The sequence below is a fragment of the Ruania suaedae genome (assembly GCF_021049265.1).
In the GTDB taxonomy this organism is placed as follows: Bacteria; Actinomycetota; Actinomycetes; order Actinomycetales; family Beutenbergiaceae; genus Ruania; species Ruania suaedae.
On sequence record NZ_CP088018.1, the window covers coordinates 1,708,793 to 1,762,493 of the forward strand.

Annotated in this window: 60 protein-coding genes and 1 pseudogene (2 of these 61 cut by a window edge); 31 read left to right on the plus strand and 30 right to left on the minus strand. The window is 70.5% G+C overall.

What is annotated here, in order from left to right; translation table 11 throughout:
* Positions 1 to 467, minus strand: partial view of an IS481 family transposase gene (locus LQF12_RS07875; protein WP_231055405.1) — the 5' portion only. It extends 745 nt beyond the left edge of the window; the window shows 467 of its 1,212 coding nt (coding positions 1-467); it begins with the start codon at positions 465 to 467; its stop codon lies beyond the left edge, outside the window.
* Positions 468 to 983: 516 nt separating this feature from the next.
* Here LQF12_RS07875 and LQF12_RS07880 point away from each other — a divergent pair.
* The 7 genes and pseudogenes from LQF12_RS07880 to LQF12_RS07910 form a co-directional block, all read left to right on the plus strand.
* Positions 984 to 1,653: pseudogene (locus LQF12_RS07880) on the plus strand (LLM class flavin-dependent oxidoreductase); the annotation flags it as partial.
* 30 nt (positions 1,654 to 1,683) lie between these two features.
* A complete protein-coding gene (locus LQF12_RS07885) occupies positions 1,684 to 2,166 on the plus strand; it encodes a DoxX family protein (protein ID WP_290370755.1) in 483 nt (160 codons plus the stop codon).
* A 119-nt stretch (positions 2,167 to 2,285) separates the two neighbouring features.
* Positions 2,286 to 2,747: an SRPBCC family protein gene (locus LQF12_RS07890; protein ID WP_231055559.1), complete on the plus strand. Its 462-nt coding sequence runs from the start codon at positions 2,286 to 2,288 to the stop codon at positions 2,745 to 2,747.
* A 142-nt stretch (positions 2,748 to 2,889) separates the two neighbouring features.
* Positions 2,890 to 3,915, plus strand: a complete 1,026-nt coding sequence (locus LQF12_RS07895) for an NADP-dependent oxidoreductase (RefSeq protein WP_231055406.1) — start codon at positions 2,890 to 2,892, stop codon at positions 3,913 to 3,915.
* 31 nt (positions 3,916 to 3,946) lie between these two features.
* The gene (locus LQF12_RS07900; protein WP_231055407.1) at positions 3,947 to 4,453 is read left to right on the plus strand and encodes a DUF421 domain-containing protein; all 507 of its coding nucleotides are present in this window, start codon (positions 3,947 to 3,949) and stop codon (positions 4,451 to 4,453) included.
* Positions 4,454 to 4,521: 68 nt separating this feature from the next.
* Positions 4,522 to 5,007: a MarR family winged helix-turn-helix transcriptional regulator gene (locus LQF12_RS07905; protein WP_231055408.1), complete on the plus strand. Its 486-nt coding sequence runs from the start codon at positions 4,522 to 4,524 to the stop codon at positions 5,005 to 5,007.
* Between the two features lie 29 nt (positions 5,008 to 5,036).
* Positions 5,037 to 5,459: an organic hydroperoxide resistance protein gene (locus LQF12_RS07910; RefSeq protein WP_231055409.1), complete on the plus strand. Its 423-nt coding sequence runs from the start codon at positions 5,037 to 5,039 to the stop codon at positions 5,457 to 5,459.
* A 73-nt stretch (positions 5,460 to 5,532) separates the two neighbouring features.
* On the opposite strand, the gene LQF12_RS07915 is transcribed toward LQF12_RS07910, so the two are convergent.
* Positions 5,533 to 6,723, minus strand: a complete 1,191-nt coding sequence (locus LQF12_RS07915) for an AI-2E family transporter (protein WP_231055410.1) — start codon at positions 6,721 to 6,723, stop codon at positions 5,533 to 5,535.
* 59 nt (positions 6,724 to 6,782) lie between these two features.
* Positions 6,783 to 8,027, minus strand: coding sequence for a lipase maturation factor family protein (locus LQF12_RS07920; RefSeq protein WP_231055411.1), 1,245 nt, complete (start codon positions 8,025 to 8,027; stop codon positions 6,783 to 6,785).
* A gap of 246 nt (positions 8,028 to 8,273) precedes the next feature.
* Between LQF12_RS07920 and LQF12_RS07925 the strand changes: the two genes are divergently transcribed.
* A complete protein-coding gene (locus LQF12_RS07925) occupies positions 8,274 to 9,266 on the plus strand; it encodes an aldo/keto reductase (protein ID WP_231055412.1) in 993 nt (330 codons plus the stop codon).
* Positions 9,267 to 9,295: 29 nt separating this feature from the next.
* On the opposite strand, the gene LQF12_RS07930 is transcribed toward LQF12_RS07925, so the two are convergent.
* From LQF12_RS07930 to gdhA, 6 genes are all read right to left on the minus strand, one after another.
* Complete coding sequence (locus LQF12_RS07930; protein ID WP_231055413.1) at positions 9,296 to 10,612, minus strand: alkaline phosphatase family protein; 1,317 nt, start codon at positions 10,610 to 10,612, stop codon at positions 9,296 to 9,298.
* Positions 10,613 to 10,622: 10 nt separating this feature from the next.
* A complete protein-coding gene (locus LQF12_RS07935) occupies positions 10,623 to 11,345 on the minus strand; it encodes a glycerophosphodiester phosphodiesterase (RefSeq protein WP_354004705.1) in 723 nt (240 codons plus the stop codon).
* Positions 11,342 to 12,727: an extracellular solute-binding protein gene (locus LQF12_RS07940; protein WP_231055415.1), complete on the minus strand. Its 1,386-nt coding sequence runs from the start codon at positions 12,725 to 12,727 to the stop codon at positions 11,342 to 11,344. Before LQF12_RS07940 ends, LQF12_RS07935 begins: the two co-directional genes overlap by 4 nt.
* 83 nt (positions 12,728 to 12,810) lie before the next feature.
* Entirely contained in the window at positions 12,811 to 13,737 is a 927-nt protein-coding gene (locus LQF12_RS07945) for a carbohydrate ABC transporter permease (protein WP_231055416.1), read from the minus strand.
* Positions 13,734 to 14,696 (minus strand): carbohydrate ABC transporter permease, encoded by a 963-nt coding sequence (locus LQF12_RS07950; protein WP_231055417.1) that lies wholly within the window; start codon positions 14,694 to 14,696, stop codon positions 13,734 to 13,736. Before LQF12_RS07950 ends, LQF12_RS07945 begins: the two co-directional genes overlap by 4 nt.
* 233 nt (positions 14,697 to 14,929) lie before the next feature.
* A complete protein-coding gene (gene gdhA, locus LQF12_RS07955) occupies positions 14,930 to 16,270 on the minus strand; it encodes an NADP-specific glutamate dehydrogenase (protein ID WP_231055418.1) in 1,341 nt (446 codons plus the stop codon).
* 157 nt (positions 16,271 to 16,427) lie between these two features.
* Here gdhA and LQF12_RS07960 point away from each other — a divergent pair, with 157 nt between their 5' ends.
* Positions 16,428 to 17,405, plus strand: a complete 978-nt coding sequence (locus LQF12_RS07960; protein WP_231055419.1) for a DUF2510 domain-containing protein — start codon at positions 16,428 to 16,430, stop codon at positions 17,403 to 17,405.
* 16 nt (positions 17,406 to 17,421) lie between these two features.
* Here the strand turns inward: LQF12_RS07960 and LQF12_RS07965 are convergent, their stop codons facing one another.
* The 4 genes from LQF12_RS07965 to LQF12_RS07980 all read right to left on the minus strand — a co-directional run bounded on the left by LQF12_RS07965 (position 17,422) and on the right by LQF12_RS07980 (position 21,707).
* Positions 17,422 to 18,624 carry an ABC transporter permease gene (locus tag LQF12_RS07965; protein ID WP_231055420.1) on the minus strand — a complete coding sequence of 401 codons (1,203 nt, stop codon included), beginning with the start codon at positions 18,622 to 18,624 and terminating at the stop codon, positions 17,422 to 17,424.
* The gene (locus LQF12_RS07970; RefSeq protein ID WP_231055421.1) at positions 18,621 to 19,508 is read right to left on the minus strand and encodes an ABC transporter ATP-binding protein; all 888 of its coding nucleotides are present in this window, start codon (positions 19,506 to 19,508) and stop codon (positions 18,621 to 18,623) included. Before LQF12_RS07970 ends, LQF12_RS07965 begins: the two co-directional genes overlap by 4 nt.
* A gap of 115 nt (positions 19,509 to 19,623) precedes the next feature.
* On the minus strand, positions 19,624 to 20,322 hold the full coding sequence (locus LQF12_RS07975; RefSeq protein ID WP_231055422.1) for a response regulator: 699 nt from the start codon (positions 20,320 to 20,322) through the stop codon (positions 19,624 to 19,626).
* The gene (locus LQF12_RS07980; protein WP_231055423.1) at positions 20,319 to 21,707 is read right to left on the minus strand and encodes a sensor histidine kinase; all 1,389 of its coding nucleotides are present in this window, start codon (positions 21,705 to 21,707) and stop codon (positions 20,319 to 20,321) included. Before LQF12_RS07980 ends, LQF12_RS07975 begins: the two co-directional genes overlap by 4 nt.
* 123 nt (positions 21,708 to 21,830) lie before the next feature.
* Between LQF12_RS07980 and LQF12_RS07985 the strand changes: the two genes are divergently transcribed.
* The 5 genes from LQF12_RS07985 to LQF12_RS08005 all read left to right on the plus strand — a co-directional run bounded on the left by LQF12_RS07985 (position 21,831) and on the right by LQF12_RS08005 (position 25,723).
* Positions 21,831 to 22,820: a siderophore-interacting protein gene (locus tag LQF12_RS07985; RefSeq protein WP_231055424.1), complete on the plus strand. Its 990-nt coding sequence runs from the start codon at positions 21,831 to 21,833 to the stop codon at positions 22,818 to 22,820.
* Between the two features lie 209 nt (positions 22,821 to 23,029).
* Positions 23,030 to 23,851, plus strand: coding sequence for a hypothetical protein (locus tag LQF12_RS07990; RefSeq protein WP_231055425.1), 822 nt, complete (start codon positions 23,030 to 23,032; stop codon positions 23,849 to 23,851).
* A 28-nt stretch (positions 23,852 to 23,879) separates the two neighbouring features.
* On the plus strand, positions 23,880 to 24,782 hold the full coding sequence (locus tag LQF12_RS07995; protein ID WP_231055426.1) for a hypothetical protein: 903 nt from the start codon (positions 23,880 to 23,882) through the stop codon (positions 24,780 to 24,782).
* A 43-nt stretch (positions 24,783 to 24,825) separates the two neighbouring features.
* Positions 24,826 to 25,242, plus strand: a complete 417-nt coding sequence (locus tag LQF12_RS08000) for a thioredoxin family protein (protein WP_231055427.1) — start codon at positions 24,826 to 24,828, stop codon at positions 25,240 to 25,242.
* Positions 25,243 to 25,279: 37 nt separating this feature from the next.
* The gene (locus LQF12_RS08005; RefSeq protein WP_231055428.1) at positions 25,280 to 25,723 is read left to right on the plus strand and encodes a DUF4395 domain-containing protein; all 444 of its coding nucleotides are present in this window, start codon (positions 25,280 to 25,282) and stop codon (positions 25,721 to 25,723) included.
* Here the strand turns inward: LQF12_RS08005 and LQF12_RS08010 are convergent.
* Genes LQF12_RS08010 through LQF12_RS08020 form a run of 3 tightly spaced genes read right to left on the minus strand, consistent with a single transcriptional unit; the run spans position 25,720 to position 27,506 of the window.
* Positions 25,720 to 25,935, minus strand: coding sequence for a hypothetical protein (locus tag LQF12_RS08010; protein ID WP_231055429.1), 216 nt, complete (start codon positions 25,933 to 25,935; stop codon positions 25,720 to 25,722). The two genes, LQF12_RS08005 and LQF12_RS08010, sit on opposite strands and share 4 nt — an antisense overlap.
* Positions 25,932 to 26,921: an LLM class F420-dependent oxidoreductase gene (locus tag LQF12_RS08015; protein WP_231055430.1), complete on the minus strand. Its 990-nt coding sequence runs from the start codon at positions 26,919 to 26,921 to the stop codon at positions 25,932 to 25,934. The genes LQF12_RS08010 and LQF12_RS08015 overlap by 4 nt, the downstream gene beginning before the upstream one ends.
* 9 nt (positions 26,922 to 26,930) lie before the next feature.
* A complete protein-coding gene (locus LQF12_RS08020; RefSeq protein WP_231055431.1) occupies positions 26,931 to 27,506 on the minus strand; it encodes a DUF4126 domain-containing protein in 576 nt (191 codons plus the stop codon).
* Positions 27,507 to 27,648: 142 nt separating this feature from the next.
* Here LQF12_RS08020 and LQF12_RS08025 point away from each other — a divergent pair, with 142 nt between their 5' ends.
* From LQF12_RS08025 to LQF12_RS08060, 8 genes are all read left to right on the plus strand, one after another.
* Positions 27,649 to 28,284, plus strand: a complete 636-nt coding sequence (locus LQF12_RS08025) for a CDP-alcohol phosphatidyltransferase family protein (protein ID WP_231055432.1) — start codon at positions 27,649 to 27,651, stop codon at positions 28,282 to 28,284.
* Positions 28,285 to 28,352: 68 nt separating this feature from the next.
* Positions 28,353 to 29,144: a DUF881 domain-containing protein gene (locus LQF12_RS08030; protein WP_231055433.1), complete on the plus strand. Its 792-nt coding sequence runs from the start codon at positions 28,353 to 28,355 to the stop codon at positions 29,142 to 29,144.
* Positions 29,145 to 29,208: 64 nt separating this feature from the next.
* A complete protein-coding gene (locus LQF12_RS08035; protein WP_231055434.1) occupies positions 29,209 to 29,541 on the plus strand; it encodes a small basic family protein in 333 nt (110 codons plus the stop codon).
* 65 nt (positions 29,542 to 29,606) lie between these two features.
* Entirely contained in the window at positions 29,607 to 30,239 is a 633-nt protein-coding gene (locus LQF12_RS08040; RefSeq protein ID WP_231055435.1) for a DUF881 domain-containing protein, read from the plus strand.
* Between the two features lie 121 nt (positions 30,240 to 30,360).
* Positions 30,361 to 30,873 (plus strand): FHA domain-containing protein, encoded by a 513-nt coding sequence (locus tag LQF12_RS08045; RefSeq protein ID WP_231055436.1) that lies wholly within the window; start codon positions 30,361 to 30,363, stop codon positions 30,871 to 30,873.
* Positions 30,870 to 31,625, plus strand: coding sequence for a transcriptional regulator FtsR (gene ftsR, locus LQF12_RS08050; protein WP_231055437.1), 756 nt, complete (start codon positions 30,870 to 30,872; stop codon positions 31,623 to 31,625). The genes LQF12_RS08045 and ftsR overlap by 4 nt, the downstream gene beginning before the upstream one ends.
* Before the next feature lie 61 nt (positions 31,626 to 31,686).
* A complete protein-coding gene (locus LQF12_RS08055; protein WP_231055560.1) occupies positions 31,687 to 32,214 on the plus strand; it encodes a bifunctional nuclease family protein in 528 nt (175 codons plus the stop codon).
* A 251-nt stretch (positions 32,215 to 32,465) separates the two neighbouring features.
* The gene (locus LQF12_RS08060; protein WP_231055561.1) at positions 32,466 to 32,987 is read left to right on the plus strand and encodes a MerR family transcriptional regulator; all 522 of its coding nucleotides are present in this window, start codon (positions 32,466 to 32,468) and stop codon (positions 32,985 to 32,987) included.
* Positions 32,988 to 32,990: 3 nt separating this feature from the next.
* Here LQF12_RS08060 and LQF12_RS08065 read toward each other — a convergent pair whose 3' ends face one another.
* On the minus strand, positions 32,991 to 33,752 hold the full coding sequence (locus LQF12_RS08065) for a class I SAM-dependent methyltransferase (RefSeq protein ID WP_231055438.1): 762 nt from the start codon (positions 33,750 to 33,752) through the stop codon (positions 32,991 to 32,993).
* A gap of 68 nt (positions 33,753 to 33,820) precedes the next feature.
* Here LQF12_RS08065 and LQF12_RS08070 point away from each other — a divergent pair, with 68 nt between their 5' ends.
* The gene (locus LQF12_RS08070; RefSeq protein WP_231055439.1) at positions 33,821 to 34,441 is read left to right on the plus strand and encodes an L-threonylcarbamoyladenylate synthase; all 621 of its coding nucleotides are present in this window, start codon (positions 33,821 to 33,823) and stop codon (positions 34,439 to 34,441) included.
* A gap of 3 nt (positions 34,442 to 34,444) precedes the next feature.
* Here the strand turns inward: LQF12_RS08070 and LQF12_RS08075 are convergent, their stop codons facing one another.
* Positions 34,445 to 35,029: a DinB family protein gene (locus LQF12_RS08075; protein ID WP_231055440.1), complete on the minus strand. Its 585-nt coding sequence runs from the start codon at positions 35,027 to 35,029 to the stop codon at positions 34,445 to 34,447.
* 55 nt (positions 35,030 to 35,084) lie between these two features.
* On the opposite strand from LQF12_RS08075, the gene LQF12_RS08080 reads away from it, so the two are divergent.
* Entirely contained in the window at positions 35,085 to 35,792 is a 708-nt protein-coding gene (locus tag LQF12_RS08080; protein WP_231055441.1) for a 4a-hydroxytetrahydrobiopterin dehydratase, read from the plus strand.
* Positions 35,793 to 35,817: 25 nt separating this feature from the next.
* Here LQF12_RS08080 and LQF12_RS08085 read toward each other — a convergent pair whose 3' ends face one another.
* Positions 35,818 to 36,150: a hypothetical protein gene (locus tag LQF12_RS08085; RefSeq protein WP_231055442.1), complete on the minus strand. Its 333-nt coding sequence runs from the start codon at positions 36,148 to 36,150 to the stop codon at positions 35,818 to 35,820.
* Between LQF12_RS08085 and LQF12_RS08090 the strand changes: the two genes are divergently transcribed.
* The 3 genes from LQF12_RS08090 (at position 36,149) to LQF12_RS08100 (ending at position 38,341) form a co-directional block, all read left to right on the plus strand.
* Positions 36,149 to 37,114 (plus strand): phosphotransferase enzyme family protein, encoded by a 966-nt coding sequence (locus LQF12_RS08090; protein ID WP_231055443.1) that lies wholly within the window; start codon positions 36,149 to 36,151, stop codon positions 37,112 to 37,114. The two genes, LQF12_RS08085 and LQF12_RS08090, sit on opposite strands and share 2 nt — an antisense overlap.
* Before the next feature lie 91 nt (positions 37,115 to 37,205).
* Positions 37,206 to 37,709: a hypothetical protein gene (locus LQF12_RS08095; RefSeq protein WP_231055444.1), complete on the plus strand. Its 504-nt coding sequence runs from the start codon at positions 37,206 to 37,208 to the stop codon at positions 37,707 to 37,709.
* 95 nt (positions 37,710 to 37,804) lie between these two features.
* Positions 37,805 to 38,341, plus strand: coding sequence for a hypothetical protein (locus LQF12_RS08100; RefSeq protein ID WP_231055445.1), 537 nt, complete (start codon positions 37,805 to 37,807; stop codon positions 38,339 to 38,341).
* Here the strand turns inward: LQF12_RS08100 and LQF12_RS08105 are convergent.
* Genes LQF12_RS08105 through LQF12_RS08115 form a run of 3 tightly spaced genes read right to left on the minus strand, consistent with a single transcriptional unit; the run spans position 38,338 to position 41,071 of the window.
* Positions 38,338 to 38,730, minus strand: coding sequence for a VOC family protein (locus LQF12_RS08105; RefSeq protein ID WP_231055446.1), 393 nt, complete (start codon positions 38,728 to 38,730; stop codon positions 38,338 to 38,340). The two genes, LQF12_RS08100 and LQF12_RS08105, sit on opposite strands and share 4 nt — an antisense overlap.
* Positions 38,727 to 39,008: an ArsR/SmtB family transcription factor gene (locus LQF12_RS08110; RefSeq protein WP_231055447.1), complete on the minus strand. Its 282-nt coding sequence runs from the start codon at positions 39,006 to 39,008 to the stop codon at positions 38,727 to 38,729. Before LQF12_RS08110 ends, LQF12_RS08105 begins: the two co-directional genes overlap by 4 nt.
* A gap of 32 nt (positions 39,009 to 39,040) precedes the next feature.
* Complete coding sequence (locus LQF12_RS08115; RefSeq protein ID WP_231055448.1) at positions 39,041 to 41,071, minus strand: DUF4037 domain-containing protein; 2,031 nt, start codon at positions 41,069 to 41,071, stop codon at positions 39,041 to 39,043.
* A gap of 61 nt (positions 41,072 to 41,132) precedes the next feature.
* Here LQF12_RS08115 and LQF12_RS08120 point away from each other — a divergent pair, with 61 nt between their 5' ends.
* Positions 41,133 to 41,711, plus strand: a complete 579-nt coding sequence (locus LQF12_RS08120) for a DinB family protein (protein WP_231055449.1) — start codon at positions 41,133 to 41,135, stop codon at positions 41,709 to 41,711.
* Positions 41,708 to 42,172: a VOC family protein gene (locus tag LQF12_RS08125; RefSeq protein WP_231055450.1), complete on the plus strand. Its 465-nt coding sequence runs from the start codon at positions 41,708 to 41,710 to the stop codon at positions 42,170 to 42,172. Before LQF12_RS08120 ends, LQF12_RS08125 begins: the two co-directional genes overlap by 4 nt.
* A 1-nt stretch (position 42,173) precedes the next feature.
* Here the strand turns inward: LQF12_RS08125 and LQF12_RS08130 are convergent, their stop codons facing one another.
* Genes LQF12_RS08130 through LQF12_RS08150 form a run of 5 tightly spaced genes read right to left on the minus strand, consistent with a single transcriptional unit; the run spans position 42,174 to position 47,158 of the window.
* Positions 42,174 to 44,555 (minus strand): ATP-binding cassette domain-containing protein, encoded by a 2,382-nt coding sequence (locus tag LQF12_RS08130; RefSeq protein WP_231055451.1) that lies wholly within the window; start codon positions 44,553 to 44,555, stop codon positions 42,174 to 42,176.
* 48 nt (positions 44,556 to 44,603) lie between these two features.
* Positions 44,604 to 45,011, minus strand: a complete 408-nt coding sequence (locus LQF12_RS08135; RefSeq protein WP_231055452.1) for a VOC family protein — start codon at positions 45,009 to 45,011, stop codon at positions 44,604 to 44,606.
* A gap of 28 nt (positions 45,012 to 45,039) precedes the next feature.
* Positions 45,040 to 45,465 carry a helix-turn-helix transcriptional regulator gene (locus tag LQF12_RS08140; protein ID WP_231055453.1) on the minus strand — a complete coding sequence of 142 codons (426 nt, stop codon included), beginning with the start codon at positions 45,463 to 45,465 and terminating at the stop codon, positions 45,040 to 45,042.
* Positions 45,465 to 46,226, minus strand: a complete 762-nt coding sequence (locus LQF12_RS08145) for a HemK family protein methyltransferase (protein ID WP_231055454.1) — start codon at positions 46,224 to 46,226, stop codon at positions 45,465 to 45,467. The genes LQF12_RS08140 and LQF12_RS08145 overlap by 1 nt, the downstream gene beginning before the upstream one ends.
* Positions 46,223 to 47,158: an aldo/keto reductase gene (locus LQF12_RS08150; protein ID WP_231055562.1), complete on the minus strand. Its 936-nt coding sequence runs from the start codon at positions 47,156 to 47,158 to the stop codon at positions 46,223 to 46,225. The genes LQF12_RS08145 and LQF12_RS08150 overlap by 4 nt, the downstream gene beginning before the upstream one ends.
* Positions 47,159 to 47,302: 144 nt before the next feature.
* Between LQF12_RS08150 and LQF12_RS08155 the strand changes: the two genes are divergently transcribed.
* The gene (locus LQF12_RS08155; RefSeq protein WP_231055455.1) at positions 47,303 to 47,650 is read left to right on the plus strand and encodes an RNA polymerase-binding protein RbpA; all 348 of its coding nucleotides are present in this window, start codon (positions 47,303 to 47,305) and stop codon (positions 47,648 to 47,650) included.
* On the opposite strand, the gene LQF12_RS08160 is transcribed toward LQF12_RS08155, so the two are convergent.
* A complete protein-coding gene (locus tag LQF12_RS08160) occupies positions 47,626 to 48,408 on the minus strand; it encodes a polyprenol monophosphomannose synthase (protein ID WP_231055456.1) in 783 nt (260 codons plus the stop codon). The genes LQF12_RS08155 and LQF12_RS08160 overlap by 25 nt on opposite strands.
* Complete coding sequence (lnt, locus tag LQF12_RS08165; RefSeq protein ID WP_231055457.1) at positions 48,405 to 50,027, minus strand: apolipoprotein N-acyltransferase; 1,623 nt, start codon at positions 50,025 to 50,027, stop codon at positions 48,405 to 48,407. The genes LQF12_RS08160 and lnt overlap by 4 nt, the downstream gene beginning before the upstream one ends.
* A 393-nt stretch (positions 50,028 to 50,420) precedes the next feature.
* On the opposite strand from lnt, the gene LQF12_RS08170 reads away from it, so the two are divergent.
* Entirely contained in the window at positions 50,421 to 51,203 is a 783-nt protein-coding gene (locus tag LQF12_RS08170) for a DeoR/GlpR family DNA-binding transcription regulator (protein ID WP_231055458.1), read from the plus strand.
* A 16-nt stretch (positions 51,204 to 51,219) separates the two neighbouring features.
* Here the strand turns inward: LQF12_RS08170 and LQF12_RS08175 are convergent, their stop codons facing one another.
* Positions 51,220 to 53,701 carry the 3' portion of a DEAD/DEAH box helicase gene (locus LQF12_RS08175; protein WP_231055459.1) on the minus strand. Its footprint extends 308 nt past the window's final position, so 2,482 of the gene's 2,790 nt are visible here — the last part of the coding sequence; the start codon falls outside the window, past its right edge; its stop codon occupies positions 51,220 to 51,222.

Below are 53,701 nucleotides of genomic sequence, written 5' to 3' on the forward strand. Positions count from 1 at the left end.
CCGGCGCGTCCGCTGGGGCGGGTGAGGCGGTAGTGGGTGAAGTCCGATTGCCAGCACTCGTTCGGCTGCGCGGCTTCGAAACGCACGTAGGAGGACTTCGGTCGCTTCTTCGGCTCGGCGGTGATGAGCCCGGCGCGGGTCAGGATCCGGTGGATCGTGGCCCGGTGGACCTCGATGTGGTGGGTGTGGCCCAGGTGCCAGGCGATCGTTTCGGCGCCGCAGTCCAGGCCAGCACGCGACAGGCGGGCGCGGATGGCCACGATCAGCTCCACGACCTCGGCATCGGTGGCCCTCGGCGTGGTGTGGGGGCGCCGCGAGCGTGGGACGAATGCGGCCTCGCCCTCGAGCCGATAGCGGGCCATCAACTTGGAGATCCAACTCTGGGATACGCCGTAGCGGCGAGCGATGGCGGACTGAGACTGGCCCGAGTTCACCGCGGTCACCACCAGGCGTCGCTTGTTGTCCATAGACCACGAGCCTGGCCACAGCGGCTATACCGATCTCGTGCGACACCCCTATTCCCATGACCCGCGACACCCTATTCCGATGTCCTGCACCAGCACACCGCCAGCCCGACTGATTGCGATGTCGCAGGACATCGCCACTAGCCCGGGCCCACGGATTGTGGGTTCGGGCTAGTTCTTTGTGGGAGTGGGGTGCGCCCCAGCGCCTTTTGACGAGGAACCGTGTCACCCACGACCATGGTGACCGCGAGCCTCACCGCGCGTCCGTGCTCGGCTCGGCTTCACCGTGTCGCGACCACCGGGTGCTGGCGGGGGTAGATCGGCGCATCGGTCGCGGTGTCATCGGGATCGCCCTGCGCATGCCATTCAGCATGGTCATCCAACGGTGGCGCACGGTGTGCCGGCCTCATCCCCCACGCTGTCGCCGCCCGCTTGCGATTCGATATAGCACTCGTGACGTGGCGCACCGGAGGGGTCGAGATCGCAGCGGTCATCCACGCCGCCTTCACTGTCCTCTGAGGCACGAGGGTCTCGCACGCGGCCGCGATCCGTGCGGCCGTGACAGAGGCGGTGCTCGCCGACCAGATCGGTATCGACGCGGTCGCGCTGGGGGAGCATCACCGTCCGGAGATCGCGATCTCCAGCCCGGAGGCGGTACTGGCAGGTATCGCGACAGCAACCGAGCGCATCCGGCTGGCGTCCGGGGTGACCGTGCTCTCGTCCGACGACCCGGTGCGCGTCTTCCAGCGCTTCGCGACGGTGGACGCCCTCTTGAACGGTCGCGCCGAGGTGATCCTCGGACGCGGCTCGTTCACCGAGTCGTTCCCGCTCTTCGGGTACGACATGAAGGACTACGAGGTGCTCTTCGATGAGAAGGTCGATCTCCTCCATCGACTGCTCAGCGAAGAGCCGGTGACCTGGGAGGGCACCACTCGCCCCGCCCTGCACGACGCCGACGTCTATCCGAAGACCGACTCGGTCGGCTCAGCACCTGGGTGGGAGTCGGCGGGTCGCCACAGTCGGTCATCCGTACCGCCCGTTACGGGTTCCGGCTGATGCTCGCCATCATCGGCGGCGCACACGACCGGTGTTCGCACCCTTGGTAGACCTGTACCGACGCGCGAGCCAGCAACTCGGCACGACAGCGCAGCCGGTCGGCATGCACTCGCCCGGCTTCGTCGCCGCCACCAGTGGCGTGGGGATCGACATCGGCCTGTTGGTGCTTCGGCTCGCCCTCGGCCTTCTACTCTTCGGCCACGGCATGCGGAGGGTGTCCCGGTGGTTCGGCGGTGCCGGACTGCGCAGTGGGATCGAGGAGCTCCGGCGGGCGGGCCTGCGCGGTGGTGCGCTCACGGCGCTGGTCGTGGGCGGCGGGCAGGTGCTCGCTGGCGTTCTCTTCGTCTCAGGTGCCCTGACCTCGATCGCGGTCATGTCCGCCACCGGCGTGATGCTGGTGGCCGCCACGGTCAAGGCGAAGAACGGTCTGTGGCTCCAGCGCGACGGGCGCGAGTTCGCGTTCGTCCTCATCGTCACGAGCGTCGCACCGGGCTTCACCGGTCCGGGCGCCTACTCGGCCGATGCGCTTCTCGGCATCGCCTCCATCCCCGCGTGGACGGGGCTCATGCCCGCCCTCGCGGGTCTGCTCGCAGGGTTGTCCGTGTGTCTGGCCGTCCACGTCCCCACGATGTCGAGTGCGGCATGACGACCACCACCGAGACCGGAGGACGTCGCAGCACATGCGAACAGGCCGGATTCGTTGTCTCCTGGAGGGAACGCGGATCAACGATCCGCGTGACTTGCCCGAACCGAGAGGAGAACCAGATGAGCACGGTCGAGGAATCGGTCGACGTGAACGTCCCGGTCAGCACGGCGTACAACCAGTGGACCCAGTTCGAGGACTTCCCCGAGTTCATGGAAGGCGTCGTCTCCATCACTCAGACCGACGATGTTCACAACCACTGGGTCACCGAGGTCGGCGGACAGCGCAGGGAGTTCGACACCAAGATCACCGAGCAGCATCCGGACGAACGCATCGCGTGGACGACCACCAGCGGTGACGTTGACCACGGCGGCGTGGTGACCTTCCATCGGCTGAGCGAGTCGACCACGCGGATCATGGTCCAGATCGACTGGGCACCGAAGGGTATCGCTGAGAAGGTCGGCGCGGCAGTGGGAGTCGATGAGCACCGGGTGAAGGCGGATACCAAGCGTTTCAAGACCTTCATCGAGGAGCGCCAGCGTCCGACCGGTGCGTGGCCCGGTGAGGTCGAGAACCCCAGCTGAGGTCACTCCGGCGGACCCTTCCGCCTCACGCTGAGTGGACGCCCCGGGGTCGCTGCCGCCCATGGCACGATCCGGGGCGCCCTTTGCTCACCTCCGCAGCAACACCTGGCGCGGCCTCAGCGCCGGAAAGGACACCGCCACGATGGGCGACATCATCAGCACCGAAATCCATCTGGCAGCCCGGCCCGAGGGCTGGCCTACGGACGCAGACTTCCGCACCGTCACCCACACCTATGGTGACCTCACGCCCGGCAAGATACGCGTGGCCAACGAGTTCGTCTCCGTCGACCCCTACATGCGGGGGCGGATGAACGACGTCCGCAGCTACGTGCCGCCGTTCGAACTCGGCCAGAGGATCACCGGCGCCGCAGTCGGTCGCGTGACCGACTCGGCGTCGGAGGACATCGCCGAGGGTGAGCTCGTCCTCCACCAGCACGGATGGAGTGACGTGATCCAGGAGGACGCCTCCACATTCCGGGTGGTGCCGGACGTCCCCGGCCTCTCTCCTTCCCTCCGCCTGCACATCTTCGGGATGACAGGCCTGACGGCGTACGTGGGCCTCACCGAGATCGCCGGCCTGGCCGAGGGAGAGACTGTCTTCGTCTCCGGCGCCGCGGGTGCTGTCGGGACCGCTGCCGGGCAGATCGCGGCGCTGCTCGGAGCCGGACGCGTGGTCGGCTCTGCCGGGACGGCCGAGAAGGTCGCCCTGCTGACCGAGAAGTACGGCTACGACGCTGCCTTCAACTACAAGGACGGCGATACCCGCGAGCAGCTCCTCGAGGTCGCGCCGGAGGGTATCGACGTGTACTTCGACAACGTCGGTGGCGACCACCTCGAGGCCGCGATCGCCGTGTTCAACGACGGCGGACGCGCTGCGCTGTGCGGCGCCATCTCCGGCTACAACGCCACCGAGCCCGCGCCCGGCCCCGACAACATGATGAACCTGATCACCCGCGGCCTCACGCTGCGGGGCTTCACCCTCGGTGGCCATCTTCACCTGGCCTCGGAGTTCGACGAACGGATGACCGGATGGTTCAGCGAGGGACGGATCGCCTACGACGAGACCGTGGTGGATGGCATCGAGAACGTGGTGGGGGCGTTCCTGGGCATGATGCGGGGGGAGAACGTCGGCAAGATGCTCGTCCGCGTCGGCGGGGCCGGGCAGTGACCGTACCGGCGGAACGGCCTTAGGTTCGCAGATGTGGTTCGACTCGTGGTCCGATGTGATCCGCACCGTGGTCCTGGGCACCGCGGCCTACGCGACTCTGGTGCTGATCCTGCGCGTGAGCGGCAAACGCACCCTCAGCCAGCTCAACGCCTTCGACTTCGTCGTCACGGTGGCGCTGGGTTCGACGCTCGCCACCATCCTGCTCAGCACGGACGTCTCATGGGCGCAGGGCACCGCGGCGCTGCTGCTGCTCGCCGCACTCCAGTTCGTGCTCGCCCTGTGCACCGCCCGGTGGCAGGCGTTGCGCCGCGCGGTGACCTCGTCGCCGGCGGTGCTTCTGCGCGATGGACGCATGGATGCGGCGGCGCTGCGCTCGGCACGTCTGACCGAGAGTGAAGTGCGTCAGGCGGTCCGCTCGGCCGGCTCGGGGGACCTCGCCGACATCGCCGTCGTCGTGCTGGAGACCGACGGTCGGCTGTCGGTGATCCCACGCTCGCAGTGGGGGGACGGGTCCGCGCTCAGCGACGTGAGCCTCTGACGGCCGTGCCGATCAGTACGTCAGTTCAATAGATTGTGCACAATTGAGTTGTGTGCAATCCTTCTCGTATGGGTACGCAGGAGTCACCGCGAGCAGTCGACCGGATGCTGTGCTTCGCCCTCTACACGGCCAGCCGCGTCACCACCCAGGCCTACCGCCGCGTGCTCGCGCCCTGGGGCCTGACGTACCCGCAGTTCTTGGTGCTGGTCGAATTGTGGGACCGCGGGCCGCTGACCGTCAGCGACCTGGGCGAGGACCTGGCACTGGACTCGGGCACGTTGTCCCCGTTGCTCACCCGGCTCGAGCGCTCGGGTTTCGTCAGCCGTTCGCGCACCAGCGAGGACGCGCGCGTGGTGACCGTGCAGCTCACCGCCGCCGGAAGCCGTCTGCGCGAGGACATGGCCGAGGTGCCGGGGCAGATCGCCGACTGCATGAACCTCGAGCCGTACGAGGCGAAAGCGCTGATATCGAGCCTGCAGGAGTACACCGACGTGGTCGAGACCCGGTCCGGCGCGCGCCACCCCTATCCCACCACCACGCCTCACCACCGGTGAGGCGGCCCATCAGGAGGAGAGCAACACACATGCAGAGCATCTACACAGCCGAGGCACTCGCCACCGGGGACGGTCGCAACGGCCACGTCGCCACCACCGACGGGCTGCTCGACGCCGACGTCCGGGTGCCGAAGGAGATGGGCGGTGCCGGGGGAGCGCTCAATCCCGAGCTGCTGTTCGCGGCCGGCTTCGGCGCCTGCTTCCACAGCGCGTTGCTGAGTGTGGCGCGCGCGCAGAAGGTGACACTGCACGATACCAGCGTCGGTGCCAGGGTCGGCGTCGGTCAGAACGGCGACGGCGGATTCGCCCTGGCGGTCGAGTTGGAGGTCGTGATCCCCGACGTGCCGGCCGAGCAGGCACAGCAGCTCGCCGACGCCGCGCACCAGGTGTGCCCCTACTCGAACGCCACCCGCGGCAACATCGAGGTCTCGGTGCGCGTGGTCGAGGACTGACCGCGCAGCACGCGAGCGGGCCCCGGGCCTCCATCGGAGGTCCGGGCCCGCCGGTGCGTGTGCGGTGCGCGCTCTACGCCGGCTGGACGCTCTCGCGCCGGCGGTCCTTCTGCCGGGCGAACCAGGCCGGGGTATCCGGACCGTCCCAGACCTGAACGGCGCCCCAGATCGAGGCGGCGATCGGCACGGCCAGGATCGCTCCGGTCAGACCCACGAGCACGGTTCCGGCGGTCAGTGCGATCAGGATGACGAGCGGGTGCAGGCTGAGCGTGCGCGCCATCACCACCGGCTGCAGGAAGTTGCCCTCGAGCTGGTTGACCAGCACCACGATCCCCACGACCACGAGTGCTTCCACGGGCCCGAGGGCGACCAGGGCGACCAGCGCCGAGAGCACGCCGGCCAGCGTGGCACCCACCAGCGGGATGAAGGCCAGCAGGAACACCAGCACCGCCAGCGGGATGGCCAGCGGCACGCCCACGATCGCCAGCCCGATCCCGATGAAGAGGGCGTCGACCGCGGCAATGATCGCCGTACCCCGCACGTAGCCGCCGAGCGTGCGCACCGTCGAATCGCCGATGCGCCGGCCCCGCTCATAGCGCTCGCCCTGGAACGGGCGCAGCATGAACTCCCAGATCTGCGGTCCGTCCTTGAGGAAGAAGAACAGCACGACGACGAAGATGATCAACCCGGCCACGAAGTCGAACGTCTGCGTCGCCCCGGCGACCGCACCCGAACCGACGGCGCTGGACTGAAGCAGGTCGAGGGCGGAATCCTGCACCGACTGGATCTGCTCCTCGGTGATCTCGAAGGGGAGTCCCTGCACGTAGTCCTGCAACTGGGTGAAGCCTTCCAGGGCCTGATCTCGCAGGGTGGGCCACTGGGCGACGACCGCGGCAGCCACGAGCCAGACGATCCCGGCCAGCAGGGCGACGACGGCGACGAGCGCGATCACGGTGGCCAGGACGGAGGGCACACCGCGGCGGCGCATCAACCCCACCAAGGGGGAGATGGCTGCGGCGACCACCAGCGCGATGAGCACAGGGATCACGACCAGGGTCAGCTGGGTGAGCCCCAGCACGGCGACGGCGACGAGAGCGAGGATGGCCAGCACCTGCAGCGAGCGGGTACCGACCCTGCCCACCCCGTCCGACCAGAGCGCCGAGGCTCCGCCTGGGTGTGGGGCGTCCTGCGGGCGTCGGTCGGCGGCGTGCTCGACCGCCTGCGGGCGGGATCGCCGGCGATCACGACGGGTGAACAGACCCATGGACTTCTTCTCCTCGGAACGCGGGATTCGGGCCGCTGCCGGCCTCAGCGGGTGACAGCCTACGTGAGGTCACCCAGCTGCACCGGACCAACGAGCGATCCGGTCTCCTCACGGACCCACCAGCTGCCGCAGGAACGTGGTGAACCATCGATGCTGAGTGCTCGATCCCAGGCCAGGAACCACATGCCCCAGTCGAGACGCAGATGGTAGGGAGCCACCTGACGCGGACGGCGGTTCACGGGGCCCGGCTTGCCGTGGAAGACGTACTCACGCCAGCCGCCGTCGGGACGTTCGTGGTCGGTGCCCTCGACCACGATCTCGTGCCGGACCCGCGTGATCGTCCCGAAGGCGCCGTAGGACCCGCCCAGATGCCAGCGGTTGTAGGAGGCGTTCATCACCGGGCGGCGGGAGAAGAAGTTCCGGGCCGGCCGGTAGGCGAGCAGCACGCACCCCAGCACCGCAGCGAGCACGAGCACCACCCACCAGATCGGACCGGGTTCCACCGGGTCCGGGTCTGCGCCGAGAGCCGGTTCCAGGAACGGCAGCACCGCGACCAGTTGGGCGTCCCCGACGGCGGAGAAGGCGAGCAATATCGTCAGCCAGATCAACCAGGCGAAGTTGCCCGAGAGCACGAGCCAGAGCTGGGTGCCGACGATCAGAGCCGCAACGATCGAGGCGACCGGTTGCGGGGCGAACGGCAGGAGCGGTACCCCCAGCTGGACGACATGGTTGGCCGCGACCTCCACCCGATGCACCGGCCTGGGCAGGTGGTGGAAGGACCAGCTGAGCGGGCCGGGCATCGGTTGGGTCTGGTGGTGGTAGTCCAGCGCCGTCAGGTTCCGCCAGGTACTGTCCCCGCGGATCTTGATCAGGCCGGCACCGAGCTCGACGCGCAGCAGCAACCAGCGAAAGGCCAGCAGCACCAACCACGGGGGAGCGACGTCGTGCGAACCCAGGAAGGCCGCGAGCAGCCCGACCTCCAGCAGCAGCGACTCCGACCCGAAGCTGTAGAACACCTGACCCACGTTGACCACCGACAGGTACAGCAGATACAGCACCACGAAGGCCAGCAGTGGCGCCCAGGCCGGGCCGGCTTGGGGGAAGCCGAGCACGAGCGCGACGGCGATTCCCACCCCGACCCACGCCAGCGCCACCACGTACCGGTCGGAGTAGTGGTGGCGGAAGAGGGTGGGCCCGGCCCGATCGCCGGCACGGGCCAGGAAGTCGGGGACCGGCAGCAGCCCGCGCGAGCCGAGCAGCGGAACGAACTGACGCAGCACCGCGACGAAGGCGAAGAGATACACGGCGGCGATGCCGCGCTGCAGGACGAACCGGGCGGCGTCATAGTTCTCGGCCGCGAACTAGTCCATGGCACCCTCCCTGTGCGATCGGCTCAGTGTCTCGCCTCACCCGCTCGTCGGCACCCGCGGCCGGCGCCAGGATGGATTCGGGCGGGGGACCACCGCGTGTGTGTGGTGACCGGACGTGACACCATGCCGGAATCGGGAGGCGCTGCCGCGTCTCCTGCGTCGGCACAGCCAGGAGAAACCATGCAGCATCGTCCGCTCGCGCGCACTGGGCGTCAGGTCTCCGCCATCGGCCTGGGCACTTGGCAGATCGGTGGTGGCTGGGGCGACGTCGCCGAAGCCGACGCCCTGGCGGTGCTGAAGGCCTCCGTCGATGCAGGCGTCACGGTGTTCGACACGGCGGACGTCTACGGCGACGGGCGCAGCGAAGCACTCATCGGTCGCTTCCTGAACCAGCACACCCAGCCCCCGGTCACCGTGGCCACGAAGATGGGCCGGCGCGCCGACCAGACGCCCGAGAACTACACGCTCGAGAACTTCCGTACCTGGACCGCCCGCTCGCGCGAGCACCTGGGCGTGGACACCCTCGACCTGGTGCAGCTCCACTGCCCACCCTCGGCCGTGATCGAGGACGACGCCACCTATGACGCGCTCGATGCCCTGGTGGCCGACGGGATGATCGCCGCCTACGGCGTCTCGGTGGAGACGTGCGCGCAGGCGCTTGCCGCGATCGAGCACCCGAACGTGAGCAATGTGCAGATCATCCTCAACCCCTTCCGGCTCAAGCCGCTGGAGGAGGTCCTGCCGGCCGCGCAGGCGGCCGGCGTGGCAGTGTTCGCACGCGTGCCGCTCGCCTCGGGACTGCTCTCGGGCCGGTACACCGCCTCGACCACCTTCGCCGAGGACGACCACCGTACGTTCAACCGCCACGGTGAGGCCTTCGACCGGGGTGAGACCTTCTCCGGAGTCGAGCTCGGAGTCGGCGTGAGCGCCGCCGCTGAGCTCGCCGAATCACTCCCGGAGGGCGTCACGCTGCCGGCGGCGACCCTCGCGTGGATCGCCAGCCGGCCCGGGGTCACGACCGTGATCCCCGGTGCGCGCGACGCCGTCCAGGCACGAGCCAACGCCGCGGCCGCCGATCTGCTGACCGAGGGCCTGGACCTTGACGCCTTCGACGCTGCCGTGCGTGAGGTCTACGACCGCCGCCTGAGGGACTCCGTGCACCCACATTGGTGAGCAGGGGCCATCCGGAGCGGGCCCAGTCCTCAGATCGCCGCGGGAACCGCGGCGAGCATCGAGGTGACGACTGTGCCCTCGCCGTCGGGCAGGTCCAGCCCGAGCAGGTGCGCGAAGGTGGCCGGCTCGTCCAGCATGCTGCGCCGTCCCGCGTCGGCCCCCGGAGCGAAATCCGGGCCGGCACCGATGAAGACCGGCTGGCCCCCGTGCCGTGGTGCGTGCCCGTGGGCGCCTCGCAGCGGCGGGAAGTCCTCGTCGCCGGTGCGCACCACCACGCGACGTTCCCAGAGCATCCCGACGATGACGCCGGGCTCGGACTCGACCACCCACTGGAACGGCCCGTCGAGGCCGTACTCACGCAGGGTCTCCTCGGCGGTCCAGATCTTCTCGACCCGGTACTGCGGGTCGGACTCGATCTCGACCAGCAGCGCCTCGACCTCCCGCCGGCGTGCGGCGGACAGCCCGTCGGCGAGGAACAGCTGGCCGGAAAGCCCGGCGCCGAGACAGAAGACGTCCCAGTCGGCCAGGGTGCCGTCGTCGTGGAGGCGCAGGAAGCCCCGCTCGAGGAAGAGCGCGTTGAGGTTGGTGTGCTGTTCGACGTCGACGTGGCCGTGGTCGGAGACGAGCACGATATTGGTCGAGTCCAGGTCACCGTTGCCCTCGAGCACCTGCAGGTAGGTCCCGAGCGTGGCGTCGACCTCCCGCAGGGCGGCTTCCACGTGTGGGCCGTAGGAGCCACCGGCGTGGCGTGCGGTGTCGACCTCGACCAGATGGACGAACATCACATCCGGTCGCTCGGCGCGCAGCACCTCGGCGGAGACGTGGTTGACGAAGTCGAAGTACTTGCCCTTGCGCCTGTCGGCGTGGATCAGCGGCAGATTCGGCCGGATGTAGGTCTCGTACGAGCGCGCGTCGGTGGTGCGCAGGTACTGATCCTCCAGACCGTCGAAGACCTGCGGGCACGCGATCTCCGGCACGAGATGGTCCACGCCGGAGGCGTTGCCGGTCACCGGCCACTGCACGGCCGCGGTGCTCAGACCGGCCCGATGAGCGACTTCGAAGAGGGTCGGCACCCGGATCATCGAGGCGTCCCAGAACCAGGCGGAGGCATCGCCCCGGCCGGGCTGGAACTGCAGGTTGTTGAAGATCCCGCTGCGCGCGGGAGGGCACCCGGTGATCTGGGCGGTGTGGTTGGGATAGGTCACCGAGGGGTAGATGCCCTCGATCTCGGCGATCGCTGCCCGCTCCAGGATGCGGGAGAAGGCGGGAAGGGTGCGGGCGAAGGGGATGTCGTCGGTGTGCATGGCGTCAACGGAGACGACGAGCAGCTTGTTCGGCACGGTCACGGTTCCTTGTCTAGAGGGTGCGGTCGGTGAGCAGCGCGGTGAGCTCGGCCCGGCACCACGCCGGGTCGTCCGCGGTGACGAGATCGACGCCGGCGGCGAGCGCGGATCGCACGTCCGCCGTGGTGAGCACTGGCCACCCGCACACGAGGGCGCCGTCGGCGTGGGCGTGGGCCACCACCGCCCGGTCGAGGTGGCGTACCTGCACCGCGAGGGAGGCGGCGCGAAGCGTGCGGACGGCGTCCAGGGCCGCCGGCGAGGCGGCACGGGAGATGACCCCGACGGCGAGCGCCGGGGCCATCCGGCGCACCGTGGCCAGGATGTCGAGATCGAAGCTGGTGATGGTCACCCGGGAGGCGAGCCCGGACGAACGCACCAGCTCGGCCACCGCTTCTGCAGCCGCCGGAGCCTTGATCTCGACATGGATCTCGATGTCGATGGCCGCCAGCGCCTCGGCGAGCGAGGGGATGCGTTCGCCACCGGCCAGCTCGGCCTCCTGCAGCTGGACCCAGGTGAGGTCCCGGACGGCGCCGGTCCGGCGCCCACCGACGGCGGTGCGGTCGAGTGTCGCGTCGTGGATCACGGCCAGCTCGCCGTCGGCGCTCAGGTGCACGTCGAGCTCGATGGCATCGGCCCCGTCCGCGACACCGCGGGCGAAGGCGGTGAGCGTGTTCTCCGCACTCACCGCCGCCGCACCGCGGTGTCCGACCACACCAGGGGTGGCAGCAGGGGTCACTGCACGCCCACGGCCTCGAGGTCCTCGCGGTTGTCCTCCAGCAGGGACTCGTACTCGCCGCGCAAGGTGTCGATCGACTCCTGGATGTCGCCGTTGTCGCCGGTCAGACGGGCGAAGGCCTCGCTCAGCGAGGCGGTACCGGAGTTGAACCAGTTCACCGGCGCGACGGTCTGGGCGTTCTCCAGCTGCTGGATCGCCACCGTGAAGTTCGGGTCGCTGGCGTGCAGCTCCTGGACCTCCGGTTCGTCCTGGGCGGCCTTGACGATCGGCACGTACCCGGAGTCGATGTGCCACTTGCCGGACACCTCGGGCCGGGCGAGGAAGCGCAGCAGCTCCGCGGTGGCGTCCTGACGCTCCTGGGACTCCGAGCGCACCATCGAGAAGCCGGACCCACCGGTCGGGACGGTAGGGGGCTGGTTCACCTCACCGGGCATGAACGCGGCACCGAGCTCGAAGTCGACGGCCTCGGTCAGGCCGCGCATGGAGGCGGTGGACCCGTGCACGGCGGCGACGAGGCCGGTCTGGAAGTCGGTGTGTGCGGCCTGTGCCATGTAGGCGTTGCCGTCCACGTGCACCCACTCGTTGGCGAACGTCATCAGCTCGCGCACCTTCTCCTCGTCCGGCATCACGTCGAAGCCGTCCGACCACACGCCGTCGAAGGCCCACAGCCAGGAGTTGGCGAACCACGCGTCGCCGGAGGAGTAGGCGAAGGTCTTGATCGGCTGCCCGGCGCTGGAGACGGACGAGATCTCCGAGCCCAGCTCGCGCAGCTGGGACCAGGTGTACTGGGTGTCCACCGGCAGACCGAGGTCGTTGAAGAGGGTCTTGTTGTAGTAGAAGAGCGGGGTCGAACGCGCGAACGGCACCACGAAGGTCTGGTCCTCGGCCTTGCTCTCCTCGGTGAAGTTCTCCAGGTAGACGTCGAGGTTCCACTCGTCGTCGAAGTGGGGGTCGAGCGGGGCGAGCGCGCCGGCGAAATAGAACTGCAGCCACTGCATCTCGGGGAAGCAGACCATGTCCGGCACCGCCCGGGCCTGCAGGGCGGCGGTGAAGGCGGTGTTCAGGTCGGCGTACCCACCGACGGACTCGATCGCGGCGTAGATGTCACTCTGGGCCTCGTTGAACATGGCGAACTGCTCGCTCATCGCCTCGAACAGCCCACCGGTCCACGGTGCCCAGAAGAGGATGTTCGTCCGGCCGGCGTATTCGGAGGGGATCTCGCCGAGCGCGGCCTGGCTGAAGCCGCTGCGCAGGTTGCCGGCAGCCTCCGATCCGCCATCGGATGCCGAGACCGGTCCGGTGCAGGCCGCGAGCGCGGCGGCCCCGGTGCCCAGCCCGAGGGCGGAGAGCAGGTGACGGCGGGTCAGGGTCAGGTTGTGCACGGGTGCTCCTTGGTGGGGACAGGTGACGTCGAGTGCTCGACGCACGGCTAGGGGTGCTCGCTCGCGCGAGCGGTTCGAGGACCTCAGCCCTTGAGGGCGCCGGCGGTGATGCCGCCGATGATGCGACGCTGGGCGAGGAAGAAGACGATGAGCATCGGAGCAGCCACGATGACGGTGCCGGCCATGACCGGGCCCCACGCGTCATAGCCCTCCTGGCTGCGCAGGAACATCAGCCCGATCGGCAGGGTGCGCATGTCGGAGGTGGAGGTCACGATCAGCGGCCACACGAAGTCGTTCCACTTCGTGATGAGCACGATCAGGGTGGCGGTGAGGATCATCGGGCGGCAGATCGGGATCACCACCGCATGCATGCGGCGCATGTGGCTGGTGCCGTCCATGCGTGCGGCGTCGACGAGTTCCTCGGGGACCTGGCGCATCTGCTGGTAGATCAGGAACATCGCGAAGGCGGAGCCGATCCCCGGCAGGATCAGGCCCTGGTAGGTGTTGAGCCACCCCAGGTTGGAGATGGTGATGTAGTTGACCAGCAGGGTGATGTGGCCGGGCAGCATCAGCGAACCGACCATCACCGCGAAGACGATCATCTTGCCGCGGAAGTAGACGAAGGCGAAGGCATAGGCCGAGAGCAGCGCCACCCCGATCTCGAGCGCGGTGCCCACCACCGTGGTGATGATCGAGTTCCGCAGGAATGCTCCGAACGGTGCTGAGGTCCAGGCGTCGGCGAAGTTGCTCCACTCCAGCGAGCTCGGCACCCACGTCAGCGGGTAGGTGTAGATCTCGTGCTCGGGCTTCAGAGCGGAACTGAACAACCAGTACAAGGGTACGGCGAAGAGGGCGAACGTGGCAGCGATGAGGACGTACAGGGCCATCGTCGCCGGGAGCGGACGGCGAGGGCCTGGCCGGCGGCGAACGGGCCTGGGGCGAGGCGCCGCGGTGGCGGGCGGAGCGCCCGGGGACTCGAGCTCGTCCTTGCGGTCGATCGTGAGGCTCATGAGTAGTGCACCTGCTTGCTCGCGTACTTGGTCTGGACACCGGTCACGATCAGCAGCAGCACGAACATCACCGTGGCGGTGGCGGCGGAGGTGCCGATGTTGAAGTCCACGAAGGCCTGGTCGTAGATCATCCAGGGCAGGGTGGTGCTCGACGTGCCGGGGCCGCCCATGGTCAGGGTGGCGATGATGTCGAAGGTCTGCGCGGCGGCGATGATCCCGGTGACGGTGAGGAAGAACGTCACCGGGCTCAGCAGCGGCAGCGTGATGTATCGGAACAGCGGCAGCCCGCGGGCGCCGTCGAGGGAGGCGGCCTCGTAGATGTCCTTGGGCAGGTCCAGGATCGCGGTGTAGTAGATGATCGCGACGAAGCCCAGCCGTTGCCAGGCATAGGCGATCGTGATCGACCACAGCGAGAAGTCCGAGGTCGTCGTCCAGGAAGGTGACTCCATGCCGAACATCGAGAAGAGCCAGCGGCTCAGCCCGTAGTTCGGGTCGAACATGAACAGCCAGAGCACACCGATCGCGGCACCGGGAAGCATGTGCGGGGCGAATGCGAGTGTGCGCACGAGCCCGGAGAAGCGCAGCCGTTGCGCCAGCAGCGCACCGATCGCCATGCCGCCGAAGAGCGTGCCGATCACGGCCACGAGCACGAAGATCGCGGTGTTGCGCAGGGCATCCATCAGCATCGAGCCGGACTGGAACAGTTCGATGTAGTTGTCCAGGCCCACCACGACCGGGGCGGGTTGGACGAAGTCCCAGTCGGTGAAGCTCAGGACGAAGTTGTAGAGGGTGGGGTAGTAGCCGAACACCACGATCGCGGTGAGATTGGGAAGGATCAGCGCCCAGAAGAGCGCACCCTCGGCGAGGCGTCGGCGCCGCAGCTGTGGCGAGCTACGGCGCGGTGGTGGCGCCGTGCGGGACCGCGGGGGCCGCCGCACGGGCTGCAGCAGGGTGGTCATCGATCTCGTCTCGTCTGGGATGGCGTGGCGCCGGGAGGCCACCGCAGCAGCGGTGGTCGGTCCCGGGTACGCGCCCAGTCAAGCGAGTCGAGGTGAGCGGATCAGGAGCGAGAGGTGACTTCTGCCGGACGAACGCGCAAACGCGTCCAGGCGAGAGATCGGGTGACGAAAGGGCGAGATCACCCGCCCCCGGCTGGGGGCGGGTGATCAGCGGGTGAACGGCGAGGGGAGGCTCAGACGACGCCGAGGTCGAGCATCGCGTCGGCGACGCGGCGGAAGCCCGCCACGTTGGCGCCCAGGACGTAGTCACCGGGGGAGTCGCACTCCTCGGCGGTCTCGAGGCAGCGCCGGTGGATCGAGCGCATGATCTCCTCCAGCCGGGTCTCGGCGTGGGCGAACGACCAGGACTCGCGGGCCGCGTTCTGCTGCATCTCGAGCGCACTGGTGGCGACGCCGCCGGCGTTCGCCGCCTTCCCGGGGCCGAACGCGATGCCCGCCTCGTGCAGCGCGTCGACGGCCTCCGGGGTGCAGGGCATGTTCGCCCCCTCGGCCACGGCGATGACGCCGTTGCGGATCAGCGTCCGCGCGCCTGCCGCGTCGAGCTCGTTCTGGGTGGCGCAGGGAAGCGCGACCTGGCACGGCACGTCCCAGATGGTGCCCCCGTCGATGAAGCGGGCGCTCGGACGGGCATCGGCGTACTCGTGGATCCGGCCCCGTCGCACCTCCTTGATCTCGCGCAGCAGGGCGACGTCGATCCCGTCCTCGTCCACCACGTAGCCGGAGGAGTCCGAGCAGGCCACGACCGTGCCGCCGAGCGAGTGCACCTTCTCGATGGCGTACGCGGCCACGTTGCCGCTGCCCGAGACGACCACGCGTCGACCGTCGAGGTCGGTGCCGGCCGCCTCGAGCATCTCGCGCAGGAAGAACACCAGGCCGTAGCCGGTGGCCTCGGTCCGGACGTGGGAACCGCCCCAGGCAAGCCCCTTGCCGGTGAGGACCCCTGCCTCGAACCTGTTGGTGAGGCGCTTGTACTGGCCGAACATGTAGCCGATCTCGCGGCCACCGACTCCGATGTCACCCGCGGGCACGTCGGTGTCGGCACCGATGTGACGGGACAGCTCGGTCATGAACGACTGGCAGAAACGCATCACCTCGGCATCGGAGCGACCCTTCGGGTCGAAGTCCGAGCCGCCCTTGCCGCCGCCGATCTGCAGTCCCGTCAGCGCGTTCTTGAAGATCTGCTCGAACCCGAGAAACTTCACGATCCCCAGGTCCACGCTCGGGTGGAACCGGAGGCCACCCTTGTAGGGGCCCAGCGCGGAGCTGAACTCGACCCGGAAGCCGCGGTTGACGTGCACTCGGCCCTGATCGTCGGTCCACGGCACACGGAAGATCAGCTGCCGTTCGGGTTCGCACAGCCGTGGCAGGATCCCGGCCTCGAGGTACTCGGGGTGGCGGCGGATCGCCGGACCGATCGACTCGAACACCTCACGCGCAGCCTGGTGGAACTCGGGCTCGTGCGGGCTGCGTGCCGTGACGTCGTCCAGCACGGACTGCAGGGAACGGTCGAGCATCGAGGACCTCTCGTCGTGGGAAGGGTGCGTGGCGGGCCGTGCGACGGTGCTCGCCGATGGGGAGTCCGCCACCGCGAGAGCGCCACGGACGAGAGTACGATCACCGGTGCACGACGTCGAATCATGAGGGGCCGTCCGGCCGGGAGCAGGGGTGGGTATGTCGGTGCCGGCTGGGTGGTATCCGGACCCGCAGGAGCATGGGTGGGTGCGCTACTGGGACGGCGCGGGCTGGACCGAGCGACGCGGCCCGGTCGCGCCACCTGCGCCGGTGCCGGGCACGCCGGGAGCGTACGGGCCGACCACGCCGCCACCGCCGAGGTCGGGCCGCACCGCCCTCCTCGTGGTGTTGGGCGTCGCAGTGGTGGTCGTGGCGATCGTGGTGATCGTGGCGGTGCGGCTGATCTCGGGCCTGGGATCGGACCTGGAACCAGCGGTTGCGCCGACCCCGTCGGTCGCGACGGTGCAACCGTCAGATCCCGGTACCGACCCGCCCCTGCCGCCACCGGGCGGCACGCTCGCGCCGGGCGAGACCGCTGCCGTGCAGGTACCCGACGGCGGCGCCGCGAGCTTCACGCTCGTGGTCGACGAGCCCGGCGTGTACTGGCTGGACACCCTCTCCGAGGACGGTGTAGACCCCCGGCTGGAGGTCACGGCCGCCGACGGGACGCGCTGGAGTGACGACGACGGATCGGTGGAGTCGGAGAACTCCTACGACGCGAGCCTGACGATGGTGCTGCAGGCCGGCGAGCACGAGGTCCTCGTCGAGGATCTGCGCGAGTCCGGTCTCGCGTTCGACCTGCAGGCAGGAGGGGGGCCGGCCGCCGGCGCGGAGATCGGTGCGCAGGAGTTCACCGCCGCGGAGGGCCAGACCTGGTCGCGGCAGCTGCAGCTGGAGCCGGGCCAGACCCTCAGTGTCGACGTGGTGGCCGATGAGGGCGACGCGGTCGCCGGGATCGGGCTGGCGGACGGCACCTACGAGGAGAACGACGACCGCGAGGCGGACGCCCCGGACACCGGCGACTCGCTCGACCCCTACGTCTCGGTCACCGCCACCGAGGGCGGAACCGCGGTCGTGCTCGTCCGGGGCTACGAGGACGCGGCCGTCAGCGGGACGGTCACGATCGCCGTCGAGTAGGCCGCGCCGGGCGCCCTCAGCTCTCCAGCCGTAGCGCCTGACGCCAGCTCAACGCCGTCCCGCCCTGCATGACGGCCCGTTGGTAGATCCGCTCCCCGCCACGCACCATCAGGTAGGCCGCTGCCCCCGTCAGCAGCAGTGAGACGATCGGCTGCCAGAGGGCGACATCGCCGGCGAGGAGGCGGACCGGCATCGCCACCGAGGACATGACGGGGACGAAGCTGGCCGCGGTGAGCAGGGGCCCGGTGGCGAAGAGGCCCACGAACAGCACGGCCATGATGACCACGATGATCGGTCCGGTGTTCGACTGCAGGTCCTCCGCGCGGCTGGCCAGGGAGCCGAGTACTGCCCAGACGGCGGCGAGCGCGAGGAAGCCCACCGCGAAGAAGGCGATGAACCAGCCCGAGGCGCCCACCATCCAGCCGATGTCCTGGGCCAGCCCGGCGGCGTTCACGGCGACGAGTCCGACCACGGCGTACAGCGCGATCTGGGCGAACGCCAGGATCGAGTTGCCCAGCACCTTGCCGTAGAGGAGCTGACGGACCGGGATCGCGGTGGCGAGGATCTCCACCACGCGGTTCTGCTTCTCCTCCAGCACCGAGTTCGCGATCGTCATCCCGAACATGATCGCGGCCATGTAGAACAGGAACGCGAAGACAAATCCGAGGACCTGCGCCGCCACGTTCTGGCCCGAGTCCTCGTTCAGCAGCTGTACCGCCAGCTCGCTGCCGGCCTCCAGCTCCGCCAGTGAGGATCCGGCGGCGGCGGCGTTCTCCGCCAGGACCGCGTCTCGCACGGCCTGAGTCATGGCGCCCTGCAACGCTCCCGGGATCTCGTCGTCCCCGACCAGGACGTAGCCCTCGCCGGTGCGGACCAACCCGGCGTCGGCCTCGCCGCCGCCGACGGCGTCACGCACCTCCTGCGCCGAACCCGCGGCAAGGAGCTCGAGCTCGTCACCTCCGGCCTCGATCGCCTCGGCCGCTGTGTCCGCGACTGTGGCCACCGCCTCCTCGGCCGTGGCCACCGTGTAGGTGCTCGTGCGCGCGGACAGGAAGGCGGAGAGGGCGACGGCCGCAATGAGCATGACCGTGGTCAGCACGGTGGAGAGCACGAAACTACGGTCGGTGATCTTGACGAGGATCTCGCGGGAGGTGACCGTGCGCCACGGTGCGCGCACCAGCACGCGTTCGGTCGTCTCCTCGGTCGCGGCGGGGCTCATGCGGTCACCTCACGGTAGATGTCGGCCAGGGTGGGCACCAGCGGCGTCAGCTCGGTCAGTCCGAACGCGGCTGCCCGGGTGATGAGTGCGCGATCCAGCGGGCCGGGGGATTCGACGATCGCGGTCGCGCCGTCGACGTCGAGCACCTGCAGGTCCGCCACCTCCCGCAGCCAACCGGCGTCGGGCGGGGTGGTGATCCGGAAGCGCCTCGGCCCGCGGCTGCGCAGCGCGTGTGCGGTGCCCGAGGCCATCACCACGCCGTCGGAGAGCACCACCAGCGAGTCGCAGAGCCGGTCCACGAGGTCGAGCTGATGGCTGGAGAAGAGCACCGGGACGCCGTCACGCAGCTTGTCGCTGAGCAGGTCGACCATCGAGTCCACCGCCACCGGGTCGAGCCCGGAGAAGGGCTCGTCGAGGATGAGCGCGGTGGGGCCGTGCAGCAGGGCCGCGGCGACCTGGACCCGCTGCTGGTTGCCCAGGGAGAGGGACTCGAGCTTGTCCTTGGCGCGCCCGCCGAGCGAGAAGCGCTCGAGCAGCCGCTGCGCCTCGGCGGCGGCGTCGCCTCGGGTGAGGCCGCGCAGCTGCCCGAGATAGCACAGCTGATCCAGGATGCCCTGCTTGGGATAGAGGCCGCGTTCCTCGGGCATGTAGCCGAAGGCGGCACGGTCGGCGCGGGTGATCGGCCGGCCGTCCCAGAGCACCTCACCGCCATGGCGGGCCAGGACGCCCATGATCATGCGCATGGTCGAGGTCTTCCCCGCCCCGTTGGCACCGACGAAGCCGGTCATGGTGCCCGGCTCCACGGTGAACGAGACGTTGTCGACGGCGACCTTCTCGCCGAACCGTCGGGTGAGGTCGCGGACCTCCAGGGCAGGTGCGGACATGGCACTCCTTCACGCCGGCTGATTGAGATTTCCAGCCTAGGGAGAGTGACCCTGCGGCCGCCTCGCCCGGGCGGCGGAGATCCGGTGCTCCCCCGTGCGGGGGAGGTGCGGCGACTTAGGGGCGGGTGGTCATCCCCGCACGATGGGCGTAGACGACCGCCTGCACCCGGTCCCGGGCTCCGATCTTGGCGAGCACGTGCGAGACGTGCGTCTTCACGGTCGACTCCCCGACGAACAACCGGGTGGCGATCTCGGCGTTCGACATGCCCTCGGCCATGAGCGCCAGCACGTCGCGCTCGCGCGCGGTGAGCGCTTCGACCGGGTGCGCCGCCGCCGGTGGTGGTGGGGAGCCCTCGCCCGGCCCTGCTCCGCCGGCCGGAGCCTGATCCTGCTTTCCCTGCACCAGCCGCTGGATGACCCGGACCGTCAGTTCGGGAGCGAGCAGCGCATGCCCCTCGGCCACGGCGTGGATGGCAGCGACGAGCTCGTCCGGGTCGGCGTTCTTGAGCAGGAAGCCGCTGGCGCCGGCCTCGAGGGCCGCGAACAGGTAGTCGTCGCGGTCGAAGGTGGTGAGGATGATGACCTTGGCGAGATCCTCCCGGACGATCTGCAGCGTCGACTCGATCCCGTCCATGACCGGCATCTGGACATCCATGAGCACGATGTCGACGTCGTCGCGGCGCGCCAGGTCGAGGCCGGCCCGTCCGTCGGCCGCCTGACCGACCACCTCCATGTCCGGTTCGACCGAGAGCACCATCGCGAAACCCGAGCGCACGAGCGCCTGATCGTCGACCAGCCCGATCCTGATCGTCATCCGGTTGCTCCTTCGGTACTCGGGGCTGCGTGTGCCGGTTCGGCTCCGGCCGCGCTCCGGTAGGGAAAACGTACCCGGACCCGCCAACCCGGTCCGGCCGTGCGCGGCCCGGCCTCGACATGCCCATGATGGAGGGCTGCCCGTTCCCGGATTCCCCGCAGACCGTACCCTCCGCCCGACGTCCGTCCACGCGGCCGGCCGGCGTCGAGAACCTCCACCTCGAGCCACGACGTCGTCTCCTCGCCCCCGGTGCGCACGGTCACCGAGGCGCGCCGCGCGCTGGAGTGCGTGCGCACGTTCGTCAAGGACTCCTGCACGCACCGGTAGGCGGACAATGACAGCGGATCCGAGATCCGCGCGAGGTCTCCGGCACGCGCCTCGACGATCTCCACGTCCACCTCCAGACCGGCCTCGCGGTGCGTGTGGGCGAGGGCATCGAGATCGGCCAGCCCGGGCTCGGGGGCGCGGGAGAGCCCGTCGTGTCCGTCGTTGCGCAGGATGTGCAGCAACGTGCGGAGCTCGCTGACGGCCTCCCTGCTGGTGACCTCGATCGTGCGCAGCGCCTCGGTGCTACGCGCGGGGTCGACCGGGAGGGTGCGCCGGGCGGCGGCGGCCTGGACGCCGATCACCGAGACGTGATGGGCGACGACATCGTGCAGCTCACGGGCGATGCGGACACGTTCGGCGAGCACCGCCTGCGTCGCCAGTTCGGCGGCCTGCCCGGCGATCTGCTCCGCCTGCGTACGCACGCGCTCACGGTCCAGAGCCGTACGCCAGGCGGTGCGGCCGATCAGCACGGCCCCACCGAAGTAGGCGCCGTTGAGCAGCGCGGTGTAGACCACGAAGGCGAGCATCGGCGGCAGGGGCCCTGCCGCATCGACGAACACGTCGTCCATCTGCGTGGCGGCATTGGTGACCGTCAGGGTGATCGTGATCCACAGTGCCATCGCCAGGACCACGGCGGCCATCAGGATCCACAGCAGGCGACGGTCCTTCGCCCAGGCGACCGCGGTGTACAGCGCCGCGAAGTAGGCCACCTGGAAGGGGGCCGAGATCGAGACCTCCGGGCTGAGATAGCTCAGGACGACGAAGAGCATCGAGGCAGCCATCAGGCACGGCAGCGGCCAGCGCCGGCGGATTCCGAGTGGCGTCGCCATGAGGGCGATCGCCAGGTAGGCGCGCCACGTCGGCTCCTCGGGGATCCGCATGCCGTAGGACTTCGACAGCGCCACCACCCCCAGCGCGACCGCGAGATAGACCAGCGCACCGACGACGTCGTGGCGTCGCTGGGACGGCGTCGGGCCGGGCCGTTCCCACCACGGTTCGTCCGGGTCGTTCAGCCAGGCGAAGAGTCGCCGGCCTCGGGTCGTCTCGGTGGTGTCCATCGTCGCCCGAGCGTAGCCGCCACCCGCACCCCGCACCTCCCTCGTACGACGGAGACGGCGCCGGAGAGTTGATTTGCTCACTTGGGGATCACGAAAGTCGCATAGCCATGATTGACTGAGGCAATGCTCACCTCACTCGCCGATGCCCAGGACGTGCGCAAGGACGACCGCCCCGCGTACCGGCCCTACGCCGTGAGTGTGCGGGCGCTGCGCCGGTTGACACCGCACTTCGTCCGGGTGACCTTCACGGGGCCGCAGCTGCAGTGGTTCGGGACCGATGGTGACGATCAGCGGATCAAGCTCCTGTTTCCCTGCGCGGACGGCACGCTCGATGACATCGGGGCCGATGACGAGGCGACCTGCCTGTCGGGCTCGTGGTACGAGCGCTGGCGCGGCCTGCCCGTCGAGTCGCGGGGAGCCATCCGGACCTACACGGTCCGGGCGGTGCGCCCCGACCAGGCCGAGGTCGACGTCGACATGGTCGCCCACGGTGAGACCGGACCGGCCTCGCGCTGGGTCGGGCAGGCCAGGGTCGGCGATCGGCTGGTGATCAGCGGCCCGGACGTGCGCTCCGCGGGCTCGGCCGGCGGGCGGGACTGGGCCCCCGGGGACGCGCGCGAGGTGCTGCTGGCCGGTGATGAGACCGCAGCGCCGGCGATCTGTGCCATCCTCGAGCGGCTGCCGCCGGGGCGCCGGGCCACGGCGTTCATCGAGGTTCCCGCGGCCGGTGACCAGTTGCCGCTCGAGCTGCCTGCCGGGGTTTCGATCCGGTGGCTGGCGCGCGAGGGGCGTCCGCACGGAGCACTGCTGCTCCCGGCCGTGACGAGCTGGGCGCGCCGGCACGGCGATCTGATCGGGCCGGGCAACGGCGGGGCCGAGCTGGAGGAGGTCGACATCGACTCCACCATCCTCTGGGACACGCCGGTGCTGCGCCAGGCCCCGGACACCTGTGGGCGCGGGGAGCGCTGCGGGGGAGCGTTCTACGCCTGGTTCGCCGGTGAAGCCGGGGTGATCAGGGCGCTGCGTCGCACCATGGTGAGCGAGATCGGCCTGTGCCGGCGCCGGGTGGCGTTCATGGGCTACTGGCGCGACGGGCGTGCCGAGGGCCAGTAGCCCCGGCGGCGCAGGAGGTCGCCGCGGTACCATCGCGTCACCGGCAGCCGCCTCGTGCGCAGCCCGGCCCAGCACGTCCCACAATCCCTAGTGAAGCCGCTCCGTACCCGCCATCGGCGCGTCGGCGGACAGCAGGTCCCGGTCGTTCGGGGGAGCGGCCGGGACCTGCCTCGTCCACCGGGGGACCGGTCATCGACGATGGAGGTTCCATGTTCCCGATCGGCTCCGCCCCACTCCCGACGGCGTCCGCTGAGTTCGACGCGCGCCTGTGCGCGGGCCTCGTGGAGACGCTGCGCCCCGATGCAGGTGTTCCGCAGGTCGCTTCGGTCCTGGCCGCCGACGGGCGGATCCTCTCCTTGGACCTCGGCCTGACGGGCCTCGAGCTGCGCGCCCGGGGGTTGCGCACCTCCCGTCCGGCGAGCCTCGAGTCGACGGGGGAACTTCTCAGCCACACCGATGACGTCGTCGTCCGAGCACGGCCGATCGTGGTCGACGGCGTCCCCGTCCACGCCGAGGCGCGGGTGCAGGGCCTGGTGCTGGGATACCGCAGGGATCCCGACGGGCAGTGGTGGCTCGGGGCCGAGCAGCCGGCCGCGGGGGCGTTGTCCGGGCGCGCGCGGCTGCAGACCGACCTCGACACCCTCGAGGTCGGTGCCCTCGCGCTGCTCGGTGAGCGGGTCGCCGCGAGCGGGTTCACGCTGACCGGGGCGCACCTGACGGCGACCTGTCCTGACCCCCGCCGCGTGCAGATCGAGGTGGAGGCCACGATCAGGCGCGGGCCGCTGCGGGCAGTGATCATCGGCAGCGGCTCGGCCGCCGTCGGGACCGACATGGTGCTGCGCCTGAGCGATCTCGCCGTGCGTAGCCCGAGTCCGCTCGTGGCGATGGCGCTCGGCACCGTACGCGCACGCCTGGCGCCGTGGGAGGGGCACGAGATCGACCTCAGCGCACTGACGTTCGGCAGTGTGGGCGACGTCGCGCTCGCCGTGCAGGGGCGCAGCATGGTGCTCGAGGCCGATCTCGGGCGCTGATCCGCGGCCCCGGTGCCAGAATGTGCCGATGACCGATCCGCTCGTGGACGCTGCCGCGAGGGTCTACCGCGCCCGCCCGGAGGAGTTCGTCGACGTCCGGAAGGCTGAGGCGGCGGCCCTGGCACCGAGTGCACCGCAGGCGGCAGCCCTGATCCGGTCGTTGCCGAAGCCGGTGCGTGCGGCGTGGGCGGTGAACGTGCTCGTCGCCCGGATGCCGGAGCGCCTGGCGCAGCTGCTCGACCTCGGTGAAGCCTTGCGCCGGGCCCACGTGCAGCCCGACGCCGAACGCCTCCGGTTGCTCGCCCGGGAGCGCCGCGTCCTCGTGCACGCCATCGAGCGGGAGCTGGGCGCGCTGTGCACCGAGCTGGGGGTGCCGCTGAGCGCGAGCGCGCTGGACCAGGTGAACCAGACTCTTGCTGCCGTCCTGGCCGAGGAGGCCGCGGAGCGGGCGGTGATCACGGGCAGGCTGACCAAGCCGCTCGGGCCCGGTGTCGATCCCGTCGCGGCGACGGCACTGGCCGATGCTCCTGGGCGCCGTCCACGCGGACGTCGCCCGGGCGCCGTCGTCGTGCCCGTCCCGGAGCTCGCTCCCGACGAGGTCCCGGGCCCTCGCCCGGGCCGGGCTGCTCAGCGCGGGCGTCACGAGGCGGAGATCCGCGCAGCCCGGCGTCGGGTGGACCGCTTGCAGGCGGCGCTGGACCGGATCGAGTCGGAGCTGGCCGGCCGGGCCGGATCCCTCGCCTCGATCCGGTCCGAGGCGCTGCAGGCCCGCCGCCGCTGGGAAGAACTCGAGCGGGAGGCGGCCCAGGTGGCGAGGGAGAAGGAGCGAGCCGAGCAATCGCGCCGGCATGCGCAGGAGGCGCTCGACGAGGCTGCCGACCTGCTGGCATCCGCCGAGCAGAGCGGACGTCTCACCGAGCGAGACGCCTGAGCGGCGGGAACGAGCGGGGGTGCCCGCGGCCTAGCCTCACTCCATGGCCGACCTGTGGATCCGACTCGCTGCCGTGGCAGCGCTGCTCGCCGCCGCGACCGTGGCGTGGCTGCTGGTCCAGCGTCGGCGTGCGCCGCGCTCGGTCCGGCACAGCAGCGGGCTCGCGCGGATCGCTGCCGCGGTCTCCGTGCCGAGCGGGCCCGAGGGAGTGGTGGTGCAGTTCTCCGGACCGTACTGCTCGGCCTGCGGCCCCAGCGCCCGGTTGTGGCGGACGGTCGTGGGGCCGGAGGCGTTCGTCGAGCTGGATGTGAGCGAGCATCTGGAGCTGGTGCGCACCTTCGGCGTGCTGAGCACGCCCACCAGCCTCGTCTTCGACGGTGACGGCACCCTACGTGCCCGGGTGAGCGGGGCGCCGTCCCCCCGACGTGCCCGCGAGGCGCTGGCACTGGCGACCGGCTGAGATCGACGACGGCGAGACGATCCGGAGGAGACAACACATGTCACAGGCAGCGCAGGGTATCGATCCCCGTGGCCCCAGGGTCGGGGCCGCGATCACCAGCATCCTGCTGATCGCCGTGATCATCCTCGACCCACAGGCCGGCCTGGTGGTGCTCGCGGTGGTCGTTGCCTCGTTCGCCCTCGGCGCGGCCGCGGGCGTGGGGCGCACCTGGCAGGGCCTGCTCTACCGCCGGCTCATCCGGCCGCGGCTGCGGCCACCCGCCGAGCTGGAGCACCCGGCGCCGCCGAGGTTCGCCCAGGCCGTCGGGCTGGTCATCACCGGTCTCGGGCTCACTCTCGGTCTGCTCGGCGTCGCGTGGGCGCCTCCCGTCTTCGCCGGCGTGGCGCTGGTGGCGGCGTTCCTCAACGCGGCCTTCGGGTTCTGCCTGGGGTGCGAGATGTATCTCCTGGTGCGGCGGGCCCGCACGCCCCGCGCTGCCTAGCGGCGTCGCCGGTTCCACCAGGTGGCCACGAACGGCCACGAGAACGCGATCAGCGCGCAGAGCACGAGCGTGCCCCCGAACCCGAGCCCGAGGCGGTAGGCCACCAGGTTGATCAGCAGGATCACCCCGAGGGTGATCAGCATCTGCTTGGTCCCCATCCGCCACAGCCGGCGGTCGCGGTGGATACCCGGACGCTGCGGGCTGCTGGTCATGACGTCAGCTCCGGCAGCACCTGCTGCTCGAACATCTCGATCCCGGAACGGTCGTAGGCCGCCTCGGGGAAGTACAGGATCGCGTAGGTCATGCCGGCCTCCTGCATCGCGCTCAGACGCTCGACGATCTGCTCGGGGGTGCCTGTGGTGAGCGAGGTGCGGTACTGCTCGGTGATCGCCCGGGCTCGCTCGTCCCCGAGGGAGGAGGTCATCCGTTCCTGCAGCAGCCGCAGCCGGTCGGCCACCTCGGCTTCGGTGGCCCCGATGGCCACGTTGTAGTTGGAGGAGCGGACGATGGCATCGACGTCGGTACCGACCTGCGCGCAGTGCTCGGCGAGTATCGCGCTCTTGTGCGCGAACCCTTCCGGCGACCCGTCGAAGTTGGTGTGGGTGGCATACCGTGCGGCGATCCGCAGGGTGACCTTCTCCCCGCCCCCGGCGATCCACAACGGCAGGCCGCCCTCCTGCAGCGGGCGCGGTTGCACGATGGCGCCGTCGACCTGGTAGTGGGTACCGTCCAGGGTGGCCGAGCCCTCCGTCCAGGCCTGCCGCATGATCTGCACGCCTTCGTCGAGCATGCCCAGGCGGACGCCGGCCCGCGGGAACCCGTATCCATAGGCCCGCCACTCGTGCTCGTACCAGCCTCCGCCGATCCCCATCTGGGCGCGCCCGCCGGAGATGACGTCGACCGTCGCGGCCACCTTGGCGAGATAGGCGGGGTTGCGGTACGCCATGCACGTGCACATCTGGCCGAGCTTGACCCGCGACGTCGAGGCCGCGAACGCTGCCATCAGCGACCACGCCTCATGGGTGGCCTCGTCGCTGGGCTCGGGTGTGGTGTGGAAGTGGTCGTAGACCCAGATCGAGTCCCAGGCGCCGGCGTCGGCGACCTGCGCGAGGCCATTCATCGTGCTCCAGTGGTCGACGGGGTCGATCCCGACGAGGTCGAAGCGCCAGCCCTGGGGGATGAAGAAACCGAATCTCATGGGCACAACCTACGCCGGTCGGCGTCGCCGCCGCTGCACCCGCCACCCGATGAGTGCCGCGGCGAGGACCAGCACGATGACCAGGACCGGCAGCAGCAGCGCGACGATCGTCAGGGCCACCGAGGTGATGTCCTCGACCGTGGACGCCACCGGTGCGCCGACACCGGCGGTGGAGAGATTGATCCCGGCCCGTGCCGTGGACTTGCCGACGTGGGTCAGCAGCGCCAGCACCACACCGCAGGCGAAGGGCACCACAGCGGCGCTGGTGAAGAACTCGGCGGGATCGGTCGTGGCCGGGGTCACGGCCCCGGATCCGGCGGTGAAGACGATGCCGCCCGCCGTCGGCCGCACGATCGTCTGCAGCAGATCATTGACGTGATCGACGGCCGGGACCTTGTCGGCCACGATCTCGACCGCGAGCAGCACGCCCAGGATCACCAGCACCCACTCGTTCGTGATCCAGGCCCACTCCCCGGGCAGTTCGAGGACGGAGGTGAAGCGGCCGAGCAGCCCGATGATGAGCATGGGCACATAGGCATTGAGTCCGGAGGCCAGCGCGAGTCCGCTCCCGGTGAGCAGCTCCACCGCTCAGCCCCCGGCCACGGTGGCGGTCCGGGGCACGTCGGCGCCGCGGGACGCCACGAGGAGGGCCGGCAGCATGGGCACCAGTGTGGCAGAACGGTAGGTGCGCGGCGCCGCGTACGCGCGGATCGCATAGCATCGCCTGGTGAGCACGTCCGAGGGTCCGAGCCGGTCCGTGGGCCCGTCCGAGGGCGGGTCCGGGACCGACGATGCAGCTGCCGACCGGATCGTGACGGTACCGAACGCGATCAGTGCGCTGCGGCTGCTGATGGTGCCGGTGGTCGGTGTGCTCATCTTCGAGGGGCACATGATCGCCGCCTTCTTCGTGCTCGTCGCGGCCGGTGTCAGCGACTGGCTCGACGGCGTGATCGCACGGCGGTTCGACCAGACCACGCGCCTGGGCAAGTTCCTCGACCCCTCGGCCGACCGGCTCTTCATCCTGGTCACCATCACCGGGCTCGCTTTCCAGGGCACCATCGGTTGGTGGCTGGTCGGAGCGATCCTGGCACGTGAGCTCGCGGTGGGCCTGTGCCTGCCCTCCATGGCGCGGCGCGGCTACGACGGGTTCCCGGTGCACATGGCGGGTAAGGCGGGCACGTTCGCCCTGATGTACGCCTTCCCGCTGCTGCTGCTCACCCACCTGGACAACCCGCTGGGTGAGGTGGCCTGGGTGATCGGGTGGGCTGCCGCGCTCTGGGGCGTGTTCCTCTACTGGGTCGCCGGTCTGCTCTATCTCAAGCAGTTCCGCGACGTCCTGACCGGCCGGGCGGTCGCCGCGTGAGGGGCGGACAGGTCCCGCTGAAATCCAGGGCGGGTGATCCTGCCGGCGCACGTCGCCCCGACGCGTCGATGACCCTGCTCAACGAGGTGCTGGAACGCCCACTCGACCTCGGGTATGCCGCGGCGAGCGAGGCGCGCCGACGCGGAACGGCCCGGCCCGCCACGCCCCTGCGCCGGTCGGTGACGTTCGTCCTCGCCGTGGTGCTCGGCCTGACCGCGGTGTGGGCCGCCCGCGAGTTGCGCGCTCCTGCTCTGGAGACCGCCTCCGACGTGCTCGTGGAGGAGGTCCGGGACAGGACGGCCGACGGCGAGACACTGGCCGCGCGCAACGCCGAGTTGCGGGAGGAGATCACCGAGCTGCAGGAGCTGTCCCTGGGCGCGGAGGCCGAGGAGATCCTGGAACTGACCGAGCGGATCGGCACGGCTGCCGGCACGACGGCGGTGCACGGGCCAGGCGTGGTGGTCACCATCGCCGATGCCCCCTCCGTCGACAGCGGTGAGCGCGATGCCGCCGACGGCCGGGTGCGTGACGGGGACCTGCAGATCATCGTCAACGGGCTGTGGTCCGCCGGTGCGGAGGCGGTCACGGTCAACGGACACCGGTTGACGTCGCAGACGGCGATCCGGGCGGCCGGCGATGCGATCCTGGTCGATCTGCAACCGCTCGTCTCGCCGTATGAGATCCAGGCGATCGGGGACCCGGACGGGATGCGCACCGCCTTCGCCAGGACGCAGGCGGCCGGCTACCTGAATTTCCTGTCGGCACAGCACTCGATCTCGTCCTCGCTCGAGCGGGCGCAGGAGCTGCGCATGGAAGCCGGGACCCCGTTGACACCGAGGGTCGTGACCGAGTCGTCATGAGGGGCGCAGACGGGGAGCCGGGCGCGCGTGTCAGACTGAACGGCGACGACGAAGGGAGGGCGCGATGATCGCCGTGGCAGGCCTGATCGTCGGGGTCGTGCTCGGTCTCATCCTGCAGCCGCCGGTCCCCGCCGAGTTGCAGCCCTACCTGCCCATCGCCGTGGTCGCGGCGCTCGACGCGCTCTTCGGAGCGATCCGGGCGCGCCTGGAGGAGGTCTTCGACGAACGCGTCTTCGTCACCTCCTTCCTGTTCAATGTCCTCATCGCCGCCTTCCTCGTCTTCCTCGGGGACCAGCTCGGCGTGGGCTCCCAACTGAGCACCGCCGTCGTCGTCGTGCTCGGGATCCGCATCTTCTCCAACGCCGCCTCGATCCGGCGGCACGTGTTCAAGGCATGAGGCACCACGACCGGGCGCACCGTGGCCGAGGGGTCACGCTCCGCTCGCAGATACTGATCGCCCTGATGTGCCTCCTCCTCGGGCTCGCGATCGTGACCCAGGTGCGCCAGACCCAGGACGACGAGTTCGCGGCGCTGCGTGAGGACGACCTGGTCCGGCTGCTCGACGAGGTCACCCAGCGCAACGAGGAGCTGACGACCCAGGCCGAGCAGCTCGCCCGGCAGCGGGACAGCCTGCTCTCCGGATCCGGCGATCCTGCCGTGCAGGAGGACTACCTGGACCTGCTGCAGATCCTGGCCGGAACCGTGCCGGTGGAGGGTCCTGGCGTGGTGGTCACCGTGGACGACGCGCAGGACGTGGATGCCCAGCAGATGGTGCACATGCTCGAGGAGATGCGTAACGCCGGAGCCGAGGCGATCGCCGTCTCGGGTCAGCGACTGACCGCCTCCTCCGCCTTCCTCGACACCGCCGACGGGGGCCTGAGCGTGAACGGGACGTCGATCGAGCCGCCGTACGAGTGGCGTGTGGTCGGTAACGCCGACACGATCGCCGTGGCCCTGGACATCCCCGGAGGCGCCTTCGCGATCATGCGCAACCGGGGGGCCACGGTCGAGGTTTCCGAGCGGGAGCTCGTCCAGATCACGTCGGTGCGCGAGACTCCGGATCCGGAGTTCGCCGAGCCGGTCGAGGACGACTGAGGGTCGACCGGAGCCCTGGACCGGACGGGCCCGGGACCTACTCTGGTGAGGGTAGAGTCTGCGACCATGGACACACCTGATCAGGCGGGTCCGACATGCCAGGTACCGGGGAGGCGCGACGATGACTGAGCAGCAGGGCGCACAGGGCGCACAGGGCGCACAGGCCGCGTCCGGCCAGGGACCGGCGCCACACACCACTGCCGCGCTCGGGCGCATCGTGCCGGAGACCGGGGAGGCGACGCCGGGGGCGATCGATGCCTCGGACCGCTCGGCCGTGGAGGCACTGCCGCCCTCGTCGGCCCTGCTCATCGTCCAGCACGGGCCCAACGCCGGGGCGCGGTTCCTCCTCGACGACGAGCGCGTCACGGCCGGGCGCGACACCTCCGCCGACATCTTTCTCGACGATGTGACCGTCTCGCGCAAGCACGCCGAGTTCCTCTCCGATGCGGGCGAGTTCACGGTCCGCGACGTGGGCAGCCTGAACGGGACCTACGTCAACCGCAGCCGCATCGACGACGCGGTGCTGCAGGCCGGGGACGAGGTGCAGATCGGCAAGTACCGTCTGACGTTCCATCCCAGCCCGCGACGTCACGCGGCGGGGCAGGACGACCAGACGGGCGAACCCGGCCAGTGAGTTCGTCCGCCGCACGGGAGCAGGCGGACGCGCCGGCATGGCCCTTCGGCGTCTCCCGGACCCCGACGATGAACATCAGTGGTGCGCTCTCGGTCCTCAAGCGTGAGTTCCCGGCGATCTCGGTCTCCAAGGTGCGATTCCTGGAGGACCAGGGCCTGGTCTGTCCGCATCGGACGCCGTCCGGGTACCGGCGGTACTCCCTCGCCGACGTCGAGCGGCTCCGCTTCGCGCTCGCGGCGCAGCGGGACTCGTTCCTGCCCTGGAAGGTGATCCGCGAACGCCTCGCCGAGCTCGATGCCGGGGGAGCGGACCCGCCCGCTCCTGGGGCGCGGGTCATCAGTGAGGACGGTGAGATCCTCGCCGATCCCTCGCCGCCGGGGCGGCTGACGGCGGATCAGGTCGCCCGCGCCGCCGGCTGCGATCCGGAGCGGGTGGCCTCCCTGACCTCGACCGGGCTGCTGGTCGCCGACGCGGCAGGGAAGTTCCCCGCGCGATCGGTCGAGATCGTCCGGTTCGCCGACGAACTGGCCGCGCACGGCATCGACGACCGGCACCTGCGAGCACTGCGCAGCGCCGCCGATCGTCAGCTCGACCTCGTCGAGCAGATCGTCGCCCCGGTCCGCTCCCAGCGCACGGGCCCGTCGGCGAGCGGTTCGCGTGCGAAGGCTCATGCGATGGCCACCGAGCTGACGGCCACGATGACTTCCCTGCACACCGCACTCCTGGGTGCCGGTGTGGACCGGATGGAGTGACCCGCCGCACCGGGCTCTCGCACCCCGCCGCCACGCGGCGTAGCGTGGAGGTGTGCGACAGATGGAGGTACTCGGTGTGCGGGTGCGACTGAACGCGCCCGAACAGGAAGTGCTGGTGCTGCTCAACGAGCATGACGGGCCGCGATCCCTGCCGATCGTCGTCGGTCCGCATGAGGCGGTCGCGATCGCCACCGTGCAGGCGGGGATGCCGATGCCGCGACCGGGCACGCACGACCTGTTGCTGGCCTGCCTGGAGGCCACCGACGTGCGGGTGCACCAGGTGGCGATCACCGAACTTCGCGAGGGCACGTTCATCGCCGAGATCGTGCTCACCAACGGCCGGCGGGTCGACTCACGCGCGTCCGATGCCATCGCCGTCGGACTCCGCGCCGGGGTGGCGGTGTGGTGCGAGGACACCGTTCTCGACGAGGCCGCCGTGGTGCTCGATGTCGACGAGGACGACCGTGAGCACGTCCACCTGACCGGCACCCTCGGGGCGGACGAGGCGGAGGAGCGCGTGGCGGAGTTCAGGTCGTTTCTCGACTCCGTCGAGCCGGGCGACTTCTCCGACGAGGACGAGCAGTCCTGAGAAGAATGACCCTGAAGTCGAGGGTGAGACTCGCCGCGGGCGACACGCCGACACGCTTTCGCACCCATGTCGTTGACCCGGGGCACCGGCACCAATAGCGTCAGGTACGCAAGGTCGATCAGATCCCGGACCACCGTCGCCGGAAACCACGGAGTACAGTGGTGTAAGTCCGGCATGAGAATGGAGCAGGCGTGAGCGGCAGCGACGCACAGGCGGACGCCACCCCAGGCGTCCCGCAACGGGCCCAGGGGATGCTGTTCGGCGACACCCTGCCGGACCTGGACACCACGACGGGCTACCGGGGACCGACCGCCTGTCGTGCCGCCGGCATCACCTACCGTCAGCTCGACTACTGGGCCAGGACGGGCCTGGTCGAGCCGAGCATCCGACCGGCCACGGGTTCGGGCACGCACCGTCTCTACAGCTTCCGCGACATCCTGGTCATCAAGGTGATCAAGCGGCTGCTGGACACCGGCGTCTCGCTGCAGCAGATCCGTTCGGCGGTCGAGCACCTGCGTGAACGCGGGGTCGATGACCTCGCCCAGATCACGTTGATGAGCGATGGCGCCTCGGTCTACGAGTGCACCTCGGCGGACGAGGTCTTCGACCTGGTCCAGGGCGGACAGGGCGTCTTCGGGATCGCGGTCGGGCGCGTCTGGCGCGAGGTCGAGGGCAGTCTCGCCGAGCTTCCGACGGAGAAGGCCGAGGACGAGGGCCAGAGCGCGGTCGACGATGAGCTGTCGCGCCGCCGCGCCGCCCGCAAGATCGGCTGAGTCCTACGTCCGGCCCGGGAGCACCGCTTCGATGAGGAAGCGGCTCGCGTGCGACAGGAACACGCCCTCGCGGCGAATCGTCTCGTGGACGGCTCGTAGCTGGGGCAGGTACCTCTCGGAGGAGAAGTCCGGGACGGTCCAGATCACCTTGCGCAGGAAGTGCACCACGGCCGCGATGTCGTAGAACTCGACCCGGCAGCTGGCCTCCCGCAGGTCGACCACCTCCAGTCCGGCGGCCTCAGCCTTCGCTGCCTCGCCGTGCGGTTGCCGCCCGCTCGGCTGGATGTGCTGACCGAGCATGGCGCGCGTGAGCTCGATGTTGGTCGCGTGCCCGACCTGCTGGGAGAGGAAGGTGCCCCCGGGCGCCAGGACGCGTGCGATCTCCGGCCAGGGGGTGAGGACGGGCAGCCTGGCGGTGACCAGATCGAAGGACGCTGCCGGAAACGGCAGGGGGCCGTCGTCGGGGGCACGGACCACCTCGGCTCCCAGCGGCGCCAGCCGCGCGCGGGCCACCTCGAGGTTCGGCTCCCAGGACTCGGTGGCGGCCAGCCGCGGTGGGGGAGAGGCGATCTCGGCGAGCACCTCCCCACCGCCGGTCTGCAGATCCAGGGCGGCATGCGCCCGCGCCATCCGCTCGCTGAGCAGGGACGAATAGCGCCAGGGTGGTCGCTGTTCGCTGGCCCGCCCCTCGAACCAGGAGAAGTCCCACCCGGCGAGGTCCACCGCGTCGCCCTCGGCGACCAGGGTGTCGAAGTCGTCCGTCATGGGACCACTGTGCGGGTCACGGCCGTGTGCGGTCGAGCAGATCACGGCCTCCGTGCCTATGGTGGACCATGGCGCGCTACTTCGACGTTCACCCGGTCAACCCGCAACCCCGTGCGATCCGCCAGGTGGCGGACATCATCCGCGACGGCGGCCTGGTCGCCTATCCGACGGACTCCTGCTACGCCGTCGGCGCTCAGCTCGGCAACCCCCAGGCCAAGCAGCGCATCCTCGACCTGCGCCGCCTGGACGAGCGCCACCACTTCACGCTGGTGTGCGCCGACTTCGCCCAGCTGGGCCGGTTCGTGCACGTGGACAACGCCGTCTTCCGGGCGGTGAAGGCGGCCACGCCGGGCAGCTACACGTTCATCCTGCCCGCGACCAAGGAGGTGCCCAGGCGGCTGCTGCACCCGAAGAAGAAGACGGTCGGTGTCCGCATCCCGGATCACCCGGTGGTGCACGCGCTGCTGGCCGAGATCGGTGAGCCGCTGCTCTCGAGCACGTTGCTGCTTCCGGATCAGGAAGACCCACTGACCGATGGGTGGCAGATCAAGGAGGAGCTCGACCACAGCCTCGATGCGATCATCGACGCGGGGGAGTGCGGTGACGAACCCACGACCGTCATCGACCTCTCGGAGGGGGTGGCCGACGTCGTACGGCGCGGTGCGGGAGACCCCTCACCGTTCGAGTAGCCGTCAGCGGCTGGGGTGCCCCGCCTCCTCGGCCACCGTGCGGAGCCGCTCGCGATAGTCGTTCCACCACGCGGCATCCGAGGCGGGCAGGTTGAGCGCCTGGGGGAGAAGGCCGGCGGTGCCGTCGATCAGTTCGCGGATGATGTCGGCGTGTCCGGTGTGCCGCGCCAGGTCGCTGGTCACGTGAATGAGCATGCGGCCGAGCGTCACCTCGCCGTGCGTACCCCACCACGGCACCCGGCCCGGCGCATCGAGATCGAGCATCGTGATGGTCTCGTCGGCGAACTGCCACACCGCGCGATACATCGCCACGATCTCCTCGCTGGTCTCCTCGGCGGTGGCCCACATGTCCGCGTTCGGCTCGGCGTCGTCCTCGGCCCAGGGCATCGCGATGGGGTGATCACGCCCGAAGACCAGCCCGAAGTAGCCCTGCTCCACGCCGGCCATGTGCTTGACCAGGCCGAGCAGGTTGGTGCCCGTCGGGGTCATCGGCGTGCGCATCTGCCGCTCGTCGAGGCCGTCGAGCTTCCACAGCAGCGCCTCGCGGTGCTCCTGGAGGTACTGGTGCAGGATCGACTTCGTCGTCATGCGCCGAGCGTAGCGTCAACCCCACCATGGAGACGGATGAGGCTAGAGTCGGCCCATGGACATGCTGAGTGGCTCACAGATCGCCGAAGCAGGTCTGGCCGACTGGCGCAAGCTGGCCCAAGGGCTTCACGCGCGATATCTGGTCGAGGACTTCGGCGCCGCCGCGCGCTTCGTCGCCGCGCTCGCCGAGGCAGGACATTCGCTCGGGCATCATCCCCGTGTCTCGATCAGCACGGGGCACGTGGACCTGGAGCTGGTCTCCGATGACGCCGTCTACCGCGACGGCGAGGGGACCGAGCACCGAGTCGAATGGGTGAGCCAGCAGGACCTCGATCTCGCACGGCTGATCACGGTGATCGCCGCCGATCTCGGCCTGGCCGCCGACCCGGCATCGGTGAGCGAGATCGAGCTCGGTCTCGACACGACAAGTTCGGCGACCATTGCGCCGGTGTGGGCTGCGCTTCTGACCGGCAGCGCGTCGTCCCAGGGGCGTGGATCGCCGAGCGACGAGATCCGGGACGCTACCGGGCGGGTGCCGAACCTGTGGTTCGGTGAGCTCGATCCGAAGGATGCATCCTGCGAGCGATTCCATCTTGAGGTCTATGTCGCACCGGAGGCTCTCGCAGCACGGATCGACGCCGTTCTCGCCGCGGGCGGCAGCATCGTCGACGACAGTCAGGCACCGTCGCTCACGGTGATCGCCGACCAGGACGGTAACCGGGGAGTGGTGTGCGTGGACATGTCGGCCACGCATCGCGCCTGAGAAGCCTGGAATGACATAATGTACATTATCGGCGACTTTCAGGAGTGGCTGGATTGAGCCCTCCGGATTGATTCGACTTGGTGCGCAGGTGCCGTCGACGTAGCGTCGTGGCGAGGCTGGTGCACGCCGCCCCGATCGCGATCAGCGCCGCCGCCGGCGGCCACGGGACCGCGACGATCGTTCCGTCCACCGCGCGGATCGCGACGCCGCCGACCACGCCGGCGGCAACGATGCCTGCGACCCCGAGCATGCCGAGGATCCAGTCACGTACGCGAGGCTGACTCGCTCTGACGACGTCCGCTGCCAGAGCCGCGAGAGCGACGACGGACAGGATCAGGATGTGCTGGGATGACCGCATGAACCACCCGCCGGTCACGATGCTGTGGGAACAGGTGGATCCTGCGCGCACCTTGACCGAGCGGGCCGGATTCACCGACGCAGCGGCCGCGGTGCACTGGCTCACGTCCACCGTCTCGGCCCACTGGGATCTCCCGGTCGACTCCTGCGACCGTCTCGTCCTCAGCGATCGCAACGTGCTGGCGTGGCTCTCGACCACGAGGGGCCGGATGCTCGCGAAATGGTCGGTGGCGCCGGAGCGGTTCGCTCGCCTGTCGGCGCTGGCGGACTTGGTCCGATGGCTGCATCAGTCCGGCTTGCCGGTCTCGGCGCCGCTCCCGGCACGTTCGGGGGCGCTGCAGATCGAGGTCGACGGCGTCTCGATCGCCCTGCAGCGGGTGATCGAGAGCCCGATGCTCGATGCCGGCGACCCGCGCCAGGTTCACGCCGCCGGAGCCGTGCTGGCCAGGCTCCACCTCGCCCTGGCCGAGCACCCCGGCCGTGAGCGCGTGATCGGGCCCTCACAGCCCCATGACGCTGCCGGGATGACAGCGTGGCTCGGAGCGGCGGGTGCGCACCTGCCCTCGGCTGCCGTCCGGAACCTTCGGGATCGTCTCGCCGACGCCCCCGGCCTCGACGCGCCGGTGCAGCTGCTGCACGGCGACTACCGCTCGGCGAACATCCTGTGCTCGGGCGCAGAGGTGGCGGCGGTACTCGACTTCGAGGAACTGCGCCGCGATCGCTGCGTCGACGAGCTCGCCCGGTCGGCGGTCCTGCTCGGCACCCGCTTCCATGACTGGGGCCCCGTCCCCACCGGGACGCACGCACACCTGCTCGCCGGATACGAGACCGTCCGGCGCCTCACCGCCTCCGAACGCGTCTGGTGGGACCTGCTCCGCCTTCACTACACCCTCGTGTTCGTGCCCCACGGTGACGATCCCGCCGGATGGGCCGGCTCGGCGCTCGACCTGAGCCGCCACAGCTGACGCCGGACCTGCGGTCCGGCCGGCGCGCCCACGTGCGGCGGGGATGAACGCCCCGTAACGTATCAACCCCATCTCGACACTGGAGTCAATCATGGTGGTTCACGCACGGGCATTGTCGCCCGTCGCCCCGGAACGTCTCGCCGTCGAGAAGATCGGTGTGGTCCGTCATAGCCTGCGACGCGCGGGCGCCGCGGCACTCACCTGTATCGGTGCCGTCGCCGCCGATGCCGCGACCAGACCCGACGCCGCCCTCACTCCCGCCGCGCTCGTCGGGTACTCGGTGACCATCTGGGTGCTGTTCCCCGTGGCCATGGCCCTGGCCGTGGTGGCCGGCGTCGCGGCGAGCAGAAGGGCGGTCCTGTCGTTCTGGAGCTCCTCACTGCTGGTCGCCGCAGCCACCGGAGGATGGATCGCCTGGGGTGTCGGCAACCTGGAGGGTTCCCTGTACGGCGCTCTGCTCGCGACGGGCGCACTGCTCGCCGGACTGGCCTCGGGCCGGCCCTGGCCCCGGCAGGTGCGTGCGGTCGCCGTCGCGTTGATCGCCCTGACCACGGCGGTGGTCCTGGCTGGCGCCGTGCCCGTGTTCGCGGCGTGAGGGGTCGGCTCGCTCACATCTACGCCCGGGCGAGTGGCCGGCGGGTGAACGCCGGGTAACGTGGCGCTCCCCTGGCCACGAGACGGGAGCTGGCGATGACGGTCCTCGAACAGGCATCGGTCCCGGCGCCGATCGCCTCCGGTGGCGCGCCTGCCATGGCCGCGAGCGTCCGCGGCCTGGCGCGCACCGTGACTGCCGGCGCGTTGATCATCGCGCTGGATTCTCTGTTCAGCCCGGCGGCCGCCATGCACCAGTGGGCGCTCGCCGGCCACTCCGTCGCGCTCTGGGTGGTCGCCCCCGCGCTGGTGAGCGCCGCCGTCGTGGCAGGCGTGAGCGCACATCGCGGCTCCGCCGTGACTCCCCTGCACTCCTCGCTCCTGTTCGGCGCGGCCACGACGGCCTGGATGATGCTCGGCGTGAGCAACGTCGAGGGCACGCTGTACGGCCTGGTGCTGGGGGCCGGAGCGGTCGCGGCCGGTCACCGGTTCGGCAACGAGGGCGCCTCGCGGCGAGCGCTGACCAGCGCGGCGATCGTGGTGGCGGCGACGGCGTGCCTGCTGAACGTCGCCGTACCCGCCCTCTCGCCGGCCATCGGCTCCGCCCTGTCAGGGGCCGGCCTGCCGCTCCCCTAGCTCTGGACGGGCGCGACCAGCTGGATGAGGTTGCCGCAGGTGTCGTCGCAGACGGCGATCACGGCCGTCCCGATGTCGGTGGGCCCCTGCGTGAACTGCACGCCCAGCCCGGTCAGCCGGGCATGCTCGGACGCCACGTCGGTCACCTGGAACTGGGCCAGCGGGATACCGTCCTCCATCAACGCGTCGCGGTAGGGCTTCACCGCGGGGTGTCCCGCCGGTTCGAGCAACAGCTCGGTGCCGTCGGGGTCTTCCGGCGAGACGACGGTGAGCCAGGAGTCCTCACCGAACGGGATGTCGTGCTTGATCCGGAAACCGAGGACCTCGGTGTAGAACTGCCGGGCGTGCTGCTGGTCGTCGACGAAGACGCTGGTCAGTCCGATCTTCATGAGGGGGTCCTCTCGTTGGGCCACCGCTGCTGGATCTCGGCCAGTGGCGCTGGGGTGAAGTAGTGGAACTTGGAGCGGCCGCGCCGCTGGGTGGTGATGAGCCCGGCGTCCTCGAGCACGGTGAGATGCTGCGATATCGCCTGCCGGCTCATGGTCAGCCCGTGGCCCATGGTGAGCGCACCGCAGAGTTCGAACAGGGTCTTGCCCTCCCCCGCCGCGAGCTCATCCATGAGCAGCCGGCGGGTCTCGTCGGCGAGTGCTCGGTAGATATCGGCCACACAGACACGATAGGCAAGTACTGACTTGCATGTCAATGGTCTGCGAGACCCGTGCGCCCCACCAGTGCCAGGCGCCGTGCCGGGTCCAGCAGCACGGCGACGTTGTCGCTGATCTGCTCCGCGCTCCCCCGACCAGGCGGTAGTGCCCGCACCGCCGGGTCGGAGACCCCGGCCAGCAGTGCAGCGCTGATCTCCTCCCGTGCCACCCGGTACGGCCGGTCCCAGAAGCCGGTGGTGGCCGGCCGCGGAGCGGGGAGCCCGGCCTCCTGCTGACGCTCGAGCAGCAGGTCCAGTGCGCCGGCCAGGCACTCCTGCCGCTCACGCCACCCGGCGGCCCCCAGCACCGCCCGCAGATGCTGATGGACGCCGTCCATCCCCGGCAGCCGGCCCAGCATCGTGCCGCGCCACTTCGCATACGGCATCCACTGCCGGGACAGGGTGAAGGACAGGTGCATCGCGACGTCCACGAGGCGCGCGGCGATCACGCGCGAGCCGAGGTCATCGCCCGCGTCGCCCGCGCGGCTCATCAGCGGCATCTCCTCGGCGAGCCGGGCCCAGTCGGCCGCGACCACATGGCGCCAGAGGTCATCGGGATACCACCTCAGGGCGCTGCGTAGAGCGGTGATCTCGCCGGTCCCGTCGTGGAACACCGGTCCCGCGACGATCTCCAGCACCGCCTGTCCGGTCAGCGACAGCCAGTCCTCGGCGCTCACCTCGCCCCGGGGATCGAACCCCAGCCCGTGGATCACGAACCGGGACGGACTGGCCACCTCGATGTGATGCGCGGGCTCGGTGTGCCCGGAGAAGGCGAACCGCGTCGGCAGGCCCAGGAAAGCGTCCGGCAGCGTCTCGCCCAGATACGCCTCCACCTCCGGCGCCATCGCATCCTCGACCAGCAGCGTCAGCCGCAGGCCCCAGTCGTGATCGCGCGACATCGCATCGTCCAACCCGAGCACATCGGACCCGCTGCCCAGCCGGGCGGCCGCGTGCGGGAGTCCGGGCCAGCGCTGCATCAGCAGCGGGGCCACGATCTCCTCGTAGTAGCGCCGCGCCAGGGCGAGACCGTCCGGCCCAGCGGGCGTCGCCGGCGCCGGACGCCGGGGGCGATCGCCGGCTCGTCCCAGGCGCCGGGCCACCTCCCCAGCCCTCTCGGCCAGGTCCGCCGGCTCCAGCACCTCGAACTCGTGGCCGAGCATGGCCACGTGCAGGAGCACGTAGTCGAGGTCGTCCGCTCCGGCCCGCACCTCGCTGCGCGGGCCACGAGCGAGCACGACGGCGGCCCTGGCCGGGATCTGCCGGCGCACCTGCTCTGCCGGCGCGTCCACGAGGAAGCGCGCCTGACGGCGGTACGCACGCCCCGTCACGCCCTCCTGCACGAAGCGGGCGGCGTCGGGCGCCTGCCGGGGCGCGAACCGCCAGGTCCGAGCGGCCACCTCCGACATCCGGTCCACCCGGAAGGTGCGCCAGTCGTCCCGGTCGAGGTCGTAGGCGAGCAGGTACCATCGGCGCTCCGAGGTGACCAGCCGGTACGGCTCCACCCGGCGCTCCTGGGGAGCCTCGTGATCGCTACGGGAGTAGCCGAAGCCCACCTGATGACGGTCGCGGCACGCCCCGGCCAGCACCATCAGGGCCCCGGCGTCCACGGGATCACCCGCACCGTCGAAGAAGTCCACCGCCCGGTGCAGGGCCGCCACCTGGTCGCGCAGCCTCGCCGGCAGGACCCGATGCAACTTCGTCAAGGCACCCAGCGCGGCATCGGCCGCCCCCCGCTCCCCCGCCTGGGCCCGGCTGAGGAGAGCGACCGCGATCGCGGTCGCCTCGCCGTCGTCGAGCATCAGCGGCGGCAGCTCGCGGCCGGCGTGCAGCCGGTAGCCGCCACCCAACCCCTGGCTCGCCTCCACCAGATAGCCCAGCGACCGCAACCGCTCCACGTCGCGCCGCACGGTCCGCACCGTCACCCCCAGCGCCTCCGCGAGCTCGGGCCCGGTCCAGATCTGGCGCCGTTGCAGCATGCCGAGGAGTGCGAGCACCCGCTCGGTCGTCCCGCGTTCGGTCTCGGCCACGGCGTCAGCCTGCCACAGCAAGCGGACCGATCCTGTCCTCTTCTGGATCGATGATCGAGCCATGACCACCACACCGGAGGCGCCATGGAGCGCCATCCTCGCCGAACAGCTCGAGTTCCACTGGACTCACCACTGCCTGCCACGCTTCGCCGGGCTGACCGACGAGGAGTACTTCTGGTCCCCCGTGCCGGACGCCTGGAACGTCCGGCCCCGTGGCGAGTCGACCGCCCCGGTTCAGGGTGGCTCCGGCGACTTCACCATCGACTTCGCCTTCGCCGACCTCGATCCCGCACCGTTCACGACCATCGCGTGGCGGCTCGGGCACGTGATCGTCGGCGTCCTGGCGATGCGTAGTGCGGCCCACTTCGGCGCGCCGGCAGCCACCTACCAGGATTGGGAGTACGCAGGTTCGGCGGAGGAGGCGATGACCCAGCTGCGCACGCAGATCGACCGCTGGCTCGCCGGCGTGCACAGCCTCGACGAGGATGCGCTGCGCACCGCCGTCGGGGACAAGGAGCCCTACCCCGAGGCGCCGATGGCCGACCTCGTGCTGCACATCCACCGTGAACTGATCCACCATCTGTCCGAGGTCTGCCTGCTGCGCGACCTGTACCTGCACACCGAAGGAGCACCCCGATGAGCCGCGAGTTCCAAGTCACCGTCGACGCCCACGACCCGGTCGCCCTCTCCTACTTCTGGCGCGAGGCGCTCCCCGGCTACGTCCACCCCGCTCCCCCGGGCCGCGAGATCCCCGAGGGCGTGGATCCGTTCTCGGTCTGGGATGACTTCCTCGCCGAGATGGGCGTGCCCGAGGATCAACGCCGAGGCAGCTCCGCCCTCGAGGACGCCGAGGGCCGTGGGCCACGGATCTTCTTCCAGCAGGTCCCCGAGGCCAAGTCGGCCAAGAACCGGCTCCACCTCGACCTGCGGGCCGCGCCCGGTCTGGAAGGACCCGAACGCATGACCGCGCTGGAGGTCGAGTGCGAGCGGCTCGTCGCGGCCGGCGCCACGCGGGTGCAGCGCTTCGAACCGGACCCGCCGATGAGCGGCGGGTTCATCGTGATGACCGACCCGGAGGGCAACGAGTTCTGCCTGGACTGAGTCAGCGCCTTCCCACGTACTCCGCCAGGTGCTCCCCCGTCAGCGTCGCCTTCCCGGCCACCAGGTCGGCCGGCGTGCCCTCGAAGACCACGCGGCCGCCGTCGTGGCCTGCTCCCGGGCCGAGGTCGATGATCCAGTCGGCGTGGGCCATCACGGCCTGGTGGTGTTCGATCACGATCACCGACTTGCCCGAGTCCACCAGCCCGTCGAGCAGCCCCAGGAGTTGCTGGACGTCCGCCAGGTGCAGGCCGGTGGTGGGCTCGTCCAGGATGTAGGTCCCGCCCCGGGCGCCCATGTGGGTGGCGAGCTTGAGGCGTTGCCGCTCTCCCCCGCTCAGCGTGGTCAGCGGCTGCCCCACCTTGAGGTACCCCAGCCCGACGTCGTCCATGCGCTCCAGGATCGTGTGCGCCGCCGCCACCTTCGCGGCTCCGGCGGCGAAGAAGTCTCTCGCCTCGGCCACCGACATCTCCAGCACCTCGCTGATGTCCCGGCCGCCGGCGCTGCGCTCACCTCCGAGGGTGTACTCGAGCACCGCGGCCTGGAACCGCTTGCCCTCGCACTCCTCGCACGGGGACTCCACCGTGTCCATGAAGCCCAGCTCGGTATAGATCACGCCGGCCCCCTTGCAGGCCGGGCAGGCCCCCTCGGAGTTGGCGCTGAACAACGCCGGCTTGACGCCGTTCGCCTTCGCGAAGGCCTTCCGAATCGGATCCAGCAGGCCGGTGTACGTGGCCGGGTTGGACCGGCGCGACCCCTTGATGGCGCCCTGGTCGATGGCCACCACACCCTCGCGTGGTGCGACCGAGCCGTGGATGAGGGAGCTCTTGCCGGAGCCGGCCACCCCCGTCACCACCACCAGCACACCGGCCGGGATGTCGACGTCCACGTGCTGCAGGTTGTGCGAGCTCGCGCCCCGCACCTCGATCACTCCCGACGGCGACCTCACCTGCTCCTTCAGCCGCACCCTGTCGTCGAGGTGGGTGCCGGTGAGGGTGCCGCTCGAACGCAAACCGGTCAACGACCCCTCGAACACGATCTGCCCACCGGCCGAGCCCGCGCGGGGGCCGAGGTCGACGACGTGGTCGGCGATGGCGATCGCCTCCGGCTTGTGCTCGACCACCAGCACCGTATTGCCCTTGTCGCGCAGCTGCAGCAGCAGGGCGTTCATCCGGTCGATGTCATGCGGGTGCAGACCGATCGTGGGCTCGTCGAAGACGTAGGTCACATCAGTGAGCGAGGAGCCCAGGTGCCGGATCATCTTGGTTCGCTGCGCCTCACCGCCCGAGAGGGTGCCGGCCGGGCGGTCCAGCGAGAGGTAGCCCAGTCCGATCTGGACGAAGGAGTCCAGCAGGTGCCGCAGGCCCGTCAGCAAGGGCGCGGCTGCCGGCTTGTCCAGGCCGCGGATCCACTCCGCCAGGTCGGTGATCTGCATGGCGCACGCCTCGGCGATGTTCACACCGTCGATACGCGAGGAGCGTGCCGACTCGTTCAACCGCGTCCCCTCGCAGTCGGGGCACGTCTGGAACACGATGGTGCGCTCCACGAACGCCCGGATGTGGGGCTGCATCGCCTCCACGTCCTTGCTGAGCATCGACTTCTGGATCTTCGGGATCAACCCCTCATAGGTGACATTGATCCCGTCCACCTTGATCTTCGTCGGTGGCTTGTGCAGGAGGGCGTCCCGTTCCCTCTTCGTGAAGTCCTTGATCGGCTTGTCCGCGTCGAAGAATCCGCAGCCGCGGAAGATCCGCCCGTACCAGCCGTCCATCGTGTAGCCCGGGATGGTCAGGGCTCCCTCGTTGAGCGACTTGGTCTCGTCGTAGAGCTGGGTCAGGTCGAAGTCGCTGACCGAGCCCCGCCCCTCGCAACGCGCGCACATCCCGCCCTGGATGGCGAAGTCGCGGCGTTCCTTGATCGTCTCGCCGCCCCGCTCGATCTCGACCGCTCCGGCGCCTCTGAGGGAGGCGACGTTGAAACTGAACGCCTGCGGAGAGCCGATGTGCGGCTCCCCCAACCGGGAGAACAGGATCCGCAGCATCGCATTCGCGTCCGTGGCCGTTCCCACGGTCGAGCGCGGGTTGGCACCCATCCGCTCCTGGTCGACGATGATCGCGGTCGTCAACCCCTCGAGCACATCCACCTCGGGGCGGTTGAGCGTGGGCATGAAGCCCTGTACGAAGGCGCTGTAGGTCTCGTTGATCATCCGCTGCGATTCCGCGGCGATCGTGCCGAAGACCAGCGAGCTTTTCCCGGAACCGGACACCCCGGTGAAGACCGTCAGGCGCCGCTTCGGCAGCTCGACACTGACATCCTGCAGGTTGTTGACGCGTGCGCCCTGGACCCGGATGAAGTCATGGGCGTCGGCCGCGTGCCTGGGGGCCATGCAGTGCTCCTTCGCTCGGTCGGTGCTCATGGTGGCACAGGGACCCGGTCACGACTGCTGCATGCGGACCATGTTGCCGGCCGGGTCGCGGAAGGCGCAGTCGCGCTTGCCCCAGGGCTGCTCGGTGGGTTCCTGCACGATCTCCACGTCACCACTCTGGATGCGGGCGAAGGCCGCATCGACGTCCGGCGTGGCGAGCATGATCGAGGCGTAGGTGCCCTTGGCGATCATCTCGGTGATCACGCGTCCCTCCTCCTCGGTGATCCCCGGGTCGGCCGTGGGCGGGTAGAGCACGAGGTTGACATCGGGCTGGCTCGGCGGGCCGACGGTGATCCAGCGCATGTCCTGGTAGCCGACGTCCTGGCGTACCTCGAAGCCGACCACGTCCCGGTAGAAGGCGAGACTGGCCTCGGCGTCGGTGTGCGGAAGGAAGCTGGTGTGAATGGCGATATCCATGCTGCGACTCTAGGGACACCGGGAAGGGCTACGCTTCTCGATTCCTGACCGGCTGCCGCAGGGGTCTGGCGACCTGCTTCACGATGCAGGTCGGCAGGTCCAGCTCGCGCTCGCCGGCGCGGCGCCGGTACTCGCTCGGGGGCATGCCGACCAGCTGGGTGAACCGGCTGCTGAACGTCCCCAACGACGAGCTGCCGACGGCGAAGCACGCCTCGGTCACGGACATCCCCATCCGCAACAGGGCCATCGCCCGTTCCACCCGGCGCGTCATCAGGTACGAGTACACCGATTCCCCGTAGGCCCGCTTGAACTCCCGGCTCAGGTGACCGGCGGACAGGTGCACCCCGGCGGCCAGGGCGGGCACGTCCAGGGGCTGGGCGTAGTCCCGGTCGATCCGGTCCCGCACGCGGCGCAGCAGGCGCAGGTCCTGGAGGTGCTGCTCGTGGGTGGCCATCAGCCGACCGTGGCGATCATCGCAGCGCTCCCCCACCGCCGGGAGGTCTCGGCGGTGGCCTCCAGCCCGAGCTCGGCGAGCATGGCGGTCGCGGCGTCGACCTGGGAGCCGGCCACCTCGGTGACCAGCACGGTCCCGGGCGCGAGCCGGTCACGGACCTGCTGAGCGAGACGCCGCTGCACGGCCAGCCCGTCGGCACCACCGTCGAGGGCATGGGCGGGTTCGTGCAGCCGGGCCTCGGGGGGCAGGTGCCGCACCTGCCCGGTGGGCACGTAGGGCGTATTCGCCACCACCATCCCCAGGCCGGCGACCGTCTCAGCCGGCAGGGCCTCGAGCAGGTCGCCGGTGTGGATCTCCACCCCGGGCAGGTTGGACTGCGCGGCCGCGACCGCCCGCGGGTCGAGGTCGCACGCCACGAGCCGCAGATCGGGGCGCCGGTGCTGCAGGGCCGCGGCGACTGCGCCGATCCCGCAGCACACATCGGCCACGACCGCTCCGGGCTGGGCCAGGCGGGCGACCACGCGCACGAGGTGAGCGGTCCGCACCCGCGGCACGAACACGCCAGGGGCGGTGCGCAGGCGCAGGCCGTCGAACTCGACCGAGGCGAGGATCAGCTCCAGCGGCTCGCCCGCGACCCGCCGGGCGATGCGGCTCTCCAGCTCATCCGCGCCCACCGCCGAGGCCAGCAGCAGGTCCGCCTCCTCCTCGGCGAACACGCTCCCGGCGGCCCGGAGCCGACCGGCGAGAGCGTCACGATTCACGCGGGCGCGATCTCGTCCAGTTCCACCAGGTCGGCGGCCGAGGGCTCCCATGCGCCGGCGGCCACATTGGTCTGCACCTGGTCGGGCCGCGAGGCACCGGCGATGACCGAGGCCACCGCGGGCTGGGCGGCCAGCCAGCCGATCGCCACCGTCAGCAGGGAGAGGCCGCGCGCCTGGGCGAACGCCTCCAGGGCCTCGATCCGGTCGAAGTCGGCGGCCTCGATACGGTCCGGGCGCCGCTGCAGCCGGCTTCCCTCGGGGGCATCCTGGCCGCGGCGGTACTTGCCGGTGAGCAGTCCGGAGGCGATCGGGTAGTACGGCAGGATCCCGGCACCGACGTGCTCAGCGGCCGGGACGAGTTCGGCCTCGATGCTCCGGTCGAGCAGGTTGTACGGGTTCTGTGCCGAGATCATCGGGGCGTACCCCGCGCCGCGGGCGATCCAGTCCGCGTCGACCACCTGCCACGCGGCGAAGTTCGAGGAGCCGACGTAGCGGACCTTGCCCTCGGTCACGAGCTCGTTCAACGCGGCGAGCGTCTCCTCGACGGGGGTGTGCGGGTCCGGGGCGTGCATCTGGTACAGATCGATGTGGTCGGTGCCGAGGCGGCGTAGCGAGCCCTCGACGGCCCGGCGGATGTAGCGCCGGGAGCCTCGCACGCCCCAGTCCGGGCCGTGCAGCCCACCCGTGTCCATCCCGAACTTGGTCGCGATCACGACGTCCTCGCGCACCCCGTGCAGAGCCGCGCCGAGCAGCTCCTCGCTGCGGCCGCGGGTATAGACATCGGCGGTGTCGAAGAGCGTGATCCCGGCATCCAGGGCCGCGCCGACGACGGCGGGGACGTCCTCCTCGGCGACGGTGGCACCGAGCGTGTTGCAGCCCAGGCCCACTGACGAGACAGTTAAGCCTGAGGTTCCCAGCTGGCGGAAGGTCATCGCAGGTGTGCTCACGCGTCCTACTCAACCACGAGCGAGGCCGAGGAGATTCACATCACCTTCACACCAGCGTGGAACACCAGCCGTATCTCACCCGTTGGAACGGGTGGAGACGACCACAAGTCATGGACAGGAGGAGTCGCGATGGCTGATCGAGCACTGCGCGGCACCAGGATCGGTGCCAACAGCATGGAGACCGAAGAGGGCGTCGAGTTCGCCCCCCGGGTGGAGGCGGTCTACGACTGCCCCGACGGTAGGGTCATCGTGATCCCGTTCTCGGCCGAGGCCGAGATCCCACCGGTGTGGGAGGCCCCCGGCGGCGGCGAGGCGCTGTTGCGCGACGCCACCCGCCCCGAGCCGAAGGCCGGCAAGCCGGTACGGACCCACTGGGACATGCTCCTGGAGCGTCGGACCGTCGCCGAGCTCGAGGATCTGCTGAGTGAGCGGCTGGAGCTGCTGCGCAGCGGTCAGCTGCGGCGCCGTAGCGCCTGAGTTCGGCCCCGGCTCCCTCGCCGGACCCACCCCCACCACTGCCTGGTGCGCCGCTCGGCGCCCCAGGCAGTGGTACGCCACAGGGCCTCCACCACGATGGCGCGGCTCATCTTCGAGACGCCCTCGACCCGCTCGGTGAACGTGATCGGGATCTCCACGATCTCCCCGGCGCCGCGTCGCACCCGCCGCGTCATGTCGACCTGGAAGCAGTATCCCTGCGAGGTCACCTCCGCCAGGTCCAGCCCGCGCAGCGCGTCGGCCCGGAACGCCCGAAAGCCCGCCGTCGCATCCCGCACCCCCAGCCCGATGGCCACGTTCGCGTACGCGTTCGCCGAACGGCTCAGCAGCGCCCGGTACCAGGGCCAGTTCTCCGTGCGCCCCCCGGGCACCCAGCGGGACCCGATCGCCAGCTCGACCCCGTCGGCCTCGAGGGCATCGAGCAACCGAGGCAGGTCCTCCGGATGGTGGGACCCGTCGGCATCCATCTCGACGACCCGCTCGTAGCCGCGTTCGAGTGCCCAGCCGAATCCCGCGACGTAGGCGCGTCCCAGGCCCGCCTTACCGGGGCGGTGCAGCACGTGGACCCCAGGGTCGGCCAGTGCCTGCTCGGCCGCCCACCGGCCGGTCCCGTCCGGGCTCGCGTCGTCGACGATCAGCACGTCCACGTGTGGTGCTGCGCCCCGGGCGCGCGCCAGCGTGCCCGGCAGTGCCGCCCGCTCGTTGTAGGTCGGGATGATGACCAGGGCGCGGGCGCTCACACCGCCTCCCGCCGCGACCTGCCGGTGACCACACCGGCCCCGAACGCCAGCGCCACGAGACCGGTGGCCAGGGCGATGGGCCAGTCCCCCAGCCGGTCGGCCACCGTGAGTGAGGTGCGCAACGGCAGCTCCGCCGTCATCGTGGCCGGTGTGAACAGGCCGGTGCGCTCGAGCACGCTCCCGTCAGCAGCGATGACGCCGCTGACACCCACCGTGGAGATCTGCACCGTGGCGCGCCCGTGCTCGACGGCCCGCAGCCGGGACATCGCCAGCTGCTGCTCACTCTCGGCCGTGTAGCCGAAGGAGGCATTGTTGGTGGGCACCACGAGCAGCTCGGCGCCGCCGAGCGTCGCCTCCCGGATGAGCGCGTCGTAGGCGACCTCGAAGCAGATGACCGTGCCCACCTGGACGACCCGTCCCAGCCTCTCCACCGGTACGGGCACCACGGCGATCTCCTGACCCGGGGCGATGTCGGTACGGACCAGATCCACCGCCGGGGAGAACATCCTGGCGATGTCGCGGATCGGGATGTACTCGGCGAACGCGGCCGGGATCTGCTTGGAGTAGGAGAAGCTCGCGCCCTCGCCCTGCTGCCAGAGCACCATGTCGTTGAACCGCGCCTCCTCCCCGTCGGTGTCCAGGCCGTAGGAGTCGGTACCGAACAGGATCGGTGCGCCGGCCGAGGCGGTCGCGAGGTCGAGCAGTGCGGCGGCGTCGGCATCGGCTCGCGGGTTGATGTCGGAGGAGTTCTCCGGCCACAGAACCAGGTCGAGGCCGGCCCCCGCTGCCTCCTCCGCCAGGCCCAGGGTGCCTGCGACGTGGTTGTCGAGGACCTCGCGTGCGTTGGCGAAAGCACCCAGGCCCGGCTCGGAGACATTGCCCTGCACCGCGGCCACATGCAGCGAGCCGGACTCCGCCTGCGTCGGGGTGGGCACCAGCGTGGCGCCGGCGCCCACGAGGGCGACCACGAGGGCGACGGGAGCGACGGCGCGCGCCCGGGCGCGCGCCGTCGTCGAGGCGGCCGAGACGACGACGAGGTGGGCCAGCAGGAAGCCGCACAGCGCCGTGGCGAAGGAGACGGCGGGTGCGCCGGCGAGTGCCGCCAGCGGCAGCAGCGGACCGTCGGCCTGGGAGAACGCCAGCCGCCCCCACGGGAACCCGCCGAACGGCCACACCTGGCGCACCTGCTCGGTCACCACCCAGATCAGCCCGAAGACCACACCGGCCAGCAGCGTGCGCCGGCGCCACCACCGCGCCCGCCGCGCCCAGGTCCACACCGCCGCACCGCCGGCCAGGATGCCCGCCTCGGCCACGCTCAGCGCGAGCCACGGGATCACCCCCACGGCCGCGTTGGCCCACCACAGGTGCGGCAGGAAGAACGCCACGCCCCACAGCCACGCCACCGCGGCGTTCCAGCGCGCCGAGTCCCGGCGCATCGCCACCACCAGCAGGGCCACGCCGACGAAGGCCAGCGGCCACCACGAGCGCTGCGGGAAGGCCGTGTCCGTGATCAGTCCTCCGGCTGCCGCGAGGACGAGCGTGAGTTGCCGGGAGGGCATGAACACGCGCGCGCTCGGCTCGGGAGTCGCGGAGGTACGGGCGGTGAGTGCAGCGGACACCACTGCAGAATACGGCCCGTACCCCCGGCGCCCGGCACTGCGGCCCATCGACCGGCTCGCGCGTCCTTCGGTCCGGAACCCCTGCGCGGTCAGCCCCGTTTTCTATGGAACGCGCGAGCCTGGTCGATGACTGCTCGAGGAGCAGTACGAGAAGCGAACATACCGGCCAATGCCTCGTCCGCCAAGGGAGCATCACTGCAGGTCACAGGCGTCACCGCAGGTCAGACGGACCATGATCGGTGGCAAGATCGCGAGTGCTGTCGGCGTGTCGGTGAGACGCCGGGCGATGAGATGTGCAGGCCGTAGTCACGCGTGTCACAGCAACCCCACCTGACACCTATGATCGGCCACAGGGCGCAGGTGGGGCCCCCCGACGCAGAGACGGAGACGGCAGTGCTGGTAGCCGAACGGCGGGCGCGGGTGCTCAGTGCCGTGCACGCCCAGGGGGCGGTGAGCGTGACCACCCTGGCCGTGGATCTGCAGGTCAGTGCCATGACCATCCGGCGTGACCTGGAGGCCCTGGCCCGGGACGGTCTGCTGGACAAGGTGCACGGCGGCGCGACCGCACGCCGGAGCCCCAGCGCCGAGGAGGTCGGCTTCGAGGCCAAGGCCGGGCGAGAGCGCGCCGAGAAGGACGCGATCGCCTCCCTCGCCGCCTCGTTGGTCGAACCGGGGATGTCCGTGGGCCTCTCGGCCGGTACCACCACTTGGGCCCTGGCCCGGCGGCTCCGGACGGTGCCACGGCTGACGATCGTCACCAACTCGCTCCCCATCGCGGACCTGCTGCACACCGCACCCCTGCCCGGGGAGTACGAACCCGCCGGAGTGGTGCTCACCGGCGGGGTGCGCACCGCCTCGGACGCCCTCGTCGGCCCGGTCGCGGTGGCGGCGCTCGCCCAGCTGCACTGCGACATCGTCTTCCTCGGGGTGCACGGGATGGATCCCGACGCCGGCCTGACCACGCCGAACCTGCTCGAGGCCGAGACCGACCGGGCGCTGATCGCCGCGGGAGGCTCCGCCGTCGTGGTGGCCGACCACACGAAGTGGGGGACGATCGGGCTCACCACGATCGTGGCACTGGACCGGATCGACCACGTCGTCACCGACGGCGGGATGGACGCCGACGCGCTGCAGCGCCTGCGGCGGCACGTCGGTGGAGTGCACGTGGCCGAGTGACACCCACCGTCTCCCGCTACCAGGTCCCGTGGGCCACGATCCCGCGACGCACGGCCGCGATCGCCTCGCGCGCGGTCTCGCGCAGCCCCGGCGTGGGAGCGGCCACCGCCACCTGATCGAGCAGGTCGAGCACCTGCCGGCTCCACCGCACGAAGTCACCCGCAGCGATCGGGGCGGTGTCGAGCACGGCCGAGAGGGATCCCCCGCGGGCCCACGTGTACATCGGCCGCACCAGGCCCAGGTCCACCGGTGCGGACGGGCTGAGACGATGCTCGCGCTCGAGGTTCTCCAGCCGGCGGGAGGTCCGGACCGTTTCCCGGACGGCGAGGGCCAGGGGCCCCTCCGGCGGGCCCGGCGGGGTGGGTGGGACGGCAGGTTCCTCGCCACGGGACTGGTAGAGCACGATCGAGGCCACGGCCGCCAACCCGGCGGCATCCACATCCGCCCAGGCTCCCGAGCGCAGGCATTCGGCCAGCACCAGGTCCCGCTCGCAGTAGAGCCGGCGCAGCCATCGGCCCTGGTCGGTGACGACGGTCCGGTCCTGCGCCCCCTCCAGGTATCCCAGACTGCCCAGCACCTGGCAGACCTTGTCGAAATCGCGGGCGATCGAGGCGGTCCGGCCCTCGATCCGTCGCAGCAACGCCTGGTGCTCACCCTCGAGGGTGGAGCGGCGCCTGGCCCAGCGTGCGTGGTCCTCCCGCTCGGCACACCCGTGGCAGGGGTGATGGCGCAAGCGGTCCTGCAACTCGTTGAGCGTGCTGTCCGTCGCCGCGACCGACGGCGGCCTGGCGCGCGAGGGGGTCTCGTTCGCGAGGGCGCCGAGCGCGTTGCGCATGCTCGCGGCCAGATCGCGGCGCTCGGCCGGGCGCCGGGAGTTGAAGTGTTTCGGGATGCGGATCCGGGTGACGGCCTCGGTGCCGTAGGGGACCTCGGCCACCGGCATGCGCACCAGCCGTGGCTCGCTGGTGAGCAGTGTCAGCGGCGGCGCCTCCAGGCCGCCCGGCGCAGGCTGTTCCAGCACCACCGCGAAACCGGCGCGACGTCCGGCCGGGATCTGCAGGACGTCGCCGCGGCGCAGGCTGTGCACCAGGCCCTGCGTCGCCTCGCGGGCGCCCCGGGACCGGCTCCGGGAGAGCTCGCTCTCGCGTTCGCTGATCGCGCGTCGCAGCCCGAGGTACTCCTGGATGTCACCGAGATGGCACGACATCGCCTCGGAGTAGCCTTCCAGGGCCTCGCTCATCGACCGGGCCTGCCGCGCCAGGCCCACCACGCTGCGATCGGCCTGGAACTGCGCGAAGGAGGTCTCCAGCGTCTCCCGTGCCCGGGTCCAGCCGGTGGTGGAGATCAGGTTGACGGCCATGTTGTAGGTCGGGCGGAAGCTCGAGCGCAGCGGGTAGGTGCGCCGTCCGGCGAGGCCGGCCACGCCGACCGGGTCCACGCCCGTGGCGTAGAGCACGACGGCGTGCCCTTCCACATCGATGCCGCGCCGGCCGGCACGACCGGTGAGCTGGGTGTACTCCCCCGGTGTGATGTCGGCGTGGCCCGTGCCGTCCCACTTGACGAGCTTCTCCAGCACCACCGAGCGGGCGGGCATGTTGATGCCCAGCGCCAGCGTCTCGGTGGCGAACACCACCTTGACCAGGCCGGCGGCGAAGAGCGCCTCGACCGTCTCCTTGAACACCGGCAGCAGGCCCGCGTGATGGGCCGCCACGCCGGCCAGCAGCGCCTGCCGCCAGGCCCAGTAGTCGAGCACCTGCAGGTCATCCGGCGGGAGGTTGCCGCAGTGCCGTTCGATCTCCGCGTCGATGAGCTCACGCTCGGCCGGTGAGGTCAGGGCGATACCCGAGGCGGCCACCTGCTGCACCGCCGCCTCGCAGCCCACGCGGGAGAAGATGAAGACGATGGCCGGGAGCAGCCCGGCGCGGTCGAGCTGGTCGACCACGAGAAATCTCGGTGGCACCCGCACCGGGCGTGAACGTTCGCGCACGGCCCGGCCGCCCCGGCCCGGCCCGCGCCCCTTCCGGCGGCCGCTGCCCCGGGAGGGGCCCGAGCGCTCCACCTCGCGGATGGACTCGGTCAGGTCCGGGTTGATCGGCGGGTCCACACCCGGGTTGGTGGGATCGACGTGCGAGCCGTAGAGGTCGTGGATGTCCCGGCCGACCATGACGTGCTGCCACAGCGGCACCGGGCGGACCTCGGAGACCACGACGTCGGTGCTGCCGCGCACCTCGGTGAGCCACTCGCCGAACTCCTCGGCGTTGGAGACCGTCGCCGAGAGCGAGGCGATCTGCACGCTCGAGGGCAGGTGCAGGATCACCTCCTCCCAGACGGGCCCGCGGAACCTGTCGGCGAGGTAATGCACCTCGTCCATGACCACGTAGCCGAGCCCGGCGAGGGTCGCGGAGTCGTTGTAGAGCATGTTGCGCAGCACTTCGGTGGTCATGACGACCACGGGAGCCTCGGAGTTGACAGAGGTGTCACCGGTCAGCAGACCGACG

Bases quoted from the DNA above. Each gene is read 5' to 3' on its own strand.
- LQF12_RS07890 (WP_231055559.1), top strand. From the start codon at position 2,286: ATGAGCACGGTCGAGGAATCGGTCGACGTGAACGTCCCGGTCAGCACG.
- LQF12_RS07895 (WP_231055406.1), top strand. From the start codon at position 2,890: ATGGGCGACATCATCAGCACCGAAATCCATCTGGCAGCCCGGCCCGAG.
- LQF12_RS07900 (WP_231055407.1), top strand. From the start codon at position 3,947: ATGTGGTTCGACTCGTGGTCCGATGTGATCCGCACCGTGGTCCTGGGC.
- LQF12_RS07905 (WP_231055408.1), top strand. From the start codon at position 4,522: ATGGGTACGCAGGAGTCACCGCGAGCAGTCGACCGGATGCTGTGCTTC.
- LQF12_RS07910 (WP_231055409.1), top strand. From the start codon at position 5,037: ATGCAGAGCATCTACACAGCCGAGGCACTCGCCACCGGGGACGGTCGC.
- LQF12_RS07915 (WP_231055410.1), bottom strand. From the start codon at position 6,723: ATGGGTCTGTTCACCCGTCGTGATCGCCGGCGATCCCGCCCGCAGGCG.
- LQF12_RS07925 (WP_231055412.1), top strand. From the start codon at position 8,274: ATGCAGCATCGTCCGCTCGCGCGCACTGGGCGTCAGGTCTCCGCCATC.
- LQF12_RS07945 (WP_231055416.1), bottom strand. From the start codon at position 13,737: ATGAGCCTCACGATCGACCGCAAGGACGAGCTCGAGTCCCCGGGCGCT.
- LQF12_RS07950 (WP_231055417.1), bottom strand. From the start codon at position 14,696: ATGACCACCCTGCTGCAGCCCGTGCGGCGGCCCCCGCGGTCCCGCACG.
- gdhA (WP_231055418.1), bottom strand. From the start codon at position 16,270: ATGCTCGACCGTTCCCTGCAGTCCGTGCTGGACGACGTCACGGCACGC.
- LQF12_RS07960 (WP_231055419.1), top strand. From the start codon at position 16,428: ATGTCGGTGCCGGCTGGGTGGTATCCGGACCCGCAGGAGCATGGGTGG.
- LQF12_RS07965 (WP_231055420.1), bottom strand. From the start codon at position 18,624: ATGAGCCCCGCCGCGACCGAGGAGACGACCGAACGCGTGCTGGTGCGC.
- LQF12_RS07970 (WP_231055421.1), bottom strand. From the start codon at position 19,508: ATGTCCGCACCTGCCCTGGAGGTCCGCGACCTCACCCGACGGTTCGGC.
- LQF12_RS07975 (WP_231055422.1), bottom strand. From the start codon at position 20,322: ATGACGATCAGGATCGGGCTGGTCGACGATCAGGCGCTCGTGCGCTCG.
- LQF12_RS07980 (WP_231055423.1), bottom strand. From the start codon at position 21,707: ATGGACACCACCGAGACGACCCGAGGCCGGCGACTCTTCGCCTGGCTG.
- LQF12_RS07985 (WP_231055424.1), top strand. From the start codon at position 21,831: ATGCTCACCTCACTCGCCGATGCCCAGGACGTGCGCAAGGACGACCGC.
- LQF12_RS07990 (WP_231055425.1), top strand. From the start codon at position 23,030: ATGTTCCCGATCGGCTCCGCCCCACTCCCGACGGCGTCCGCTGAGTTC.
- LQF12_RS07995 (WP_231055426.1), top strand. From the start codon at position 23,880: ATGACCGATCCGCTCGTGGACGCTGCCGCGAGGGTCTACCGCGCCCGC.
- LQF12_RS08000 (WP_231055427.1), top strand. From the start codon at position 24,826: ATGGCCGACCTGTGGATCCGACTCGCTGCCGTGGCAGCGCTGCTCGCC.
- LQF12_RS08005 (WP_231055428.1), top strand. From the start codon at position 25,280: ATGTCACAGGCAGCGCAGGGTATCGATCCCCGTGGCCCCAGGGTCGGG.
- LQF12_RS08010 (WP_231055429.1), bottom strand. From the start codon at position 25,935: ATGACCAGCAGCCCGCAGCGTCCGGGTATCCACCGCGACCGCCGGCTG.
- LQF12_RS08015 (WP_231055430.1), bottom strand. From the start codon at position 26,921: ATGAGATTCGGTTTCTTCATCCCCCAGGGCTGGCGCTTCGACCTCGTC.
- LQF12_RS08030 (WP_231055433.1), top strand. From the start codon at position 28,353: ATGACCCTGCTCAACGAGGTGCTGGAACGCCCACTCGACCTCGGGTAT.
- LQF12_RS08035 (WP_231055434.1), top strand. From the start codon at position 29,209: ATGATCGCCGTGGCAGGCCTGATCGTCGGGGTCGTGCTCGGTCTCATC.
- LQF12_RS08040 (WP_231055435.1), top strand. From the start codon at position 29,607: ATGTGCCTCCTCCTCGGGCTCGCGATCGTGACCCAGGTGCGCCAGACC.
- LQF12_RS08045 (WP_231055436.1), top strand. From the start codon at position 30,361: ATGACTGAGCAGCAGGGCGCACAGGGCGCACAGGGCGCACAGGCCGCG.
- LQF12_RS08055 (WP_231055560.1), top strand. From the start codon at position 31,687: ATGGAGGTACTCGGTGTGCGGGTGCGACTGAACGCGCCCGAACAGGAA.
- LQF12_RS08060 (WP_231055561.1), top strand. From the start codon at position 32,466: ATGCTGTTCGGCGACACCCTGCCGGACCTGGACACCACGACGGGCTAC.
- LQF12_RS08065 (WP_231055438.1), bottom strand. From the start codon at position 33,752: ATGACGGACGACTTCGACACCCTGGTCGCCGAGGGCGACGCGGTGGAC.
- LQF12_RS08070 (WP_231055439.1), top strand. From the start codon at position 33,821: ATGGCGCGCTACTTCGACGTTCACCCGGTCAACCCGCAACCCCGTGCG.
- LQF12_RS08075 (WP_231055440.1), bottom strand. From the start codon at position 35,029: ATGACGACGAAGTCGATCCTGCACCAGTACCTCCAGGAGCACCGCGAG.
- LQF12_RS08080 (WP_231055441.1), top strand. From the start codon at position 35,085: ATGGACATGCTGAGTGGCTCACAGATCGCCGAAGCAGGTCTGGCCGAC.
- LQF12_RS08090 (WP_231055443.1), top strand. From the start codon at position 36,149: ATGAACCACCCGCCGGTCACGATGCTGTGGGAACAGGTGGATCCTGCG.
- LQF12_RS08085 (WP_231055442.1), bottom strand. From the start codon at position 36,150: ATGCGGTCATCCCAGCACATCCTGATCCTGTCCGTCGTCGCTCTCGCG.
- LQF12_RS08095 (WP_231055444.1), top strand. From the start codon at position 37,206: ATGGTGGTTCACGCACGGGCATTGTCGCCCGTCGCCCCGGAACGTCTC.
- LQF12_RS08100 (WP_231055445.1), top strand. From the start codon at position 37,805: ATGACGGTCCTCGAACAGGCATCGGTCCCGGCGCCGATCGCCTCCGGT.
- LQF12_RS08105 (WP_231055446.1), bottom strand. From the start codon at position 38,730: ATGAAGATCGGACTGACCAGCGTCTTCGTCGACGACCAGCAGCACGCC.
- LQF12_RS08120 (WP_231055449.1), top strand. From the start codon at position 41,133: ATGACCACCACACCGGAGGCGCCATGGAGCGCCATCCTCGCCGAACAG.
- LQF12_RS08125 (WP_231055450.1), top strand. From the start codon at position 41,708: ATGAGCCGCGAGTTCCAAGTCACCGTCGACGCCCACGACCCGGTCGCC.
- LQF12_RS08130 (WP_231055451.1), bottom strand. From the start codon at position 44,555: ATGGCCCCCAGGCACGCGGCCGACGCCCATGACTTCATCCGGGTCCAG.
- LQF12_RS08135 (WP_231055452.1), bottom strand. From the start codon at position 45,011: ATGGATATCGCCATTCACACCAGCTTCCTTCCGCACACCGACGCCGAG.
- LQF12_RS08140 (WP_231055453.1), bottom strand. From the start codon at position 45,465: ATGGCCACCCACGAGCAGCACCTCCAGGACCTGCGCCTGCTGCGCCGC.
- LQF12_RS08150 (WP_231055562.1), bottom strand. From the start codon at position 47,158: ATGACCTTCCGCCAGCTGGGAACCTCAGGCTTAACTGTCTCGTCAGTG.
- LQF12_RS08155 (WP_231055455.1), top strand. From the start codon at position 47,303: ATGGCTGATCGAGCACTGCGCGGCACCAGGATCGGTGCCAACAGCATG.